This window comes from Streptomyces monticola (genome assembly GCF_042665355.1).
Lineage (GTDB): Bacteria > Actinomycetota > Actinomycetes > Streptomycetales > Streptomycetaceae > Streptomyces > Streptomyces monticola.
The window spans coordinates 1-57,671 of the sequence record NZ_JBHTCF010000033.1; the positions used below are offsets into that span (position 1 = coordinate 1).

42 protein-coding genes and 1 pseudogene (1 of these 43 running past the window's edge) are annotated in these 57,671 nt (G+C 71.7%); 30 read left to right on the top strand and 13 right to left on the bottom strand.

The genetic code is table 11. The annotated features are described in order from the left end of the window. The 21 genes and pseudogenes from ACFQVC_RS40070 to ACFQVC_RS40170 form a co-directional block, all read left to right on the top strand. Window positions 1-282 (top strand): annotated as a pseudogene (locus ACFQVC_RS40070) (hypothetical protein); the annotation flags it as partial. Between the two features lie 118 nt (window positions 283-400). Then, window positions 401-1,393, top strand: a complete 993-nt coding sequence (locus tag ACFQVC_RS40075) for a Pvc16 family protein (RefSeq protein ID WP_381840842.1) — start codon at window positions 401-403, stop codon at window positions 1,391-1,393. Window positions 1,394-1,441: 48 nt separating this feature from the next. Beyond that, a complete protein-coding gene (locus tag ACFQVC_RS40080; protein WP_381840845.1) occupies window positions 1,442-3,595 on the top strand; it encodes an ATP-binding protein in 2,154 nt (717 codons plus the stop codon). Then, window positions 3,586-3,951, top strand: a complete 366-nt coding sequence (locus ACFQVC_RS40085) for a hypothetical protein (RefSeq protein WP_381840848.1) — start codon at window positions 3,586-3,588, stop codon at window positions 3,949-3,951. The genes ACFQVC_RS40080 and ACFQVC_RS40085 overlap by 10 nt, the downstream gene beginning before the upstream one ends. Further along, window positions 3,948-10,886: an eCIS core domain-containing protein gene (locus ACFQVC_RS40090; protein WP_381840851.1), complete on the top strand. Its 6,939-nt coding sequence runs from the start codon at window positions 3,948-3,950 to the stop codon at window positions 10,884-10,886. Before ACFQVC_RS40085 ends, ACFQVC_RS40090 begins: the two co-directional genes overlap by 4 nt. Before the next feature lie 28 nt (window positions 10,887-10,914). Then, window positions 10,915-11,559, top strand: a complete 645-nt coding sequence (locus tag ACFQVC_RS40095; RefSeq protein ID WP_381840854.1) for a hypothetical protein — start codon at window positions 10,915-10,917, stop codon at window positions 11,557-11,559. Further along, on the top strand, window positions 11,556-12,242 hold the full coding sequence (locus ACFQVC_RS40100) for a hypothetical protein (protein ID WP_381840857.1): 687 nt from the start codon (window positions 11,556-11,558) through the stop codon (window positions 12,240-12,242). The genes ACFQVC_RS40095 and ACFQVC_RS40100 overlap by 4 nt, the downstream gene beginning before the upstream one ends. Window positions 12,243-12,253: 11 nt before the next feature. Further along, complete coding sequence (locus ACFQVC_RS40105) at window positions 12,254-12,655, top strand: LysM peptidoglycan-binding domain-containing protein (protein WP_381840860.1); 402 nt, start codon at window positions 12,254-12,256, stop codon at window positions 12,653-12,655. Then, window positions 12,648-13,787 carry a hypothetical protein gene (locus tag ACFQVC_RS40110; protein WP_381840863.1) on the top strand — a complete coding sequence of 380 codons (1,140 nt, stop codon included), beginning with the start codon at window positions 12,648-12,650 and terminating at the stop codon, window positions 13,785-13,787. The genes ACFQVC_RS40105 and ACFQVC_RS40110 overlap by 8 nt, the downstream gene beginning before the upstream one ends. Window positions 13,788-13,823: 36 nt before the next feature. Next, entirely contained in the window at window positions 13,824-14,360 is a 537-nt protein-coding gene (locus ACFQVC_RS40115; protein WP_381840865.1) for a phage baseplate assembly protein V, read from the top strand. 19 nt (window positions 14,361-14,379) lie between these two features. Continuing rightward, window positions 14,380-14,733: a hypothetical protein gene (locus ACFQVC_RS40120; RefSeq protein ID WP_381840868.1), complete on the top strand. Its 354-nt coding sequence runs from the start codon at window positions 14,380-14,382 to the stop codon at window positions 14,731-14,733. Further along, window positions 14,730-15,116, top strand: a complete 387-nt coding sequence (locus tag ACFQVC_RS40125; RefSeq protein ID WP_381840871.1) for a GPW/gp25 family protein — start codon at window positions 14,730-14,732, stop codon at window positions 15,114-15,116. Before ACFQVC_RS40120 ends, ACFQVC_RS40125 begins: the two co-directional genes overlap by 4 nt. Then, the gene (locus ACFQVC_RS40130; RefSeq protein ID WP_381840874.1) at window positions 15,113-18,289 is read left to right on the top strand and encodes a putative baseplate assembly protein; all 3,177 of its coding nucleotides are present in this window, start codon (window positions 15,113-15,115) and stop codon (window positions 18,287-18,289) included. The genes ACFQVC_RS40125 and ACFQVC_RS40130 overlap by 4 nt, the downstream gene beginning before the upstream one ends. After that, the gene (locus tag ACFQVC_RS40135) at window positions 18,286-22,071 is read left to right on the top strand and encodes a putative baseplate assembly protein (RefSeq protein ID WP_381840877.1); all 3,786 of its coding nucleotides are present in this window, start codon (window positions 18,286-18,288) and stop codon (window positions 22,069-22,071) included. Before ACFQVC_RS40130 ends, ACFQVC_RS40135 begins: the two co-directional genes overlap by 4 nt. Then, window positions 22,071-24,212: a hypothetical protein gene (locus tag ACFQVC_RS40140; protein WP_381840880.1), complete on the top strand. Its 2,142-nt coding sequence runs from the start codon at window positions 22,071-22,073 to the stop codon at window positions 24,210-24,212. The genes ACFQVC_RS40135 and ACFQVC_RS40140 overlap by 1 nt, the downstream gene beginning before the upstream one ends. Before the next feature lie 119 nt (window positions 24,213-24,331). After that, the gene (locus ACFQVC_RS40145) at window positions 24,332-25,885 is read left to right on the top strand and encodes a DUF6519 domain-containing protein (protein WP_381840883.1); all 1,554 of its coding nucleotides are present in this window, start codon (window positions 24,332-24,334) and stop codon (window positions 25,883-25,885) included. Beyond that, complete coding sequence (locus tag ACFQVC_RS40150; protein ID WP_381840886.1) at window positions 25,885-26,811, top strand: peptidoglycan-binding protein; 927 nt, start codon at window positions 25,885-25,887, stop codon at window positions 26,809-26,811. Before ACFQVC_RS40145 ends, ACFQVC_RS40150 begins: the two co-directional genes overlap by 1 nt. Window positions 26,812-26,945: 134 nt before the next feature. After that, on the top strand, window positions 26,946-27,209 hold the full coding sequence (locus ACFQVC_RS40155) for a hypothetical protein (RefSeq protein WP_381840889.1): 264 nt from the start codon (window positions 26,946-26,948) through the stop codon (window positions 27,207-27,209). 722 nt (window positions 27,210-27,931) lie between these two features. Beyond that, window positions 27,932-28,924, top strand: coding sequence for a dihydroxyacetone kinase subunit DhaK (dhaK, locus tag ACFQVC_RS40160; RefSeq protein WP_381840892.1), 993 nt, complete (start codon window positions 27,932-27,934; stop codon window positions 28,922-28,924). A 44-nt stretch (window positions 28,925-28,968) separates the two neighbouring features. After that, window positions 28,969-29,574 (top strand): dihydroxyacetone kinase subunit DhaL, encoded by a 606-nt coding sequence (dhaL, locus tag ACFQVC_RS40165; RefSeq protein WP_381840983.1) that lies wholly within the window; start codon window positions 28,969-28,971, stop codon window positions 29,572-29,574. Then, the gene (locus ACFQVC_RS40170) at window positions 29,571-29,990 is read left to right on the top strand and encodes a PTS-dependent dihydroxyacetone kinase phosphotransferase subunit DhaM (RefSeq protein WP_381840895.1); all 420 of its coding nucleotides are present in this window, start codon (window positions 29,571-29,573) and stop codon (window positions 29,988-29,990) included. The genes dhaL and ACFQVC_RS40170 overlap by 4 nt, the downstream gene beginning before the upstream one ends. 113 nt (window positions 29,991-30,103) lie before the next feature. Here ACFQVC_RS40170 and ACFQVC_RS40175 read toward each other — a convergent pair whose 3' ends face one another. Beyond that, the gene (locus tag ACFQVC_RS40175; protein WP_381840898.1) at window positions 30,104-31,243 is read right to left on the bottom strand and encodes an ABC-2 transporter permease; all 1,140 of its coding nucleotides are present in this window, start codon (window positions 31,241-31,243) and stop codon (window positions 30,104-30,106) included. 144 nt (window positions 31,244-31,387) lie between these two features. Between ACFQVC_RS40175 and ACFQVC_RS40180 the strand changes: the two genes are divergently transcribed. Beyond that, window positions 31,388-31,864: a MarR family winged helix-turn-helix transcriptional regulator gene (locus ACFQVC_RS40180; RefSeq protein ID WP_381840901.1), complete on the top strand. Its 477-nt coding sequence runs from the start codon at window positions 31,388-31,390 to the stop codon at window positions 31,862-31,864. A gap of 14 nt (window positions 31,865-31,878) precedes the next feature. Here ACFQVC_RS40180 and ACFQVC_RS40185 read toward each other — a convergent pair whose 3' ends face one another. Then, window positions 31,879-32,655 (bottom strand): GNAT family N-acetyltransferase, encoded by a 777-nt coding sequence (locus tag ACFQVC_RS40185; RefSeq protein ID WP_381840904.1) that lies wholly within the window; start codon window positions 32,653-32,655, stop codon window positions 31,879-31,881. A 231-nt stretch (window positions 32,656-32,886) separates the two neighbouring features. Between ACFQVC_RS40185 and ACFQVC_RS40190 the strand changes: the two genes are divergently transcribed. Beyond that, window positions 32,887-34,236 carry an MFS transporter gene (locus ACFQVC_RS40190; protein WP_381840907.1) on the top strand — a complete coding sequence of 450 codons (1,350 nt, stop codon included), beginning with the start codon at window positions 32,887-32,889 and terminating at the stop codon, window positions 34,234-34,236. Between the two features lie 144 nt (window positions 34,237-34,380). Here the strand turns inward: ACFQVC_RS40190 and ACFQVC_RS40195 are convergent, their stop codons facing one another. Beyond that, window positions 34,381-35,574 carry a 4-hydroxybenzoate 3-monooxygenase gene (locus ACFQVC_RS40195; RefSeq protein ID WP_381840910.1) on the bottom strand — a complete coding sequence of 398 codons (1,194 nt, stop codon included), beginning with the start codon at window positions 35,572-35,574 and terminating at the stop codon, window positions 34,381-34,383. Window positions 35,575-35,750: 176 nt separating this feature from the next. Between ACFQVC_RS40195 and ACFQVC_RS40200 the strand changes: the two genes are divergently transcribed. Continuing rightward, a complete protein-coding gene (locus ACFQVC_RS40200; protein WP_381840913.1) occupies window positions 35,751-37,463 on the top strand; it encodes an IclR family transcriptional regulator domain-containing protein in 1,713 nt (570 codons plus the stop codon). Between the two features lie 35 nt (window positions 37,464-37,498). On the opposite strand, the gene ACFQVC_RS40205 is transcribed toward ACFQVC_RS40200, so the two are convergent. From ACFQVC_RS40205 to ACFQVC_RS40225, 5 genes are all read right to left on the bottom strand, one after another. Beyond that, window positions 37,499-38,101 carry a hypothetical protein gene (locus tag ACFQVC_RS40205; RefSeq protein WP_381840916.1) on the bottom strand — a complete coding sequence of 201 codons (603 nt, stop codon included), beginning with the start codon at window positions 38,099-38,101 and terminating at the stop codon, window positions 37,499-37,501. Window positions 38,102-38,266: 165 nt separating this feature from the next. Beyond that, on the bottom strand, window positions 38,267-39,313 hold the full coding sequence (locus ACFQVC_RS40210; protein WP_381840919.1) for an LCP family protein: 1,047 nt from the start codon (window positions 39,311-39,313) through the stop codon (window positions 38,267-38,269). 237 nt (window positions 39,314-39,550) lie between these two features. Then, complete coding sequence (locus ACFQVC_RS40215; RefSeq protein WP_381840922.1) at window positions 39,551-41,638, bottom strand: bifunctional polysaccharide deacetylase/glycosyltransferase family 2 protein; 2,088 nt, start codon at window positions 41,636-41,638, stop codon at window positions 39,551-39,553. Further along, complete coding sequence (locus ACFQVC_RS40220) at window positions 41,635-41,973, bottom strand: hypothetical protein (RefSeq protein WP_381840925.1); 339 nt, start codon at window positions 41,971-41,973, stop codon at window positions 41,635-41,637. Before ACFQVC_RS40220 ends, ACFQVC_RS40215 begins: the two co-directional genes overlap by 4 nt. A gap of 402 nt (window positions 41,974-42,375) precedes the next feature. Then, complete coding sequence (locus tag ACFQVC_RS40225) at window positions 42,376-42,954, bottom strand: isochorismatase family protein (RefSeq protein ID WP_381840928.1); 579 nt, start codon at window positions 42,952-42,954, stop codon at window positions 42,376-42,378. 212 nt (window positions 42,955-43,166) lie between these two features. On the opposite strand from ACFQVC_RS40225, the gene ACFQVC_RS40230 reads away from it, so the two are divergent. The 6 genes from ACFQVC_RS40230 to ACFQVC_RS40255 all read left to right on the top strand — a co-directional run bounded on the left by ACFQVC_RS40230 (window position 43,167) and on the right by ACFQVC_RS40255 (window position 49,761). Beyond that, entirely contained in the window at window positions 43,167-43,604 is a 438-nt protein-coding gene (locus tag ACFQVC_RS40230; RefSeq protein WP_381840931.1) for a MarR family winged helix-turn-helix transcriptional regulator, read from the top strand. A 59-nt stretch (window positions 43,605-43,663) separates the two neighbouring features. Next, window positions 43,664-44,671 carry a 3-hydroxyacyl-CoA dehydrogenase family protein gene (locus ACFQVC_RS40235; protein WP_381840934.1) on the top strand — a complete coding sequence of 336 codons (1,008 nt, stop codon included), beginning with the start codon at window positions 43,664-43,666 and terminating at the stop codon, window positions 44,669-44,671. Window positions 44,672-44,774: 103 nt separating this feature from the next. Next, complete coding sequence (locus ACFQVC_RS40240) at window positions 44,775-46,265, top strand: CoA transferase (protein ID WP_381840937.1); 1,491 nt, start codon at window positions 44,775-44,777, stop codon at window positions 46,263-46,265. A gap of 48 nt (window positions 46,266-46,313) precedes the next feature. Continuing rightward, complete coding sequence (locus ACFQVC_RS40245; protein ID WP_381840940.1) at window positions 46,314-47,576, top strand: acyl-CoA dehydrogenase family protein; 1,263 nt, start codon at window positions 46,314-46,316, stop codon at window positions 47,574-47,576. Between the two features lie 65 nt (window positions 47,577-47,641). Then, a complete protein-coding gene (locus ACFQVC_RS40250; RefSeq protein ID WP_381840943.1) occupies window positions 47,642-48,865 on the top strand; it encodes a CaiB/BaiF CoA transferase family protein in 1,224 nt (407 codons plus the stop codon). A gap of 116 nt (window positions 48,866-48,981) precedes the next feature. Continuing rightward, on the top strand, window positions 48,982-49,761 hold the full coding sequence (locus ACFQVC_RS40255; protein WP_381840946.1) for a hypothetical protein: 780 nt from the start codon (window positions 48,982-48,984) through the stop codon (window positions 49,759-49,761). On the opposite strand, the gene ACFQVC_RS40260 is transcribed toward ACFQVC_RS40255, so the two are convergent. From ACFQVC_RS40260 to ACFQVC_RS40280, 5 genes are all read right to left on the bottom strand, one after another. Beyond that, a complete protein-coding gene (locus ACFQVC_RS40260) occupies window positions 49,727-51,109 on the bottom strand; it encodes a threonine/serine exporter family protein (protein WP_381840949.1) in 1,383 nt (460 codons plus the stop codon). The genes ACFQVC_RS40255 and ACFQVC_RS40260 overlap by 35 nt on opposite strands. Before the next feature lie 176 nt (window positions 51,110-51,285). Continuing rightward, window positions 51,286-52,269, bottom strand: a complete 984-nt coding sequence (gene meaB / locus ACFQVC_RS40265) for a methylmalonyl Co-A mutase-associated GTPase MeaB (protein ID WP_381840952.1) — start codon at window positions 52,267-52,269, stop codon at window positions 51,286-51,288. 4 nt (window positions 52,270-52,273) lie between these two features. Next, complete coding sequence (scpA, locus tag ACFQVC_RS40270) at window positions 52,274-54,538, bottom strand: methylmalonyl-CoA mutase (RefSeq protein ID WP_381840955.1); 2,265 nt, start codon at window positions 54,536-54,538, stop codon at window positions 52,274-52,276. After that, window positions 54,538-56,388 (bottom strand): methylmalonyl-CoA mutase small subunit, encoded by a 1,851-nt coding sequence (mutA, locus tag ACFQVC_RS40275; protein ID WP_381840958.1) that lies wholly within the window; start codon window positions 56,386-56,388, stop codon window positions 54,538-54,540. The genes scpA and mutA overlap by 1 nt, the downstream gene beginning before the upstream one ends. A gap of 192 nt (window positions 56,389-56,580) precedes the next feature. Further along, window positions 56,581-57,671, bottom strand: partial view of a cytochrome P450 gene (locus tag ACFQVC_RS40280; protein WP_381840961.1) — the 3' portion only. The gene runs 412 nt beyond the window's last position; 1,091 of the gene's 1,503 nt are visible here — the last part of the coding sequence; the start codon falls outside the window, past its right edge — the gene reads right to left on this strand; its stop codon occupies window positions 56,581-56,583.

The following is a 57,671-nucleotide window of genomic DNA, read 5'->3' on the forward strand; positions in this document are numbered from 1 at the left end:
GCGGCCACGCCCGGCCCCCCGGCCGTGGCCGCCGCGTCCGCCGCCGTGTCCGCTCCCCTGCGGCCGAGCGCCGCCGACACGGCGGCGGCCCGTGAGGCCGCCCGGCAGAGCACCGGCCGCCGCGGCGGCAAGCCCGCCGAGCAGGTGGTGCAGGTGCAGATCGGGCGCCTCGAAGTGACCGCCGCCGGCGCCGCCCCGACGACCGGCCGGCGCCCCGACGCCCCCGGGCGGCGCGGGGCGACCGTGAACCTGGCCGACTATCTGGCACGGGGGCGGGAGTGAGCGACGCACCCGGTACGGCACCGGACATCCAAGGACGCAGCACCGCACAGGTTTCAGCAGCTATCGCACAGGTTTCAGCAGCTACGGCGCGAGCCGCAGGGCGTGAGGAAACGACCGTATGAGCAACGCACTCGCCATCGCCCACGTCACCCAGGCCCTCGCCCTGCTCATCGAGGCCAACCTGCAGCCCGAGATCGACATGGCCGTGAAGGTCGAGCCGCGCAAGCCGCCGGCCGACCCGCCCGCCGAGCCGACCATCACCGTGTTCCTCTACCAGGTCACGCCCAACACCTCGCAGCGCAACAACGACCTGGCCACGCGCGCATCGGACGGCACCCTGCTCAAGCGTCCCGCGGCCGCGCTCGACCTGCACTTCGTGATCAGTGCGTACGGCGAGGAGACCGAGCTCGTCGGTCAGCGTCTGATCGGCTCCGTGGTGCGCACGCTGCACGAGATACCGATCCTGCCGCAGGACATCATCGAACTGGCCGGTGAGAAGCCGCACTTGGCGGGCAGCAATCTGGCCGACGCGGTCCAGCGGGTGCGGTTCTCGCCCACCGTGATGGACATCGACGAGACCTCGAAGCTGTGGGGCATGCTGCACCAGACGCCCTACAGCCTGTCCGTCGTGTACCAGGCGGCCCTGGTCTTCATCGAGGGCCGCGAGGTGCCGGTGCCGGCCAAGCCGGTGGAGCGGCGCAGCGTCCGGGTCATTCCGTTCGGGGCGCCCGGAGCGCCGGAGCGGCCCGGCGTCCCGACGCAGGCGGGCGGCGGCAAGGAGCTGATGAAGGCGCCGGAGACGGCACCGGAAGTGGCAACTCCCGCCCCCGCTCCGGCGGTTGAGGCCGCCGGGAGCGGCGAGGCCGCCGAGGGCGGCGAGGGCGGCGAGAAGGCTCCCGCGAAGGCGGCGGCCGCCTCGAAGAGCCCCGCCAAGGCGCCCTCGGCGCGGGCCCGCAAGCAGTCCGCTTCCGGCCGCTCCGCCCGCACTTCACGCGCCGCCGCCAAGCGCGCCGACACCTCGGCGGACTCCCCCGCGGATGCCGCAACGGCTCCCTCAGCCGCCGACGAGGCCGACGGCCCGCCCGCCAAGGGCGAAGGCTCGGAGAGCTGAGGCGGCGTGCGGACTTCGCGGGCAGGTGAGGGAAGGGCGGGCGAGACGATGACCGGCGAGCAGTCGGACGTACGGGGCGACGGCGCCCTGGCGTTGACCGCCGAGATCCAGCGGGTGCTGGCACGGATCGACGCGCACGCGGCACGTGCGGGGCAGGCAACCGGCACGGGTGGGGTTGGCGCGGACGGAAGTGCCGCCGACCCGGACGGCCTGGACACGGACGGCACGGCGGCGGACCGCAGCGACACGGGCCGCGCTGCAGCGAGCCGCACCGCTGACGCGGACCGCGCCGACGCGGATCGTTCGCGCGCCTCCACGGCGGACACCGCTGCCGCCCCCACCCCGGCGGCAGCCCCCGCCTCCTCCGCCCTGCCCGACTCCCTCCCCTCCGCAGCCGCGCCGCTCACCGCCCTCACCACCTGCTTCGGCCTGAGCTCCTTCGAGCGGGACCTCGTACTCCTCACCGCCGCCTACGAGTTGGACCCCACCACCGCGGCCCGGTGCGCGGCCGCAAGCGGGAATCCCGAGCGGGCGTACCCCACGTTCTCGCTCGCCCTTGCCGCGCTCGCCGAACCGCACTGGAGCGCCCTCACCCCCGTCGCGCCGCTGCGCCGCTGGCGGCTGCTCGAACTCGACGACGAGTCCCGCCTGACCATGTCCCGGCTGCGGCTCGACGAGCGCATCCTGCACTTCCTGCTCGGCTCGCCCTATCTGGACGCGCGTCTGCACGGGCAGCTGCGCCGCACCCCGGTGCCGCAGCAGCTGCCGCCGTCGTACGACCTGGCCGCCACCCGGCTCGCCACCGGCTGGACGACGGGGGCGCGCCCGGACGCGCCGCTCCTGGTCGAGCTGGTCGGCGGCGATCTGCGCAGCCGGGCCGACATCGCCGCGGCGGCGGCCGCCCGCTCAGGTCTCGGCCTGTACGCGATGAGCGCCGAGGACATCCCCACCGACCCCGCCAAACGCGACCGGCTCGCCCGCCTCTGGCAGCGCGAGGCGATCCTGCTGCCGGCCGCGCTCCTGGTCGAGGCCGGCGCCCTCGACCGTGACCAGCACGCCACGACTGAGGCGTTCCTGGCGGGCGCGGCGGTACCGGTGGTCGTCTCCAGCGAGGACCCGCGCCAGACGGAACGGGCCCGCGGCGAGCGGGTGAGCGTCCCGCACCTGGACGATGAGGAACAACTCGGCCTGTGGGCAGGCGCGTTCGACGACTTCGTGGACGCGGGCAGCATCGACGAACACGAACTGCGCACTCTGGTGGCCCAGTTCCAGCTGCCGCCGCATGTCGTACGTTCCGCCGCGGCCGCCGTACGCCGTGACGCACCCGGCGAGGACGACTTCGAGCCCGCCCAGCTCGCCTGGCGGGCCGCCCTGGGCGAGGCCCGCCTCGGCATGGACGAACTGGGCCGGCGGATCGAGCCGGAGGCGGGCTGGGGCGATCTCGTCCTGCACGATCGGCAGACGAGTGTCCTGCGCGAGATCGTCGCGCATGTGCGCCAGCGCGCCACGGTGCACCAGGAGTGGGGGTTCGCAGCGACGCTGCGCCGCGGCCTCGGCGTGACGGCGCTGTTCGCGGGCGGCTCCGGCACGGGCAAGACCCTCGCCGCCGAGGTGATGGCCAAGGAGCTGGGCCTCGACCTGTTCATCATCGATCTCTCCCAGGTGGTCAGCAAGTACATCGGCGAGACCGAGAAGAACCTGCGCAAGGTCTTCGACGCGGCCGAACGCGGCGGCGCCCTGCTCCTGTTCGACGAGGCCGACGCCCTCTTCGGCAAGCGCAGCGAGGTCAAGGACAGCCACGACCGGTACGCCAACCTCGAAGTCAGCTATCTGCTGATGCGCATGGAGGCCTACCGGGGCCTGGCCATCCTCACCACCAACATGAAGAAGGCCCTGGACACGGCCTTCATGCGGCGGATCCGCTTCGTCGTCGACTTCCCCTTCCCGGCCGAGCACGAGCGGGCCGAGATCTGGCGCCGGGTGCTGCCGCCGCAGACGCCGACGAAGGGCATCGACCCCGAGCTGCTCGCCCAGCTCACCGTCGCGGGCGGCTCGATCCGCAATATCGCCCTCTCGGGCGCGTTCCTCGCCGCCGAGGAGGGCGACCGGCTGCAGATGCGGCACATGCTCGCGGCGGCCCGCACCGAATACCTCAAGCTGGAGCGCTCCTTGACGCCGACGGAGGTCCGCGGATGGGTGTGAACGGGCAGCCGCCCCTCGACCGTGACCGGTCGGCCGACGTCGACCGTGACCGGTGGGCCGAGCGGCCGCGCGAGACACGTGCCGAACGGCCGCGTGAGATCCGTATCGAGATCGGCGAGCTCGTCCTCGACGGTTTCGGCGTGGACCCGCAGCACGTGACGGCCGCTTTCGAGCGGGAGCTCGACCGGCTCGTACGGGAGCGAGGAGTGCCCCTGGCGGCGGGCGGCGCCCTGAGAGTGGACGCCCTTTCGGGCCTGCCGCCGCTGCCCGCCGGGCTCTCCGCGCGGCGCCTGGGCCAGGAGCTGGCCCGCACGGTGCACGCGGGCCTCACGGGCCGGGGGCAGGTGACGCGATGACCACCTCCGCATCCCAGGACACGCAGGCCGCCGAGCAGGCGGCCCAGCGCCGTCGTAAGCGCAAGGAGCGCGCCGACAAGAACCGCGCCCCCGAGCCGAAGAACATCGTCAGCGGCGCGGGACAGCCCCTGGACGCGGGCGCACGACGGGAGTTGGAGGAGCAGCTCGGCCACGACTTCAGCCAGGTCCGGCTGCACACCGGGCGCGACGCGGACACGCTCACCGACATGCTCGGCGCGGACGCCGTGGCGGTCGGCCGCGACATCTTCTTCCGCGAGGGCGCCTACCAGCCGGGCACGGCCGAGGGTCAGCGCCTGCTCGCCCATGAGCTCCTGCACACGGTGCAGAACCCGCACGGCCTCGGCACCCTGCGCGCCGGCCGCGACCTGGGCGCGGTGAGCCTGCCGCAGCAGGCGATCGAGCAGGAGGCGGAGTCGGCCGCACAGGATCTCGTACGTCCGTCGGCCGACGTCGCCTACGCGGTCGACGCCGGGAGTGCCGAGGTCGAGGAAGGCCAGGGGACTCCCGGGTGGCTGCGGTACGCGACCGTCGACGCGGACCGCAACCGAGCGGAGCAGATCGACCCGGCGACCCTCATCGACCGCCTCGCGAACTCCGTCGTACGCTCGCTGCGCGGTGACCCCGAGGACCTGTCCAAGCGCACCCGCGGCCAACTGGCGCGGCTGCCCGACGAGTTGCTCGACGACGTCCTCGTACGCCTGGAGAACCGGCTGCTCGGCCCGGAGCACGACCGGGTACTCGACCTGGTCGAGGACATCGAGACGGCGGGCGGCCTCGGGGCCGACACCGCGGACTGGGCGACGCAGGACGCCCCTGCGGTGGAGCCCGACACGGCCGACGAGCTGCGCATCGAGCGGGAGGGCGAGCGGCGTTCGGCCGCGGACGAGCGGGCCGCGGCGGAGAAGCCCGCCCTCGCGCCGGGCCCGGAGAAGGACCGGGCCGAGGCGAAGGGCGCGCCGGGCAGCACCCCGCGCAACGGCGGTACGCAGGAGAGCGGGACCACTCCGCACGGCGGGGGCGCGCCGGGCGGCGAGCAGACGCAGAAGGGCGAGAAGGGCGGCGGTGCGCCGTCCGGTGAGAAGGAGCAGCCGGGGTCGGGGTCCGCGGGCGGCGGCTCCAAGGACCCGCAAGGCGGCGGCGAGCAGAAGTCCGGGGGCGCCCAGGAGGGCGAGAAGACCGCCGAGGACAAGAAGGCGGGGGACGAGAAGAAAGCCGGGGACGAGAAGAAGGCCGGCGAAGAGAAGCAGACCGGGGACGAGAAGAAGAGCGCGGAGGACAAGAAGGGCGCGGGCAAGGAGGAGGGCGGGCAGCAGGGCGCGGCGGCCGCGAGCAAGGAGGAGTCCGAGGCCAAGAACCGTCCCGGCGCGGTCGAGCAGATCGCCGCGGCACAGCAGCCGAAGCACGAGGACAAGGGCGGCAAGGGCCAGGCCGACAAGGCCGATGGTTCACCGGCGCTCGGCAGGGACACCCAGCTGCCCGGACGCACCAGCAGGCTCGACGGCGCCCGCAACCAGGATCTCGAAGGCTCCGAAGAGGCGGCGGACGAGGACCCGTTCGGCGCCGGCAGCGAGTCCGAGGTCGACGCCGGTGGCGCCGAGAAGAGCGCCTGGGACACCAAGCTGCAGGCCGATGATTTCCTGCCCGAGCAGGACATCGACGTATCCGGCGTACCGACCGCGGAGAACCTCGACCCGGCGACGGCCACCGCCCAGACGGCGCCCTCCTTCCCCGCTCCCCCGCCGACCAGGGCCGACAAGGTGCAGGCCGAGCGGGACGCGGAGGACGCCGAGGACGAGGCGGCGGAGGCCGAGCCGGAAGAGGCGGAGGCCGAGGCGCCGCTGGAGTCCGAGCCTTCGGTGGAGACCGAGGGCGGCCCCGACGACGCCTTCGCGGGTGACCCGGACGCGGAACGTCCCGACGAGACCCGGACCGGTCCCGGCGCCCCTTCCAAGGACCCGAAGAGCGGGGACGACCCGAAGGCCGGTCCCGCCGCCGCGCAGAAGACGGCGCAGGAGTCACCGGGCAAGACGGAGGGCGGCGGCGAGGCGAAGGAGCCCGCCGCCAAGGAGGAGAAGGGCGCCAAGGGCGAGAAGGACGCCAAGGGCGCCGGTGACAAGGCAGGTGGCGCCCAGGAGAAGGGCTCGCAGCAGGCGGCGGGCGGCAAGGCGGCCGCACCCGAGACGGCGGGCAAGGGCGAGGAACCGAAGAAGGACGAGCAGAAGAACGACGGCCAGAAGAAGACGGAGCCGGCGACCGGCGCGGGCAAGGACGGTGCGGGCCAGGGCACCGGTGACGCGGCGGACAAGGGCGGCGCCAAGGACCAGGACAGCAAGTCGCCTTCGCCCGCACGGGATTCGCATGTCACGGGCGGCTCGAACGCGGACACTCCGGGCGGCGCGAGCAGCGGGGCGTCGGCGGCGGCGCAGGGTGCCGAGGCGGATGGCGGGAAGGGGCCGGAGGCGAAGGCGTCGCCGAAGGACTCACCGAACTCGGCCAAGGACGCCAAGGACTCACCGAAGGAACCGGCACCCGGGCCCAAGTCGGCGGCGAAGGAGAACCAGCAGCAGGCGAAGGCGGGCAAGGAAGAGCCCGGGGCGAAGGAGGAGCCGGGCGCCAAGTCCGCCGGGCCGAAGGCCGCGCCCGCGCCGAAGGCGCCTCCTGGCGGCGGTGGCGGCGGCGGAAAGGGCGCCGCATCGGGCGGCAAGGGCAAGAAGAAGGACTCCGGCCCGGCGCCGAACCTCTCCCAGGTCTCCCCCGAGGCCGGTCTGTCCTCGGCCTCAAGGCTCAAGCCCCACAAGGCACTTGAGGCCATGGGCGGCGTGGGCGGCTCGGTCGACCGCACCGTCGGTGACGAGCACAAGCAGCTCTCCTCCGCGCCCCCGAACATGCAGCGCCCCGCGGGTGCGCCCCAGACCCTGGAGGGCAAGCCGAAGACGGGCGCCCCGGCCCAGTACTCCCAGGATCCGGCGAAGAAGTCCGATGCGCCCAAGGACGAGAAGGCCGAGGTCAAGGGCGAGAAGAAGCCCGAGGGCCAGATCGAGGCGGAGAAGGCGGAGGAGCCGAGCGGCTGGGACACCTTCAAGATGGCCCTCGGCTTCGGTGTCGGCTGGGTCGCGGAGAAGCTCGGCTTCAAGGTGAACAAGGAGGAGCTGGCCGCCAAGTTCGCGGGGCTCCCGACGAAGGACGAGGCGCTCAAGAAGGCCCAGGCGGGCAACGCGCCGGGCGTGAACATGGAGGGCGCCGCCGACGAGAAGTCCGGTGAGCAGGGCCAGGCGGTCGACACCAAGGGCCAGGAGACCGTCACGACGGGCCGTGACGACGCCGGGCGCCCGATGGGCGAGAACCAGGTCTACCCCAACGCCCCCAAGGAGGAGCTGAAGGGCAAGGTGCCCGGCCGCGAGGGCGGCAAGGGCGGGGTGCGCACGGGCAAGGCGTCGACGGGCGCGGTCCCCGCGGAGGCGGCGTCGACCGTGGCCGAGCACGACCGGAAGCCGCAGTTCCAGTCGGCCTTCGGCAAGGGCCAGAAGCAGATGTCCGAGGGTCGAAAAACCAAGGACCAGGGATTCCGCGAGTCACAGCAGAAGCACAAGCAGCAAGTCGCAGGCGAGGTCGCCAAGAACACGGCGGAGCAGGCGGGCGAACGCACGAAGGCGCAGAGCGAGGTCACGTCACAGCGCGCCGAATGGCGTACGTCCCAGGACGAGGAGCTCAAGAAGCTCGGCACGAAGAAGTCGGAGAAGCGCGACAAGGTCCGCAAGGACGTCAAGGACCGGGAAAAGAAGACCGACGACGACACGAAGAAGGAGAAGGAGGACAGCGACAAGAAAATAAAAGAAAAGGGCGACAAGGCGGAGTCGGACGCCAAGAACAAGACCGAGACCGCGGCGAACGACTCGGGCAACTGGCTCACGAAGGCCTTCGACTGGCTCAAGGAGAAGGTCCTTGAGATCAAGAACGCGATCGTCCGGATCATCAGGGACGCGCGGGACGCGGTCGTCAACTTCATCAAGAACTTCAAGGAGAACGTCGAGCGCTGGATCAACGAGGCCCGTAAGTGGGTCGTCGACACGATCACGAAGCTGATCAATGACCTGATCGAGTTCGCAAAGAACATGGTCAAGGCCATCATCGAACTGGCCAACCGCATCAGGAAGTTCATCACGGACCTGATAGCGGCGGCGATAGCCCTGGTCACCAAGCTCGCTGCGTACTTGAAGAAGGTCATCACCGACCTCCTCAACCGCATCGCCAAACTCCTCAGCGACATCCTGAACGTCCTCAGGAAAATGCTCCTGGACGTCATCAAGGCGGTCGTGGACGCGATCAAGACGGTCCTTGAGTACGCCTCCAAACTCCTGGGCGCCCTGGGCGAGTTCATGATGATCGCGATCGACTTCATGGACGATCCGGGCGGCTGGCTGAGCGGCGCGAAGAACTCGGCGGTGGACGGCGCGAAGAACCACTTGTTCCGTGAGGTGAAGGCGGCGGTCAAGGCGTGGTTCCAGGCGAAGATCGAGGAGATCATCGGCGTCCCGAAGGCGATCATCCAGAAGCTCATCAAGGGTGGCTTCACCCTTGAGAAGATCATCAAGGAGACATGGGACGCGGTCGTGCCCATGCTCCCCTTCATCATCGGCGAGATCGTCATCGTCAAGGTCATCTCGAAGCTGATCCCCGGCGCGGGCTGGGTGATGGCGGTGATCGACGCGATCCGTACGGCGATCGGCGCGCTCAGCGAGATCCTGCGCGCGATCGGCGCGGTCATCGACTGGCTGAAGGCGGTACGCCAGGGCGGCGCGGGCATCCTGTTCGCGAAGGCGGTGGCGGCCGGCATCGTCGCCCTCCTCGAACTCGCCTACGAGTTCCTGCTGAGCGGCATCGGCAAGTACGTCGCCAAGGTCGGCCGCCGCTTGAAGGGCGTCGCGGCGAAGCTCGGCAAGGGTGACAAGGGCGGCAAGGGCGACAAGAAGAAGGACGGCGCGGGCGACGACAAGGGCGGCAAGAAGGAGCAGCCGAAGGGCGACAAGGAGCCCCCCGGCACCAAGCAGCCCACCCCCCGCCCCACTTCGACCCTCCCGAAGCCCGGCAAGGGCACGGGCCCCGGCTCGAAGCCGAACGACCGCCCGGACCCGAAGGCGGACCCGAAGAAGCCCCCGACGAAGGCCCCGGACAAGGACACAACTCCGGGCCCGGGCAAGCCCAAGCCCCCGGACAGGGACGCGGCTCCGGGCAGGCCCAAGGACGACAAGGGGACGCCGGGCAAGCCCAAGGACACGGACAAGCCGGGGGCGTCGAAGGACAGGGACGGCACCAGGCCGGACACCACCCGCCCGACCCCTTCCCCGAAGCCCAAGCCGAAGCCCGAACCTCAGCCGAAGCCGAAGCCCGACCAGGACGCGAAGCCGACGCCGAAGGACAAGCTGCCGGAGAAGCCGAAGGACGGCAAGGACGGCCCGGACAGCACCAAGCCGAAGGACGACAAGGACGCTCCTGGCAAACCGACAGACAAGGACGGCGACAAAGACGCACCGGGCAAGCCCAAGGACCAGAACCCGACGAAGCCCAAGGACCCCAACAAGCCGAAGGACGACAAGGACGGCCCCGGCAAGGACAAGCCGGCCAAGCCGAAGGACAAGGACGGCAAGTACGGCGACGGAAAGAAGCCGAGGGACGACAAGGACGGTCCCGGCAAGAAGCCCAAGCCGGACCGGGACGGCCCGCGCAAGACCCGTCCCAAGGACGGAAAGAACGGTCCCGGCAAGCGCGGCCCTCGCCCCGACAGGCGCGGCCCCGGCAGGCCGGGCAGGCCCAAGTCCAAGCCGGACAAGGACAGGACGAAGCAGGACGAGAACTCGAGAGAGTCCAAGGACGACCGGCTGAAGAAGATCGTGGCGCGCATCCGGCCCAAGCTGTACGAGCGGATGCGCAACGGAATTCCCCAGTCGCCGTTCCTCGGCCTCCTGAAGTCGATGAAGCTCTACTACCGCCTGACCGGTCTGGGCCCTGTCGGAGGGGACCCGTTCACCGTTGTGGCCTCCCTCAACCCGTCACGGCCCGTCCTCGGCGGAGACTATTCGGAGCCCAGGTCCCAGCCGTCGGCCTATCCCAACCCGCCTGGGGCGCCCCGAGCGATCGACGACATGCCGAAGCCGAAGCTCCCCGATTTCCACGGTGGCAGGGCCAGTGCGATCAGCGCGGAGTTCCTGAGCGCGCGGCGCGCCACGAAGGGCAGCAAGCCCCACACCAAGCCGCCCGGCTGGGACTACATCACGGATCCCACCCGCAAGCTTCAGCAGGGCGGAGCCTGGGTCAGGGCTCACCTCCTCCCGGAGCGCCTCGGCGGCAAGGGAACCGAGAACAATCTCGTGCCGGCCCGCCGCGGAGTGAACAAGGACCTCGAACTCGGTATCGAGGAGCCTGCTTGGAAAGCCTTCGGGAACAAGTTCCAGGCCCCCATCTGGTACGAGTCCAGAGTCAAGTTCGAAAACTCGGGGCCCGTCGCGGACATCCCGACATACATACGCTCCACATTCGGCCGGTACACCAAGATCAAGGGAACGGGCACAAAGCGAAGCGACTGGCAACGCAAGGGTGCCACCAAGTCCCTTGGCCTGGATCTCGAACCACCACAGCGGGACGAGAAGGGCAAGCTCCATATCAACACTTACGGAGCCACCCAGATCCGGAAATGGCTAAAGGTCCCTCAGTCGGTGGGTGATCACATCGTGGATGAGCGGTCCAAGCAATCCGGTCGCCAATTCACCGGAGTGGCGGACTTCATTACGACCATGCGCACACGGCGGGACACCCCGGGGGGTGGGACGCTATCCCAACTGGAGGACGCGATTACCCAGCTCAAATATCTCCAGCGCAACGGCAAGGTCGGCTGGGCCCCGCTGCACAAGGAAAAGTGAGGACGGAATGTTCCCGTATGACCGTCGGTTGTCCCAGACCATCAGCGAAGTGCGCGAATCACCGTTCTTCGACGTCATGTACGAGGAAGTGGGTCCCGGCGGCCCGGACAAGGACCCGACGGCGATCTTCGAGCTGATGGCGGAGGACGGCTTTCCGCTGACCGAAAGACTCAAGGAGGCCTACTTCCCGTACCGGTACAAGGCACTTCACTGGCGTGCCGCGGATTCCGAGGTGCCGCTCTTCGGGGAGTTCAACGTAATGAACATCGACTCCAGCAGCGAAGAGCGGCTGCCGGTACAGGACTTCGCCTGGGAAAAGAGCGACGAGAAGCTTCTCTCGGAACTCTCCATCCTCGATGACATCTCACGAGGCGGTGGCGGCCAACTGGCCACCATGAGATTCCTGCCAGGCGTAGCGAGTCCGGAGATCTGGTTTCTCGACAGGTTCAACACCATCGTCAAACTCGATCTCGACTACCGCGCCTACCTCGACAACCTCATCATCACGAAGGGCGTGACCGGGTGGCAGTACCTCTTCGCCGATGTGCCCCTGTCCGCCCAGGAGTACGGCTCCACCCTGGAGAGCCTCAGGACCATGCTTGAGGTCCTCCCCGAGCACTTCCCCGATCACGACTACACGTCTCTGGCAGCCCGCCTGGAGGCCCGTCTATGACCCGCTACGCCAACATCCCCAAGCCCATCCGCGCCGGAATAGTCCTCGTCGACCCCGAGCGCGGGACGCCGCAGCGGATCATTGTGCTGCAGTTCAATCCCGACACCCTGGAACGCAGTCTCTCGCCGCAGTCCGCAGGAGGCAGTGGGGACTCCGGTGGGGGCGGGAGTGGGAGCGGGGATCGGAATGAGGCTCTGCGGCTCAAGGGGCCCGCTCAGGAGACCTGGAAGTTCACTGCCGAGATCGATGCCACCGATCAGTTCGAGATACCGGCGCCGGACGGGATCCATCCGCAGCTGGCCGTGCTCGAGATGCTCGTGCAGCCGACCTCCGCGCAACTGCGGGAGGCGAGCCGGCAGTCGAAGAAGGGGACCATCGAGATCAGTCCGATCGAGATGCCGCTGACCCTGTTCACCTGGGGCAGCAAGCGCGTCATGCCGGTCAGGCTGACCGAACTGTCCATCAATGAGTCGGCGTTCGATGTGAATCTGAATCCCATCCGGGCCTCGCTGAGCATCGGGCTCAAGGTGCTGACCGTGAGCGATCTGCCGCTGGGGCACCGCGGTGCCGAGCTGTATTACGCGCATCTCGCGCAGAAGGAACGCCTCGCCGGTGCCGCCCGCACCGCGGGGCTCGGGTCGTTGGGGCTCAGCCCCGGTGACATCGGGGTGGGAAGGGGCTGAGGGGGACAACCATGGCTGACATCGAGCCGTACGAGAGCGCGCTTGACGCGATACCGGGGGCCCATCCGTACCCCCGGACGAGCCGGTATCACGATGCCGAGATCGGGGTGCACCGGCAGCCGGACGGCAGTGAAGTGCGCTACGCCAAGCGCCGGTTGCTGCCCCCGCTGGACGAGCACGAGACGGCCGGCCCGGCCGGGGCGGAGGACACTCAGCGCCACACCGTCCGCACCGGCGAGCGCCCCGACCTGCTCGCGCAGCGTTACTTCGGCGACCCCGGCCAGTGGTGGCAGATCGCCGACGCCAACCCCGTGCTCGACCCCCGGGAACTCACCGACGAGCCGGGGCGCGAGATAGAGATTCCGCTCGCCGGGCACTTCCCGCAGGGCGACCGGGGAGTGCGGCGTGGCTGAACTGCCCGTGGGCCGTGGCCCCGTTCACATCACCCTGCACATGGGGCCGCAGCTCGCCAAGCCCGTTCCCGCGGAGGTCGCCGAGGCGCTGCTTTCCGCTCAGATCACGGCCACCGCGGGCGAACGCAGCGGGTTCCAGCTCGCCTTCGACCTCACCAAGAACGGGCTGATCAACAAGCGGCTGCTGCACGAGGGGTTCTTCGACCCGAAGACCCGGCTGATCGTCACCGTCACCGTCCGCGGCACCCCCGAAGTGCTCTTCGACGGCCTGGTCGTACGGCAGGAAGTCGGGGCCAGCAACCAGCCGGGGCACTCCACGCTCACCGTCACCGGCGAGGATCTGAGCCTCGCCATGGATCTGCAGGAGCGCACCGACAAGTACCCGAACCTGCCGCCCTCGCAGCGCGTTCTCGCCCTGCTTCGGCGCTACTCCGGGTACGGCATCCGGCCCGACGTCTACGCCGAGCCGGTCACCCAGCCGCCGCGCGAGAACCTGCGGGTGCATTACCAGACGGGAACTGACCTTCAGTACATCAATGAGCTGGCGCGGGCCAACGGGTATGTCTTCTACCTGGAGCCGGGGCCCAACCCCGGGCAGTCGTCGGCGCGTTGGGGGCCCGAGGTGCGGCTTGGCATCCGCCAGCACGCGCTCAACGTCAACCTGGACGCCAACTCGACCGTGGACCAGCTGACCTTCGCCTACGACGGGACCGCGCGCGAAGAGCCGCAGGCGCGCTGGCAGGATCCGGGCACCCGGCAGTCCACGCCGCTCCCCCAGCCGTCGATCAGCCCGCTGCGGCCGCCGCTCGGCAAGCGGCCCACCCCGGCCCTGAAGCAGCGCAGGCTGCCCGGCACCGCCAAGTACCAGCCGGAGCAGGCCGAGGCCGAACTCCTCGCGCGCGCCGCCGTGTCCGCGGATGTCATCTCCGGCTCCGGCTCGCTCGACGTCAACCGGCACGGCTACCTCTTGCAGCCCCGCCAGCTCGTGGGCGTACGCGGCTCGGGGCGTGCCTACGACGGCGACTACTTCGTCAAGTCCGTCACGCACGTCCTGCGCCCCGGCTCGTTCCAGCAGAACTTCACCCTGACCCGTGAGGGTCTTGAGGCGCGCGGTACCACCGTCCGCCCCTAGCACCACAACCAGTAACAGAAACAGGAGCACTGAAGGATGGCGGCACCCAGCAATCGCTACCTCGGCAAATTCCGCGGCCGAGTCGTGAGCAATGACGACCCGCTGCACATCGGCCGGATCACCGTCGAGGTCCCGGACGTCCTGGGCGACGAGCCCTCGACCTGGGCGCTGCCCTGCCTGCCGTTCACCGGGCCCCAGGCGGGGCAGTTCGTGGTGCCCTCTCCGGGGGCGGGTGTGTGGGTGGAGTTCGAGCAGGGCGATCCGAGCTTCCCCGTCTGGACCGGGTGCTGGTACGGGGAGCAGGACGAACTGCCGCCGGATGCACGGCGGTTGACGCAGGCGCCGACGCAGGACAAGCCGGTCGTCGTGCAGACACCCGAGGCGCACAAGATCGTGATGAGTGATCCGCCGGGGCCCGATCAGGGGATCCTGCTGCAGGCGCAGGGCGGTGCGTACATCCGGATCACCAAGGACGAGATCGTCATCGCCAACGGTCTCGGCGCGGAGGTCATTCTGCGCGGCGACAAAGTCGACATCAACAAGGGCGTGTTGACCGCCATCGCGAAGCGATAGCAGACGGGGGAACAGGACATTGTCCGGGATATCAGGGGCAGCAGGCGGCCTGCTCGGCGCCGACGCCGTGATCAGCTGCCCGCACGGCGGGCGCGTCAGCGCCCCGAACACATCGACCGGCGCGCTGCTTGTCGACGGTGCACCCGTGGCCACGGCCGCACACGGCTATGTCGTCACCGGCTGCCCGCACACCGTCGACGGGGTGCCGACGCCGTGTGTCTCGGTCCGGTGGACCGCGCACGGCGGCGGCGTCACGGCCGGCGGGGTGCCGGTGCTGCTCGACAGCTCGGCGGGCGAGTGCCTCAGTGCGGCGTTCCTGCCGCAGGGCCCGCCCGTCGTCAGGCCCACGCAGCGAAAGGTGACCCTCCAGTGAGCACCCGCAGTCGGCTCCGCAGCGATCTCGCGTTTCCCTTCCGGATCGACCGGCGGGGCCGCAGCGCGCACGCGGACCGCGACGAGCACATACGCGACCTGATCGAGCAGGTCCTGTTCACCAGCCCGGGTGAGCGCGTGATGCGCCCCGACTTCGGCTGCGGTCTCCTCGACCTGGTCTTCGCGCCCAGCAGCCCCGAGTTGACCAGCACGCTCGAGCTGTCCGTGCAGGCCTCCCTGCAGCGCTGGCTCGGCGATCTGATCGAGGTGGAGGCCCTGGACGTGAACAGCGAGGAGAACGTCGTACGGGTGCAGCTGAGGTATGCGGTACGTGCCACCGGCGCCGTACGCGAGGACGTATTCGAAGGGAGGGCCGCGGCGTGACGAACGCGATCAGCCCCCGGCGGGCCAAGGTCAGAGCGGCCCGCCTCAACGGCGTGGACGCGGTCGAGGTGAGCGACGACGGGCTCACCCTGACCGTCACGTTCCTCGGCAAGGCACCGCACGGCCTGTGCCCGGAGAACGTACGGATCGACGGCGGCCGGCGGATCACCGGGATCACCGCGGTGGATGTGAGCGTGGAGCGGGAGGACGATCCGGAGCTCGACGACCGGCTCTACGTCACCCTCGACAAGGCGGGCGACACCTCCCGCTACCGGCTCTCGCTCGTGGAGGCCGATCCCTACGGGCGGCCCGGCGATGTGCCGTTCCGCGGCTTCGACCAGCGCTATCACAGCGCCGGTTTCGCCTTCAGGCCCGACTGCCCGACACCCTTCGACTGCAAGGACGAGCCGCGCGACGCACCGGAGTTCCCGGCCGCCCCGGTGGTCGACTACACCGCACGCGACTACGAGACCATCCGCAAGCTGCTCCTGGACCGGCTCGCCCTGACCACCCCGGACTGGGTGGAGCGCAACCCGGCCGACCTGGGCATGACGCTGGTCGAGCTGCTCGCGTACACCGGTGACCAGATCAGCTATCAGCAGGACGCCGTGGCGACCGAGGCGTATCTGGACACCGCGCGCCGCCGGGTGTCGGTACGCCGCCATGTGCGGCTCATCGACTACGCGATGCACGACGGCTGCAACGCCCGGGCCTACGTCACGGTGGAGACCGCCGGCGAGCACACCCTGCTGCCGGGAAGCTTCCGCTTCGCGTCCGTCGACGTGCGCAGCCTCGATCCGCACGACCGGCCGGAACCGGGCACGGTCATCGACGACGGCGACCTCGTGGAGCTCGACGAGCGCGGCAAGGTGGAGGTCTTCGAACCGGTCGCCGCCGATGAGCCGCTGCGCCTGCGCGCCGCGCACAACGCCATCCGCCTGTGGACCTGGGGCGGCGAGATCTGCGCCCTGCCGAAGGGCGCCACGGCGGCGACCCTGCGCGACGAGTGGCGCGACCGGGAGACCTGCGAGGAGCGTCAACTCGATCTGCATCCCGGCGACGTGCTGATCCTCGAAGAGGTGAAGGGGCCGCGCACCGGCACCCCGGGCGACGCCGACCCCGTACACCGGCAGGCCGTCCGCCTGACCTCCGTGACGCCGGGCGTCGACCGGATCGAGGACCAGCCGGTCCTGGAGGTCACCTGGGCCGCGGGGGACGCGCTGCGCTTCCCGCTGCAGCTCACCACGCCCGCAGGCCGGGCCTGCGAACCGGTCGAGGATGTGACGCTGGCGCGCGGCAATGTCGTCCTCGTCGACCACGGCCGCTCCCTGAACTGGTGCGGCGAAGGGCTGCCCGAGACGGTGCGGGTGCCGAACGCGCCCGCAGTGGCGGGCTCTTGCGCACCGCCCGCGTTCGGCTGCGCGGACCGCGACGAGGGCAACGCGCCCGGCCGGCTCATCAACTCCCTGACAGACAGGGCGGACAGCGGTACGCGACTGACCGCCGCCGATATCCGTGAGCTGTTCGACGTGGTGGGCGAGGCGGAGACCACGCGGGCCGGGCTCGGCATCGAACTCGCCGGGCAGCGGCAGGAGAAGGTGCTGCCCGGCACGGCGTACGCCCAGGCCGCCGCGCTGCGGACGCTGCTCGCGCAGTCCGTGTACCCGGGGATCGAACCCCGCTTCCGGCCCCGGCTCGGCCGCTCCCCCGTCGCACAGGCCGTGCCGTTCCCCGACCCCGCGCTGGTCGCGGCCGGGCAGGCGGACCGGCTCGCGGTCATCCCGCAGCGGGTGGAGCAGCGCCTGGTGGAGCTGTGGCGCAGCGCCCGCGACCGCGACGGCCTCGGCGAGGAGGAGATCGCCGAACTGACCGTCGTCTTCGGCCTGAAGGTCCTCGAACAGCTGGAGCTGCACGCCCACCCGGTGCGCGCGCTGCGTGAACTCCTGCACCGCAGCGACGCGTTGCTCGCCCCGAAGCGGCGACGGATCGAGGTGCTCACGGCACGGGCGCGGGCGGGCACGGTCCTCGACGGGCATATCGCCTGGGAGATCGCGCACAGCTGGGGTCCCGGGTACGCGGCGGGCCTGCACCCGGACGAGCCGGTGCTGCGCGGTGCGGCGAGCGCCGCGCAGGACCAGGATCCGCGCCGCGCCCTGCCCGCCGTACGCCTGCACGAGGGCGTACCCGGGCAGGACGGTGAGCACGGCGAGCACGGCGGACTCGTGTGGGAGCCGCGCCGCGATCTGCTCGAAAGCGGGCCGCGGGAGCGGCACTTCGTGGGTGAGCTGGAGGACGACGGGCGGCTCGCGCTGCGCTTCGGCGACGGTCTGCACGGGGCACGGCCCACTCCGGGTGCGCGTCTGGAGCTGTACTACCGGCTCGGCGGCGGCACCGGCGGCAACGTCGGCGCCGAGGCCATCAACCACCTGATCGTCTGCCGCTCCCCCGAGGACGAGGAGAGCGGGGCGCCGCTGCCCGTCGCCGGGGTGCGCAACCCGCTGCCCGCGACCGGTGGCAGCGAACCCGAACCCATCGAGCAGGTACGGCAGTTGGCGCCGCTCGATCTGCGCCGCTCCCGGCTGCGGGCGGTGACCGCCGACGACTACGCGGCGCTCGCGTCCGAGCTGCCAGGGGTGCAGCGTGCGGCCGCCGAGATCCGCTGGACGGGCAGTGTCCAGGAGGCCCATGTCGCCGTCGACGCGTACGGCACGGGCACCCCGTCACAGCAGCTCCTGGACGCGGTGGCGCACTCCTTGGAGGCGTACCGCCGCATCGGCCACGACCTGGTGGTGGCCCCGGCCCGGCTGGTGCCGGTCGACATCGCCCTGAGCGTCTGCGCGCTGCCGGGCCATCAGCACGGGCAGATCCTGGCCGAGCTGTACCGCGTCCTGGGCCGCGGCCGGCTGCCCGGCGGACGGCTCGGCTTCTTCCACCCGGACGCGCTGACCTTCGGAGAGCCGGTGCGGCTCAGCCGTCTGGTCGCCGTCGCGGCCGCGGTGCCCGGAGTCGAGAGCGTCCAGGTCACGCGGCTGCAGAGGCTGTTCCACGAGGACCGAGGAGAGAGGGAGGACGGCGTGCTGCGGCTCGGCCCGCTGGAGATCGCCACGTGCGACAACGACCCGGACCGGCCGGAGAACGGCCTCCTTGAGATATCCCTTGGGGGTGCCCGATGAGCGACGACTGCACCTGCGGCGGCGCGTGCGCGGCCGGCGGCGGCCACGACGAGCGCCTGGCGCCCGTCGCGCCGCACAACCCGCCGGGCCGCACGGCCCTCGACTACCGCGTCGGCGCGTACGGTTCGTTCCTCGCCGCGCAGCTCGACCGGCTCGCCTCGCCCGCCCATCCGGCCCTCGCGGGGCTGACCGTGCGCACGCCCGACGACCCGGCGGTCGGTCTGCTCGACGCCACCGCCGTCCTCGGTGACCTGCTGACGTTCCACTCGGAGCGGATCGCCGACGAGGCGTATCTGCGGACCGCCAACGAACACCGCTCCCTGGTCCTCCTCGGCCGTCTCGTGGGCCACCGGCCGCGGCCGGGCGTGGCCGCCTCGACGCATCTCGCGTACCGCCTGGACCGCGACCCGCGCGCGGAGACGCTGCCGGTGCTCGTGCCGCGCGGCGCGCGCAGCCACAGCGTGCCGGCGTCCGCCGACGAGGACGCGCAGACCTTCGAGACCGGCAGGGATCTGACGGCCCGCTGGGACTGGAACGAGCTGAAGGTGCGCCGCCGCAGGCCCACCCTGCTCACCCCCGCGGACCTGGAGCGGCGCTCGGAGCTGAGCGTCGAGGGCACCGCCACCTCCCTGCAGACCGGTGACCAGCTGCTGTTCGTCTTCGGTGAGGCCGCGGGCGGTGAGCGCAAGCTGCTTCCGGTGGCCCGCGTGCGCATCGACCGCGACGACGACGTGACCGCGATCTCTCTGCCGCGCTCCGCCCCGCCGACCCTGAAGGAACTGGTCGACGAGACGCTGCGCTGGACGGCCCTGCCCGAGGCGCCGGGTGAGCCCGACGACGGGTCGCCCACCCCCGAGGTCCCCAATCCGCGGCCGATCAGCCGTCTCATCGAGGACTTCGACACCCAGGTCCTGGCTCCCCTGCGCGAGGACCTGCCCGCCGTCAGGACCCCGGAACGTCTGGCGGCCCGCCTCGCCGGACCCGTCGCCCGCCTCGGCGAGGCCCAGGTCCTGGCGGAGCCGTACGAGGACGTCGCGGCGTGGTTCGAGCAGCTGGAGGCAGTCCTGGCCGAACTGGCCGAGCGGGCCCTGGAGTTGGCGCCCGCACAGCCGGAGGAACCCAAGGCCGCCACGGCACAGCGCCCACGCGTGACCGGCTCGTCGCAGGAGGCGGCACTCCACTCCCTGGGCCGGCTCCTGTCCGCGCTGAGCGGAAAGGCGCAGGCCCCGGCACAGGGCGGAACGGGCACCAGCGCGCCGGGCGCGAACCTCGCGGGGCTGCTCGCCGCCCTCCACCCCGACCAGGGCGCCGCCCTGACCTCGGCCTGGCGCAGGGCGAAAGCCCCCGGCGGCACCCCGAACCTCCTGCGCGCCATCCTCAAGATGGGCGTCACAGCGGCACCCTTCGGCGCGACGGCCCCGCTCAAGCCGGTGCAGGACGACCGCGGAAGGGTCATCCGTACCGCGGACTGGCCGCTGACCGGCGCCGTCCTGACCTCGATGCGGGTCGTCTTCGACAGCTCCGGCAAGGTCCCGGAGAAGGCCGAGTTCCAGTACGTCGAGGGCGGCAGCTCCGATCAGCGCTCGGAGAACCTGATCGGCGCGCAGTCGGTGGAGTTCCCGCTCGGCCCCGGCCGGGTGGTGCTCTCTGCGCGGGCGGGCCAGAGCCGGGATTTGAGCTGGCTCGGCCGGCGCCCCACGGACTCGCAGGAGCCGGGCGTCACGGCACGGCTGCTCGCGGGTCTGCCCGAGCGCGGTCTGTTCGTGTCCCGTCCGGACGAGGACGGCGTCGTCGAGGTGATCGTGCACAACGGCACGCCCCGGACGAAGAACCTGCGGCCCGGCCAGTCGGAGCAGTTCACACACGGCGAGTTCGAGGTGGCCGTCAAGTACACCGTGGGCGGCGCCCCCGCGCACGTGGAGATCGTCATCGCGACGAAGCCGGAGCAGCTCAACCGCAGCGTGCTGCAGCTGGACACGGTGCACGACCGGATCACGGTGGGCAGCTGGGTGGCGATCCAGCGGCCCCGCAAGGGCCGGGACCAGAAGGAGAACGGCATCCCCGGCGACCCGAAGCTGTCGTTCGTCACCACCCAGGTCAAGGCGGTGCGCACGGCCGCGTACACCAACTACGGGATCACCGGACGCGGCACCGAACTCGTCCTGGCCGACCCGTGGCTCGACGAGTTCGACGTACTCCTCTCCCACATCAGGGACACCACGGTGCACGCGGCGGGCGAGCCGCTGCGGATGGCGGACGAGCCGCTGGGCGAGGACGTGCACGGGAACGAGCTCGAACTGGCCGAGCTGTACGAGGGGTTGCAGCCGGGCCGCACCCTCATCGTCAGCGGTGAGCGCACCGACATCCCCGGCACGGCGGGCGTCGAGGCCACCGAGGTGGTGGTGATCGACGAAGCCCGCCCGGTCGTCGATCTGCTGCCGCCCGGCGGCCATCCGCACACCCTGCTGACCCTGACCACCGACCTGGCGTACCGCTACCGCCGCGACACGGTGAAGGTCCTCGGCAACGTGGTGGAGGCCACCCACGGCGAGGGCCGGGACGAGCCGATCGGCAGCGGTGACTCGGACCGTACGAACCAGACGTTCGCCCTGTGGCAGTCCCCGCTGACCTGGACCGCCGCCGACAACCCGCTGGGCGCGACACCGGCGTTGGAGATACGCGTCGACGGTCTCCTGTGGCACGAGGTCGACAGCCTCGCGGGCCGCGGCCCGCGCGAGCGCGTGTACATCACCGGGGCGACGGCGGACGGCCGCACGACGGTCACCTTCGGCGACGGGGTGCACGGCGCCCGGCTGCCCAGCGGGCACGAGAACGTGCGGGCCCGCTACCGCTTCGGCACCGGCAAGGCCGCCAACGTCGCGGCGGGACGCATCACGCAAGCCGTGACACGTCCGCTCGGTGTCACCTCGGTCACCAACCCCCTTGCCGCGACGGGCGGTTCGGACGCGGACGGGCCCGCCCTGACCCGTCGCACCGTCCCGCTTGCGGTGGCGGCCCTCGACCGGCTCGTGTCGACCGCCGACTACGAGGACTTCGCCCGCTCCCGGGCCGGCATCGGACGGGCCTCGGCGCGCGAGCTGTTCGACGGCCGGCGCCGGGTGCTGCACGTGACGGTCGCGGGCACCGACGACGTGCCGATGGCCCCCGGCTCGGACGTGCTGCGCGCCCTGCGCTCCTCACTGACCGAGTACGGGGACACCGGCCTCGCGGTACGGGTCGATGTGCGCGAGCTCGTCCTGCTGCTGCTCGCGGCGCGCGTGAAGGTGGCGCCCGACCACGCCTGGGAGTTCGTCGAGCCGCGCCTGCGCCACGCGCTGCTGCGCCGACTCGGCTTCGAGGGACGCGAGTTGGGGCGGCCCGCCGCCCTGTCCGAAGTCCCCGCCACGGCGCACTCGGTGCCCGGCGTCGACTATGTGGACGTCGATGTGTTCACCGGGGTCCCGGCGTCCGCGACACCCGGGGAACTCGTCGAGATCGTCGGCTCGCCCGGCGCGCCGAAGGCCGTGGTCCCGGCGCGGACGGCGACGTACGACGAGCGGGTGCACACGGTGCGCGAGGAGAACGGCGAGACGCTCTCGGAGGTCTGTGCCCGCTACGGCGTGCCGCTCGCCGAACTGCTGCGCCTCAACCCGGACATCACCGACACCCGGCGCCTGGAGAAGGGCCGTTCGGTGTTCGTGTTCCGCGGAGTCCGGCCGGCTCAGCTGGCGATGTTCTCGGCGCGGGCCGCCGACACCCTCATCCTCACGGAGGTCAAGTGATGTCCAGGGAACCGGACGGGCTCGCGGAGCTCCTTCCGCAGTGGCACCGGCTGCGGGACGGCGCGGAAGGCGAACCGCTGCGGGCCCTGCTCGCCGTCATGGCCGAGCAGCTCGACCGGGTGCGCGACGGCGTCGAGCAGGGCTACGAGGATCTGTTCGTGGAGACCGCGGCGCCCTGGGTGCTGCCGTATCTCGGTGATCTGGTGGGCTACCGGCCGCTGCCGGGCTACGAGCGGGTCCTGACGACCGGTCTGCGCGGCAGCAGCCCGGCCGCGCTCGCCCAGGCCCTGGCGCCGCGCCGCGACGTGGCGGCGACGGTCGCCAGCCGGCGCCGCAAGGGCACCCTGCACCTCCTTGAGGAGCTGTCGGACCAGGTGGCCGCATGGCCGGCCCGGGCGGTGGAGCTGTCCCGGCAGGTCGCGCACCAGCAGCCGGTGAAGCTCCAGGCCGACGGGGCCGGGCACCGCACCCAGCGGGGCCGGCTCGCCGATCTGCGGGACGGATCGGCCCTCGACCTGGCGGGCGGGCCCTTCGGCGCCGCGGCCCGCACGGTCGATGTGCGCCGCGCCGACTCCCGTCGCAGGCAGGGCGGTTGGGGCCCGGCGGGCGTGGCCCTGTTCGTATGGCGGCTCAAGGCGTACTCGCTGACGTCGTCGCCCGCGTACTGCATCGACCGGGCCCGCAACCTGTACACGTTCTCGATCCTCGGCAATGACAGCCCGCTGGTCACCAAGCCGGTGCCGGAGCCGTCGCCGACCCATGTGGCGACCATCGACAACGTCCCGGCGTTCATCCGCCGCCGCCAGCTGCACGACCGGCTCGCCGACTACTACGGCCCCGGCAAGAGCTTTGTGATCCGGCGCGACGGCGAGGACCGCCCGGTGCCGCCGTCGGACATCGTGGTCGCCGATCTGTCGGACTGGCGCTACCGGCCCAAGCGCGGGCAGATCGCGGTCGATCCGGAGCTCGGGCGGATCGCGTTCGGCTCGCGCTCGGCGCCCCGGCAGGGCGTGTGGGTGGACTACCACTACGCGTTCGGCGCGGACATGGGCGGCGGCGAGTATCCGCGGGTGCGCGAGGAGCGGCCCGACGCCACGTTCTACCGCGTCGGCCCCGGGGAGACCTACCGCCAGATCATGGACGCCTACCGGGCCTGGCAGCACGAGCGGCGGGCCGGCCGGTGCGGGCCCGAGGGCATCATCGAGATCACCCACAGCGGCGCCTACCAGGAGCAGCTGGACTTCGACCTGGACCCCGGCGACCGTCTCGAACTGCGGGCCGCGGAAGGCGCACGGCCGGTGATCCGGCTCCTGGACTGGTACAGCAACCGGCCCGACGCGCTCAACATCCGTGCTGTGTCCGAGGACTGCCCGCCCGCCGAACGGCCGCGGATCGTGCTCGACGGACTCCTTGTGGCGGGCCGCGGCATCAACGTGACGGGCCCGATGGGCGCCGTCGTCGTACGCCATTCGACGCTCGTACCGGGATGGTCCCTCGAGCCGGAGTGCGATCCGCACTCGCCCGAGGAGCCCAGCATCGTCCTGGAGCGCACCACGGCGTGCGTGCAGATCGAGGACTCCGTCCTCGGCACGATCGAGGTGATCGGCGACGAGGTGTCCGAGGAGCCGATCGACATCCACATCCGGGACAGCGTCCTGGACTCCACCGGCAGCGACCGCGAGGCCCTGTCGGCGCCCGACTGCCGGCATGCGCACGCCGTGCTGCACGCGCACCGCACGACGGTGATCGGCGAAGTGCATACGCACGCCGTGGAGATCGCCGAGAACTCGGTCTTCACGGGGCGCCTGCACGTGGCACGGCGCGGCATCGGCTGTGTGCGCTTCAGCTATGTGCCGCCGGGCTCGCGCACCCCGCGCCGGCACCGCTGCCAGCCGGATCTGGCCGGTCCCGGCGAGGCCGCCCGGGTGCGTCCGCTGTTCGTCTCCGAGCGCTATGGCACGCCCTGGTACGGGCAGTTGGCGGACCGCTGCGCCGAGGAGATCAGGCGCGGCGCCGAGGACGGGGCCGAGCTCGGCGCCTTCCACGAGCTGTACCGGCCGCAGCGCGAGGACAGCCTGCGGGCCCGGCTCGCGGAGTACGTACCGGCCGGGACGGACGCCGGGATCTTCTTCGTGACCTGAGCCCCGCGCAGCGCCGCCGCCCCGCGCAGCGCCACCGCCGCCCGCAGCGCCGCCGCACCGGGCGGCGCGCCCCACCGACTCGCTGAACCGCACTTTCCTGAACCAGGGGGACCCCCTTCATGCACGCTGATCTCTCCCGCTCCACCTTCCGCCCGGAGCGGCACTACTCCGCGGTCATCGCCCAGCAGGGCCGTGTCCAGCTCGACGCCGACGCCAACGAGCAGGCCGCCATCCAGCTCCACCAGGCCCGTACGCTCGCCGCCGACCTCATCGGCCCGTACGGCGGACCGCGCGACGCCGCCGGCTTCAAGATCGAACACGTCGGGCGCGGCCGCGACATCGATGACCTGGACATCCACGGCGGCCGCTACTACGTGCACGGCATCCTGTGCGACGCGGACATGCCGTGGCAGGGCGTGCCGGTGCCGGACGAGGACGAGGAGCCGGGCGACGACGCGCCCGGCACCCGGCCCTCGGTCTGGACGTACTGGAACCAGCCCGACGCCTACCGGGACCAGGAGAACCCCGCCGACCGGCTGCCCACCGACTTCCCGTTCGTGGTCTACCTCAAGGTGTGGGAGCGGGCCGTCACCGCCGCCGAGGACCCGGCCCTGCGCGAGGTCGCCCTCGGCTCGGCGATGCCGGACACGGCGGCCAGGGCCAAAGTCGTCTGGCAGGTCCTGCCGCTGCCGTTCGCCGACCTCGGCATCGAGGACCTGGACGCGGAGCGGGTACGCGCCGCCTTCGACAAGTGGGCCGTCGACCAGGCCTCCACCGCGAGCCTCGGCGCCCGCAGCCGGCGCCCCGACCACGCCGACGAGGACCCGTGCCTGGTCACCCCTGACGCCCGCTACCGCGGCCCCGAGAACCAGCTGTACCGGGTGGAGATCCACGACGGCGGCGACGCGGGCGAGGCCACCTTCAAGTGGTCGCGCGAGAACGGCTCGGTGGTCTTCCCGGTCGATGAACTCGACGGCACCTGGGTGCAGTTGGGCTCGCTCGGCCAGGACGACAAGCTGGACCTTGACGTCGGCGACCGGGTGGAGTTCACCGACACCGCCTACACCTCCCGCCTGGAGGCTCTGCCGCTCCTCCGGGTCGAGGAACTCGACCTGCCGGGCCGCCGCGTGCGGCTTTCCGCGGAGCCCGATCCGCGCGTGGGGCGCCGCCCCGAACTGCAGCCGTTCCTGCGCCGCTGGGACCACCACGAAGGACCGAAGCGCCGCGGCCGCAAGGCGGCCCTGCGCAACGGCGCGGTCCGCGTGGAGGAGGGCGCGTGGATCCCGCTGGAGGACGGCGTGGAGGTGTACTTCGCCAAGGAGGCCACGTACCGCACGGGCGACTACTGGACCATTCCCGCGCGCACCGCGACCGGTGACGTGGAGTGGCCCACCGACGCCGCACGCCGGCCGCTGCTCTGCGACCCGGCGGGCATCGTGTACCACTACGCACCGCTCGCCCTGGTCAAGGCCGAGAACGCGGCCGTCGACCTGCGGCTCGGCTTCTCGCGGCTCGCGAACCGCATACCGGCGGCCGACGACGCCGCCCTGGCCGCCGAGGAGCAGGCCCGCGCCGAGGAGCAGGCGGCCGAGAGCGAGAACGCCGCGCCGTCCGCCTCCCGGTCGCAGACCACCGCGGAAGCGGAGGCCGCCGTGGACGAGGAGGACCGCTGATGGCCAAGCCGCTGTCCGCGTCGAAGCTGGTCGAGATCCTGCGCGCCGAGGGCCTGACGGTCCACGAGGTGCGCAACTGGCGCCGCCACAACCGCAATACGAAGGGCGCATGGGGCCCGATGAACGGCGTGATGATCCATCACACGGCGTCCGCGGGCACCGACTCGTCCGTGGCCCTGTGCTACGACGGCTACTCGAGCCTGCCGGGACCGCTGTGCCACGGCGTCATCGACAAGAAGGGCCATGTCCATCTGGTCGGCAACGGGCGCGCCAACCACGCGGGCCTGGGCGACCGCGAGGTGCTGCGCGCCGTCGTCAACGAGACGAAGCTCCCGCCGGACAACGAGGCCGACACCGACGGCAACCGGCACTTCTACGGCTTCGAGTGCATCAACAAAGGCAACGGCAGCGACGAGTGGCCCGAGGCGCAGAAGGAGGCCATCGAGAAGGTCTCCGCCGCGATCTGCCGTGCCCACGGCTGGACCGAGCGCTCGGTGATCGGCCACAAGGAGTGGCAGCCGGGCAAGGTCGACCCGCGGGGCTTCACGATGGACGGCATGCGGCGCCGTATCGCGGCCCGTCTCGACGGCAAGCCGGACTCCGGCGGCTCGGGCGGCTCGGGCGACGACTCCCCCGAGCCGAAGCCCAGGCCCAAGCCCCGGCCCGAGCCGGAGTTCGAGGAGTTCCCCGGCGCCGGCTTCTTCCATGTCGGCCAGAACCACCCCATGATCACCGCCATGGGCCGGCGCCTGGTGAAGCTGGGCCACAGCCACTACAGGCACGGCCCGAGCCCCGAGTGGACCGACGCGGACCGCCAGTCGTACAAGGCCTACCAACTGGACCTCGGCTTCAAGGGCAAGGACGCCGACGGCATCCCCGGCAAGGTCAGCTGGGATCTGCTGAAGGTGCCCAAGTCATCGGGCTGAAGGAGCTCAGTCCATCTGACTGAAGGAGCCCAGGCCATCGGGCTGACGGAGCCCAGGCCATCCGGCTGAAGGATCCCAGGCCATCCGGCTGAAGGAGCCCAGGCCATCCGGCTGAAGGATCCCAAGTCGCCTAAGTGACGGGGGATTTCGCCGACCGTCCCGCCGGTCCCGGGACGGTCGGTCCACGGCTGCCGTCGCCCTGCGGCGGGAACTGCCTCAACCGGGGCGGCCGCGGCAACGGCGGATTCAAGGAACACCGGTACTTCGTCAAGGAGACCGGCTATCCCGGCGCCAAGTCGACGTTCCGCGACATCAGCGGTGACGGCAAGGCCGACTACGTCGTCGTCTACGACGGCGGATCCGTCCGGGCCTGGCTCAACCGAGGCGGCAACACTTAGGCCTGTTGCGATAGCCGACTACCGCGCAAGGCATGCGGTCGAGTGCGGGATCACTCGCCTCAAGCGCCACCGCGCAGTGGTGGCAACGAGGTACGACAGGCTCGCCGTCCGCCATGACGCGACTGTGCTGGTCGCAGCCCTCAACGAGTGGCTGCGACCAGCACTTTTCACAACAGGCCCAAGGGCTCGATGAGGAGCCACTCGAGCTTGCCGGGCGTCTGCCCAGCTCCCAGCCGGCCCCGTCAGACGTCGGGTTCAGACAGAGGCGTCGGCCGGAACGTGCGCCGACTCATTGCGCGACCGCCAGGACGAGAGCCCGAGTCGTCGACATGAGACGCCCGCTGTCGCCCTACCGCAGGCGCGGCATTCCCGTGGGGGCGGCGTCGCCTGAAACCTGCAGTCGTCTCCGGCGCCCCGGCCGCCCGCCAGCTCAACCGCTTGCCCCCCACCCCTTCTGGTCCAGTCCGAGTGCCGCCGGGGAACCCGAAAGCGAGTCGTGACGCCGGGGCCCGGGGCGCGCTCGGCTTCCTGATCACCATGAGTTCATGTCGCGGCATGTGCGCGGCGCTGACGCCCGCCGATACTGATCCTGGCCCACGACCAGCCGCGCCACCCACGCCGCCCGCCCGCACCTTCGCCAAGATCTATAACTGGATACGACCAATCCGACCAGGCAAGACACAGGTCAACGCAGCAACCGCCAGCGTCACCAGGAGGTACCCGTGAAGATGCTGATCAACGTGCCGGAGTCCGTGGTCACCGACGCCCTGCGCGGAATGGCCGCCGCCCACCCGGAGTTGACCGTCGACGCCGACAACCGCGTGATCGTGCGCAGAGACGCACCCGTCGCCGACAAGGTGGGGCTCGTCTCCGGTGGCGGCTCCGGGCATGAGCCGTTGCACGGGGGGTTCGTGGGGCCCGGCATGCTCTCGGCGGCCTGCCCGGGTGAGGTCTTCACCTCACCCGTGCCGGACCAGATGGTGCGGGCGGCCGCCGCCGTGGACAGCGGCAAGGGTGTGCTGTTCGTCGTCAAGAACTACACCGGTGACGTGCTCAACTTCGACATGGCCGCCGAACTCGCCGAGGACGAGGGCATCCAGGTCGCCAAGGTCCTGGTCAACGATGACGTGGCGGTCACGGACAGCACCTTCACTGCGGGCCGCCGCGGCACCGGCGCGACCCTGTTCGTGGAGAAGCTGGCGGGCGCCGCCGCCGATGAGGGTGCGCCGCTGGAGCGGGTCGAGGCCATCGCGCGGCAGGTGAACGAGAACTCCCGCAGCTTCGGAGTCGCCCTGAGCGCCTGCTCGACGCCCGCCAAGGGCAGTCCCACGTTCGATCTGCCGCCGGGCGAGCTGGAGTTGGGCATCGGCATCCACGGTGAGCCGGGGCGCGAGCGGCGCCCCATGATGACGTCGAGGGAGATCGCCGACGTCGCGGTGGACGCGATTCTCGACGACCTGCGACCGCGCAACCCGGTGCTGCTGCTCGTCAACGGCATGGGCGGGACCCCGCTCCTTGAACTGTACGGCTTCCACGCAGAGGTACAGCGTGCGCTGACCGAGCGCGATGTCGCCGTAGCCCGCGTACTGGTCGGCAACTACGTCACCTCGCTCGACATGGCGGGCGCCTCGGTGACGCTGTGTCAGATCGACGAGGAGCTGCTTCGCCTGTGGGACGCTCCGGTGCGTACGCCCGCCCTGCGCTGGGGCATGTGAGCACCGCGCCCACGGACCGGACGACCCTGAAATCTGGAGGACTTGTGCTCGACGCCGACTTCTTCCGCCGCTGGCTGGCCGCGGCCGCCACGGCCGTGGACCGCGAGGCGGACCGGCTGACCGAACTGGACTCGGCGATCGGCGACGCCGACCACGGCAGCAATCTGCGCCGCGGCTTCGCCGCCGTGACCGACGCGCTCGCCGAGGGGGACACCGCCACTCCGGGTGCCGTACTGACCCTGGCGGGACGGCAGTTGATCTCGAAGGTGGGCGGTGCGTCGGGCCCGCTGTACGGGACGCTCCTGCGCACCACGGGCAAGGCACTCGGCGACGCGCCCGAAGTGACCCGTGAACAGCTGGCCGACGCGTTGCGCGCGGGTGTGGACGCGGTCGCCAAGCTGGGTGGCGCCGCGCCGGGCGACAAGACGATGCTGGACGCCCTCGTCCCCGCCGTCGACGCGCTCGGCACCTCCTTCGACGCGGCCCGCGAAGCCGCAGGCAAGGGCGCGGAGGCGACCACGCCGCTGCAGGCCCGCAAGGGCAGGGCCAGTTATCTGGGCGAGCGCAGCATCGGGCATCAGGACCCGGGCGCCACGTCGTCGGCGCTGCTCGTCGCCGCGCTCGCTCAGACCGCGGAGGCCGCCGTATGAGCGGGCCGGAAGGCGCCCCGCAGGTGGGCCTCGTACTCGTCTCGCACAGCGCGGCCGTCGCCGCTTCGGTCGCGGAACTCGCGACGGGTCTCGCGGGCGGTGGCGCCACGGCCCCGGTCGCGCCCGCGGGCGGCACGGAGGACGGCGGTCTCGGCACCAGCTCCGAGCTGATCGGCGCGGCCGCCCGCAAGGCCGACCGGGGCGCGGGCGTCGCCGTACTGGTGGACCTGGGCAGTGCGGTGCTCACCGTGAAGGCGCTGCTCGCCGTGGGCGACGAACTGCCCGACGGCGCCCGCCTGGTGGACGCCCCGTTCGTGGAGGGCGCGGTCGCGGCCCTGGTCACGGCCTCGGCCGGCGGTGACCTCGACGCGGTGGAAGCGGCGGCCAAGGAGGCGTACTCCTACCGCAAGGAGTGAGCGAGGGAGACAGGAGACAGGAGACAAGCCAGAGACACAGGAGACGTGCGTGGGGCCCGGTTGCCGGACGGCGACCGGGCCCCACGCACGTCGGGGAGGGGACGACCGGCGACTCAGACGGCCACGGCCTCCTCCATCTCCTCCTCGGCCTCCGCGGCCTGCGCGGCCTGCGCGGCCTGCTGCTCACGTACAGGCGTGGACTCCTGCTCACGTACAGGCGCGGCCTTCTCGAGGCGGGCCGCCACGCGCCGCTTCCGCTCGGCGATCGCCGCGGCGCCGAGGATCACCAGGCCCGCACCGAGCCAGGCGACCAGCGTCCATACGTTGCGGGCCAGGTCGTGGCCGCCGAAGTAGACGAGGCCACGGACGCCCTCGACGAAGCCCGCACCGTTCCAGAAGGCATGCAGTGAGCCGAAGAAGCCGTTCTGCAGCTCGGGCCGGAAGATCCCGCCCGAGCTGGTGAAGTTGAGCATCACGAACAGCACCATCACGCCGAGCGTGGTCCAGCGCTTGAGGAAGGTGTGCAGGCCGGTGCCGATGAGGAGGATGCCCGCCGAGTACAGCCAGGACAGCGCCCATACGCCCCACAGATTCTGGTGCACGAGGTGGAAGACGGGGCCTGCGAAGGCGGCACCGATCAGGCTGACCGCGAGGGACGTCCCGGCCACGAGGAGTCCGCGCAGCCGCAGCGAAAGGCCCGCGCCGGCGGCGCCGAGGGCCGCGACCGAGGCGTACGAGCCGATGCTGAGCGCCACCAGGAGGAAGAAGATGCCCTGTCCGGTGGGGTCGTCGGAGCTGGAGGGCACGGTGTCGGTGACTTTCAGCGGGGTGCCCTGGTGGTCGGAGACGGCGGTGAAGACCTTCTGCACGGCGGAGGCGCTGGTGTCGGAACCGGCGGTGGCGACGAGCAGTTCGGGGTGCTTGGCGTCCATGACGTAGGCGCCGCTGACGGCCCGCGACTTCAGCTGGTCGACGGCGGCGTCGCGGCTGCTCAGGGTGCGTACGTCGAGGCCGTCACCCGCCTTGTCGTGCAGGGTCTGGGCGAGCACCTTGGCCTCGGGGCCCGAACCGACGACGGCGACGGGCATGTGGTGCGGCTCGGGGGTGGCGAAGGCGCCGAGGTAGGCGAGGCCCATGCCGATGCACATCAGCAGCGGGGTGAGCAGATGGGTCAGGACGTGCCGCAGCGCGCCGGGCGGCGTCGGCCCCCACAGCCGTGCCCCCGTCTGACTGGATGTTCCGCTCACGCTCATGACTGGCTCGCTTCGCTCTCTCTCGGTGCCCGTCCGGCGCGCGTCCGGCGCTCGACACGGGATGGTTGTGTTTTACAACTCTTGGCTTACGTTGTACTGTACAACCAATTCAGCGCGGGAGCCAATCAAGCAGGGACACAGCCAATGAGCGACAGCAGAGCCGGCCGGGACGCATCGGTCGCCGTCATCCAGCGCGAGATGACCGCCTTCGCCCGCCGGGCCAGGGCCACCGCCGCCCGCACCCATCCCGAGCTGTCCCTGGTCGCCTTCACGCTCCTGGCGCACCTGGAGGACCGGGGCGGCTGCCGCGCCACGGACCTCGCGGCGCACTACCTGCTCGACAAGTCGACGGTCAGCCGGCAGGTCGCGGGCCTGGAGCGGCTCGGCTACGTCGAGCGGCGCACCGACCCCGACGACCACCGCATTCAGGTCCTGCACCTCACCCCGCGCGGCGCCGAGGTCCTGGCGCAGGCCGCCGACAGCCGCCGTCAGGCCTTCGGCGAGCGCCTGGCCGACTGGGACGAAGCGGACCTGAAGCGCTTCGCGGAGTATCTGCTGCGCTACAACGAGACGGCGACGGCCTACGAGGCAGCGGCGCCCAACGAGACGGCGACGGCCTAAGAGACTGCGACGGTCTACGAGGAGACGGGCACCGGCGCCGACGGCTGACCCGGTTCACCGGTCATCCACTCCGGCACCCGCAGACCCACGAACGCCGTGTACTTGCGCAGCCGGAAGCCCAGGTTCTCGTAGAGGCGGATGGCGCCGGTGTTCTGTGCTCCCGTGTGCAGGATGGGGATCTCGCCGCGTTCGCGGATGCCGGCCGAGACCGCGAGGACGAGCCGGCCGCCGAGCCCCTGTCCGCGGAAGTCCGGGTCAGTGCAGACGGCGCTGATCTCGGTGTACCCCGGCGGACGCAGCCGCTCCCCCGCCATGGCCACGAGCGCCCCGCCGCGCCGGATACCCAGATACGTCCCCATCTCGACGGTGCGGGGCAGGAACGGTCCCGGCCGCGTACGGGCCACCAGATCGAGCATCTCCGGGACGTCGTCGGGCCCGAGTCGTACGGCCTCCGGGTCGTGGGCCGCCCGTATCCCGTCGTCGACGAGCTGGACGCCCTCGACGTGGAAGGTGCTCTCCCAGCCGTCGGGCGCCACCGCCTCGCTCGCGGCGAGCGCGAGCTCCGTGCCGGGGCCGGCGAGCGCGGCGACATCGGCCCAGTCCCGGGCGTCCGGGTCGTCGGGCAGGGCCAGCCAGGGCGAGACGTCGACGGGGTAGCGCAGGACGCGCCCGCGGCGCTCGGCGAAGTGGGCGTGCGGGCCCGCGAGGGAGGCGAGGGCCGGGTTGTCCAGGGGGTGCGGGGCGTCCGGGACCGAGGTGTGCGGGGCGTGCGAGGGCTGTGCGGCGGTCATATCGCATTCCAAGGCCGATCTTGGCCCGGCTATTCCCGGTGGTACGGGCACGGGGACACGCACGGGGCCGCACCCGTACGGGCACGGGCACGGACACATACGGACCCGGGTACGCGCACCCACCTCGTCAGACGCATTGACACCCGCACGGGCCACCCCGACACTCATGCCGCCCAATTCAGTGAAGTGCAGTTCACCACGCGAACACCCCGCGCTCCCCCAGGGACTGACATGACCTCCACCGCTCCACCGCAGGCTCCGCGCCCCCACACCTTCCGCACCGTCTTCCCCGTGCTCGGCCTGTGCTGGCTCGCGGTGTTCTTCGACGGCATGGACGTGAACATCTACGGCGCCGTCATGCCGCACATGCTCGACGACCCGGGGCTCGGCCTGACCCCCGCGACGGCCGGCACCATCGGCAGCTGGACCACGTTCGGCATGCTGATCGGGGCGCTGGCCGCCGGCAATCTCACCGACTGGCTGGGGCGCCGTCCGCTGCTCGTGACCAGCGTGGTGCTGTTCTCGGCGGGCAGCGCCCTGTGCGCCGCGGCCGGCTCGCCCGCCCTGTTCGGCGGCGGGCGGTTCCTGGCCGGGCTCGGGCTCGGCGGCCTGATGCCGCTGTGTCTGGCCATGGTGATGGAGTTCGCCCCGCCGCGCCGTGTCGCCCTCACCACCGGGCTCCTGATGACCTCGTACCACGCGGGCGGCATGACGGCCACGGCGCTCGGCCTGACCGTGGCGCCTTCGGCGGGCTGGCGCTGGGTGTTCTGGGCGGGCGTCCTTCCCGCCCTGATAGCGGTGCCGCTGCTGCTCAAGTTCCTTCCTGAATCGCCGGGTGTGCTGTTCGCCCGTGGCCAGGGCGAGCGCGCCGCCGCGGTCTCCGACCGCTTCGGACTGCCGCGCCCCACGCCCGTCGAAGCCCCGGCGGCCGGTGCGAAGGGCCGCTTCGACGCGGTGCTCGCCCTCTTCCGTCCCGGCACGCGCTGGGCCACGCCGTTGCTGTGGCTGGCCTCGTTCTGCGGACTGCTGCTCGTGTACGGCGTCTCGACCTGGCTGCCGCAGCTGATGCGGGCCTCCGGCTACGGACTGACGTCCTCGGTGAGCTTCCTGCTCGTCATCAACGCGGGCGGCATCGTGGGCATGCTGATCGCGGGCCGCACCGCCGACCGGTTCGGGGCCGTGAAGGTCGCGGCGATCTGGTTCGTGCTCACGGCCGCGGGCGCGCTGCTGCTCAAGTCGCATCTGCCGCTCGGCGTCACCTACGCCGTCGTCGCCCTCACCGGCATCTGGCTGTTCAGCGCCCAGGTGATGGTCTACGCCGCCACCAACTCCGTCTACGGCAGCGCCGAGCGGGCCGCGGGCCTCGGCTGGGTCACGGGCGTCGGCCGCACCGGCGCCGTGCTCGGGCCGTGGCTCGGCGGCGCCGTCATGACGGCCGGCAACGAGAGCCTGGGCTTCACCGCGTTCGCCCTGGCGGGCGTCATCGGTGCGGTGGCCATCGCCCTCGTACCGCTCGCCTCCCGCATCGGAACCCGCGGCACCGCCCGCGGTCCTCAGGCGCGGATGGACAACGCCGTCTGAGCGCTCCGCGGGGAGGCCGGTATGGCATCTGCGGGTGCGTCGTGGCTGGTCGCGCCCCGCGGCGGAGCCGCATATCGACACAGCCCCGCGCCCCTTTGGGGCACGACGAACCCCACACGCCAACCGCGGCGCCATCGCCGCGCCTCAGGAGCGGATGGGCAACCCCGTGTAGTTCTCGGCGAGTTCGGCCGCCGCGTGCGGGGAGGTCGCCACTCGTTCCAGCTGGGCCAGTTGGAGGCGGGTGTCGAACGCGGACTGGGCCGGGTCCGCGTGCAGGGTCGTCGTCATGAAGTACGAGAAGTGCTCGGCCCGCCACACCCGGCGCAGGCAGGTGTCCGAGTACGCGTCCAGGCGCTCCGTCGAGCCGGTGCTGTGCCACTCGGCGAGCGCGCGGGCGAGCACGATCACATCGGCGGCGGCCAGGTTGAGGCCCTTGGCCCCGGTCGGCGGCACGATGTGGGCGGCGTCGCCCGCGAGCAGCACCCGGCCGTGGCGCATCGGCTCGGTGACATGACTGCGCATCGGGAGCACGGACTTGGCGGTGACGGGGCCGCGTTCCAGCTTCCAGCCGGGTTCGGCGTCGAGTGCGAAGCGGGCGTCCAGCTCGTCCCAGATCCGCTCGTCGGGCCATTCGGCGGGGTCGGTGCCGTTCGGGACCTGGAGGTAGAGACGGCTCACCGTGGGCGAGCGCATGCTGGCCAGGGCGAAGCCGCGCGAGGAGTGGGCGTAGATCAACTCGTCGTAGACGGGCGGAGCTTCGGCGAGCGCACCGAGCCAGGAGTACGGGTAGACGCGCTCGTACGTGCTGCGCACCGCCTCCGGTATCGCCTGCTTCACCACGCCGTGGAAGCCGTCGCAGCCGACGACGTACGAACAGCTGAGGCTGCGCTCACGGCCCTCGTGGACGTAACGCACGACCGGCCGCTCCGTGTCGGCGCCGGTGACCTCGCGCACCTCCGTATCGAACAACAGCGGCCCGCCGTCGGCGAGTTGGAGGGCGATCAGATCTTTGACGACCTCGGTCTGCGCGTACACCATCACCCGCCGGCCGCCGGCGAGGGAGGGGAAGTCGACGCGGTGGGAGCGGCCGCCGAAGCGCAGCTCGATGCCGTCGTGCGGGATGCCCTCACGGTCCAGGCGCTCCCCCGCCCCGGCCGCCCTGAGCGCGTCCACCGTGGCTTGTTCGAGGATCCCGGCGCGCTGGCGCCGCTCGACGTAGGCGCGGTCGCGGCTCTCCAGGACGACACAGTCGACACCCGCGTTGTGCAGGAGCCGGGCGAGCAGGAGGCCAGCGGGCCCCGCCCCGACGATGGCGACAGTGGTCTGCTCGGGCGGCATCAGTGGACCTCCTCGGGAGCGGCGCCTGGGTGTTAGGCTGCTCGTTGTTCGCCAAGTGAACTCTCGTTCATTTTTTTAGCGCCCTGAGTGTGCGGTCGCCGGAAGCCGATGTCAACGCCTCTGCGCCGCCACGCCCCCGGCGGACCCGCCACAGTCGAACCGCAGCGGAGACCTCCATGGCCGTCAAGGCACCGCACACCGATCCGCCCGCCGAAGCCGTGGGACCGCTGCTGCGCGGGGTGGCCGTGCTGCGGGAACTCGGCGCTGCCGACGGCCGGTTGCCCCTCGGCGAACTGGTCCGCGCCACCGGTCTGGCCCGCGCCACCCTCGACCGGGTCGCCGCCACCCTGGCCCGGATGGGCTATCTGCGCCTGGAGAGCCACACGGCCGTCCTCGCCCCGCGCCTCATGGAGCTCGGCAACGCCTATCTGGCCGCCGTCCGGCTGCCGGGCCTGCTCGGTCCGCTCGCCGAGGAACTCGCCGACGAACTCGACGAGTCGGTCTCCCTCGCGGTGCCCGACGGCGACGCCGTGCGCTTCGTCCACCAGTCCACGCGCCGCCGCGCCATGTCCCTCAGCTTCCGCATCGGCGATCTGCTGCCCGCCGAACGCACCGCGCCCGGAGCGCTGTTCGCCGCCGCCTGGGGCGACGAGGAGTGGGCGCGCTGGCGTGCGCGGCGTGCGGCCGACCCGAACGACAGCGGCTTTCCGGCCGTACCACCGCGCGAGGACGAGGACGAAGGCGCGGGTGGGGGCGAGGACGACGGTGGCGTCGGTAAGGGCGAGGGCGCCTTCAAGTCCCGTACAGCCAAGGCCCGCAAGGCCGGACTCGCCCTCGACGACCAGCTCATCGAACCCGGACTCGTGGCCCTCTCCCTGCCCGTACGTGATCCGCGAGGGCTTACGGTCTGCGCCCTGAGCGTCGTCAGCCATACCAGCCGGCACAGCGCCGCGTCCCTGCGCCGCTCACTGCTGCCCGGCGCGCGCAAAGCGGTCGCCGCGATGGAGGACCGGCTCGCGGCCCCCTCACCCGCACCGGCCTCACCCGTCGCCGCGCCGCCCGCCGCGGGCCTCGCGGCCTGGACCACGGCGTCCAAGCAGGAGCTCGGCGCGGATTTCGTGGAGTCACTGGCCCGTGGCCTGACCGTGCTCACGGCGTTCGGCGAGGGCCGCGCGGACCTGACGCTTTCCGCCGTCGCCGAGGCCACGGGGCTCGCCCGCGCCACCGCACGGCGCGCCCTCATCACCTTCGGGCACCTCGGCCTGGTCACCGCGCACGACCGCAGCTTCAGCCTCACCCCCGGGGTGCTCGGTCTCGGCCACGCACCCCTGTCGCGCACCACACTGCCCGAGATCGCCGCCCCTCATCTGGCCGCGCTGGTACGGCGGGTGCATGACTCGGCGTCCCTCGCGGTGCTCGACGGGGACGCCATCCGGTACACGGCGCGGGTCGCGACGAGCCGCATCATGAGCGTGCACATCACCATCGGCACGCGCCTGCCGGCCTACGCCGCGTCCATGGGCCGGGTGCTGCTCGCCGATCTGCCGCCCGACGAGCGCGCCGCTCTCCTGGCCCGGAGCGACATCCGGCCGCTGACTCCGCGCACGGTCACCGGACGGGAGCGGCTCGCTGCGCTCCTGGACGAGGTGGCCGCGGCCGGTCACGCCCTGATCGACGAGGAACTGGAGGAAGGCCTGCGCTCGCTCGCCGTGCCGGTGCGCGACGCGGACGGCCGTGCGGTGGCCGCGCTGAACGTCGCCATGCACAGCAGCCGCCGCACACCCGCCCGGTGCCGCGCCGAAGTCCTGCCCGAACTGCGCAGGACGGCGGCCGCGATCGAGGAGGAACTCCGGATCGCGGGCCGCTTCTCGCGCATCACGGTGGCCTGAGCACGGGCACAGGGACCGACGGGCTCAGAGGGTGTTCACAGGGGCTTCAGATACAGCGTGCGGGCGTATGCGTCGAAGGCGTCGAGATGCGGGGTCATGAAGTCCGCGTCGCCGACGACGTAGAAGGCCACGTCGACCGCGGACTCCTCCACACGCCAGCCGTACCGGGCGGAGACCACCGGCCCCGCCCGCCGGTCGCTCCAGTGGTTCACGGCGCGCATCCCCTCACCGAGCCGGCCGCCCGGGAAGACCGTCGGCTCGAACGGATGCAGCAACTGCTGTGCGTCGCCGCGCACCGTCGCACGGAGTTCCGTCTCCCGGTCGCCCTCGCTCGCGCCGACCACCGCGAAGGCGGGGTGCGGCACCGTGTCGATGGTGGGAGCGAAGAGGTACGCGAAGTGCGCCGATGACGAGGCGAATCCTCGGGAGTAGTCCACGAGCCAGTCGCGCAGATTCTTGACTCTGCGCCGCTTCGGCCGCTCGCCGTGCATGAGCAGCATCGCCCTGGCGCACTGCTCGGCCCAGTCCTTGCGCCAGTCGTCGTGCTGTTCCCCCAGCGGCATGGGGAACCAGGGGTCCTCCGTATCGGAGTCCACCATGAATATCCGGTGTGCCTCGATGGCACCTGCGCGCTCCATACGCTCCATTTCCTCTTGGTGACGGGTCCCGTCGGCTTGCTCTTGGTGACGGGTCCCGTCGGCTTGCTCTTGGTGACGGGTCCCGTCGGCCGACTGCTGCGGACGTACCCTAACGACCTTGTGCGCCCTGCGACTCGGGCGGGACGGCGACGTCGCGCCCAGCACCTAGACCGGCCGGTCCCGCCGCAGTCCGTCGAACAGCGCACGCGCCCGTTCCGTGTCCCAGCGCACCGCGCTGCCCTTCGGGGTGGGGATACCGACGGCCGCCACGGGGACGTTGATGCGTTTGCCGCGGCCGTTGGTGACGCCCTGGACCGCGCGCACCATGGAGGCCAGGTCGCGCAGGCCCATCTCCTCGTCCACGACGAGGGTGTCAAGGCCCGCGCTCAGGGCCGGATAGAGCGTGGCCGGGTCGAGCACCGTGTCCGCCGTGGCGGCCTGGTGGGCCAGAGCCGACAGGAACTTCTGCTGGTTGAGGGTGCGGCCCAGGTCTCCGTCCGCCTCCTGGTGGCGCTGGCGCACGAAGGCCAGCGCGTCGGCGCCGTCGAGCCGCTGACAGCCCCTCTTCAGGTCGGCGCCCGACTTCTCGTCCCTGATGTCCCGCTCCAGGCACATCCGGACCCCGCCGAGCGCGTCGACGATGTTCACGAACCCGGCGAAGCCGATCTCCGCGTAGTGGTCGATGCGCAGCCCGGTGTTGAACTCGACGGTACGCGCGAGGAGTTCGGGGCCGCCGTCCGCGAAGGCCGCGTTCAGCTTGTTCTTCACCCGGCCCGACCGCTTGCCCGTGGAGGGGCGCACATACGACGGCACAGTCACCCATGAGTCGCGCGGCAGGCTCACCATCGTGGCCCCGGAGGCACCGGTGTGCAGCAGGATCATGGAGTCGGTGCGGCGCCCGGAGACGGCACCGGTGTGCAGGTCCTGCTGCTGGCCCGCGGTCAGTCCCGCGCGGCTGTCGGAGCCGACGATCAGATACGTGGTGCCGGCCCCTGGCGGCGGCCGGTGGCCGTAAGCGCCCAGGTCTACATCGCGGTTGAGCCGGTTCTCGGCCCAGGCGTAGGTGCCGGCGGGCGTGGCGAGGACGACGGCGAGCAGCACGAGCAGCAGCCGGCGCACGGGGCGGCGGCGTTTGCGGCGGCGCGTGCGCGGACGCTTGGGCGGTGGCCGCAGCAGCACCGCGGACTCCTGCCGCCACAGCGGCCCGGACACGGCGACCACAGGACCCGCACGCCCCCCGGGTCCGGCTCCAGCTGCGCCTCCGGTCCGCGCGGACGGCCCCCGGCCGCCCTCCCCCCGGCCGTACTCCACACGGCCGGACTCCACACGGCCGGACTCCCCCTGGCCGTACTCCCTCTGGCCGTACTGTCCACGGCCGTACTGTCCACGGCCGTCCGCGACCCACTGGTCAGGCGGGTCCTGCATGGCGTGACTCCCCTCTTTCTCAGGTCATTTGGCGGCCGTCAGGGGGCGCTGCCCCGTGGCCTCGTCGAGCAGGTGCTGTTCGCTGGTGCCGGAGCGCAGCATGCGCTGCCAGCGCAGCCGGGTGCCGAGCAGGGCGGTGATCACGGACTGGATGACCACCAGGTAGAGCAGCTGCCGGTAGACGAACAGCTGCAGCGGCAGCGCCCACAGCTCCCGCAGCCGCTCCCCGTCCAGGCGCAGCGCGTACCCCGCGGTGATCAGCTGGACGGCCAGGAAGCCGAGCCACACGGCGAGCGCCTGTGTGGGATCGCGGAAGAACACCCCGTACAGCGCGAAGACATCGACGACCGGGGCGAACAGCGGCAGGACGATCTGGAAGAGCAGCAGATACGTCAGGCCGCGGCGCCCGAAGCGGCCGGCCGGGCCCATCTCCACCAGAGCGCGCCGGTGCTTCCACATCGACTGCAGGGTGCCGTAGCACCAGCGGTAGCGCTGGCGCCACAACTGGCCGATGCTGCTGGGCACTTCGGTCCAGGCGACGGCCGACTCCTCGTAGACGACCCGCCAGCCCGCCCGCCACAGCGCCATGGTCAGATCGGTGTCCTCGGCGAGGGTGTCCTCGCTGACGCCGCCGATGCCCATGAGCGCGTCGCGGCGGAAGGCCCCGATGGCGCCCGGGACGGTGGGCATGCACTCCAGGACCTCGAACATCCGCCGGTCCAGGTTGAAGCCGATCACATACTCCAAGTGCTGCCAGCGGCCCAGGAGATGACGCCGGTTGCCGACCTTGGTGTTGCCGCTGACGGCGCCGACGGCCGGGTGGGCGAGCGCCTGGACGAGGCGGTACAGCGCGTCGGGTTCGAAGACGGTGTCGGCGTCGACCATCACCACGATGTCGTGCTCCGCGTATCCCAGGCCGGTGTTGAGGGCCTTGGGCTTGCCGCCGTTCGGCTGGCGCACGACGGTCACGCGGGGGTCGTCGATGGCCTCGACGAGGTCCGCGGTGCCGTCGGTGGAGCCGTCGTCGATGACGACGATCTGCAGCTGCGGGTAGAGGGAGGCGAGCAGGGAGCGCACGGTGGCGACGATGCCCGCCTCTTCGTTGTGCGCGGGCACGAGGACGGTCACCGGCTCGGTGACCTCCCGCAGCCGGGGCGCGCCGGGCCTGATCCGGTCGGCGCGGCGCACATGGGCGCGGGCGAACAGGGCGAGCAGCACGAGCCGCAGCACACCGAGTGCCCCGGCGACGCCGAGAACCCACGCCATCAGGCGGGTGAAGGCGTGCCCGAGTGTCCCGGCCCACAACAGGCCTTCGCCTTTGAGGCGTTCGGCCGCCGGCGCCGGGGTGGTGAGCGTGGGCCGCCCGAGCCCGGCGGTGACGGTGGTGAACTTGTCGACGCGCGGATTGCCCAGCAGCGCCTGTGCCTCGCGGTGGCCGAGTTCGGTGTGGCTGTACTGCCGGATCACGCCTTCGGACGGCCGCCGTGACTTGTGGTCGACGGCGACCAGGAGATAGCCCTGCGCGGCGGCGCGGCGTGCCGCGCCCCATTCGGCGCCGCACAGGGTGTCGGCGGCGGTGGTGTGCGGCAGGCGCAGGAGCCGGGTGTGCACTCCCGCCGTGCCCGCGAGCGCGGTCTGCGTCAGCGACAGCTCCAGGCGGGAGCGCACGGTGGACGCGGTGCCGAGGTCGCCGCCGGTGTAGGTGTACGAGCCGATCTCGTGCCCCTCTGCCCTGATCCGGCGCACCAGGTCGGGGTGGCGTGCCGCCTTGGCGCCGTAGAGGAAGAACGTGGCCCGTGCGTCGTGCGCGCGCAGCAGGTCGAGCAGGCGCGGGGTCCAGCGGCGGTCGGGGCCGCCGTTGAAGGTGAGCGCCGCGGTGCGCGGCGGCATGCCCGCGGTCTCGATCCGGTCGCCGGCGATACGGAGCACCGGCCGGCCGTCGTCGGCCGCCCGCGGAATGGGTCGGGTGCACGGGCGTTTGGACCGTGCGGCATCGACCTCGTGGGTGGTCCAGCCCTCGAAGAGCAGGGCGGTGGTGACCACCGGGAGAACGAGGAAGAGCAGGACCCAGTGTCCGCGCGGGGGCCGGCGCAGCGCGTGCCGGGGGCTCACCGCTCGGCCCGCGGCGTCGCGGGACGGGTCGAGGGGCGGTCGGTGGGCGTGGCAGGGGAGGTCCGCGGGCGGGGCTTCGCGCTGCCGCCCGGTTCGTCGGCGTCGATCCGGGAGTCATGGCGTGCGTTGCTGGTCGGCAACGGCTCGTCCATTCTCGGCGGCGCCTTGCCCGCGGGCTGCTGCAGCGCGTCGAAGACGACGAAGAAGAAGACCAGATAGCCGGCGCAGGCGCAGCCGAGCATCGCCGCCAGGGACCGCATGAGCCGTCTGCGATGTCCCGAACGCTCAATGAAGACCGGGCGGTTGCGGCGTCCGAGCCGCCTTCCGGGCGTCATGCCGCCCACAATGCGTGGGCGGCGGTCCCCTCTCTGCGGGAGCGGGTACTTCGGGTGCTCACGGCGCTCGATGCGCTCGATGCGCTGTGCTCGCGTATGGGCATACGGGACGGGTGGGACGTGGTCGCGCCGGACACAAGTAGCTCCTGTGGGGGGTGCTGTGGGGGGTTGTGCCGCTGAGTTCTGTGTCGCTATGAGGGTGGTCAGTTGAGGACTGTGCCGCAAGGTGACGATACGGCGGAACTGTGACGTGACGTGATCGTTCTTGGTTCCTTCTTGCTTCCTTCGGCGTGAATTCGCTCTCGATGATGGTTCGTTGCCGCGCTTTGCTCAGCTGGCGCACGTCGCGTCGTATACGGCAGGGAAGGTCGTACGGCGTGGAAGCCCGTCCGCCGTGGAAGGTCACACGGCGCGGAAGGTCACCGCCGCCGCGTGCGCCACGATCTCCACCTCGTCGCCGAGCGCCCATTCGGCCACCCGCGACACCATCGGCGCGGGCACCAGGTCGCTGATGCCGGGCGCGGCGGGGATGTCGTACGTGCCGTGCGCGTCGTGCGGCAGCACCACGCGGTAGCCGCGCGCGAGCGCGGTGCGCGCCGTGGCCCCGACACACATCTCGGACATCACTCCGCACACGGCGACGCTCCGCACGCCGTGCTTCTCCAGGAACGCCCCCAGTTCCGTCTCCGCGAATCCGTCGTCCTCGGTCTTGCGGTACGTCACCTCGCGCGGCCCCTGCTCGACGGGGAAGTGCAGTTCCCAGCCGGGCGTCCCGGCCTCGTCGGGCGCGCCGTCGGGGCCGTCGTTCTGCAGATGTACGACGAGGGCGCCACTGTCCCGCGCACGGCCGATGAGGTCCTCGATCCGCACGAGGAGCGGGGCGGCCGAGGGGACGGCACCGTCCCCGGTGACGAAGGCCGACTGGATGTCGACGACGATCAGGGCTTCCACGGCATCAGGGGGCACGGACTGCGAGCTCACGGGCTCAGGAGTCACGGACTGCGAGCTCACGGCCTGCGGGTTCTTTGACATAGGGACAGATTCTGCCAAGCCCGCTCCCGCCCGCCGCAGCGGAGCCCGCCCGGGCAGAAGTCCGTTTCGCCGGGACTTGCGCCCCGCCGGGCGCAGGTCTATGGTCGATACATCGATCGATGTTGCAGATTGCAACATAGGGAGCCGCCAGGGAGCCGCTCATGACCGCCCGACCGGAAGTCCAGGAGCTGCGCGGGGAGTTGTCCCGGATGTCCCGGCGGTTCCGGGCCCAGGCCGACCAGTTGCACCCGGGCCTGTCCTTCGCCGCGTACTTCCTGCTCGCCCGCATGGACGGTGAGGAGTCCGTGCCGTTCGGCACCCTCGTCGCCGCCGCCGGGCTCAACAAGTCGACCACCAGCAGACAGCTCACCGAGCTGTGGCACGAAGGGCTCGTCGAGCGCGACCCCGCCCCGGAGGGCGGCCGCGCCATCGTCTACCGCCTCACCGACGCCGGACGCGAGCGCCTCGCGGCCGCCGAGTCCGTGATGGACGAGGGCGTGGCCCGGCAGGTCTCCTCCTGGAGCCGCGCCGACATCGTGACGCTCGCCCGGCTCCTGCACCGCTACAACCACCCCGGGGAACCCGAGGCCGACGCCTGACCCGCGCCTCGCCCCACGCTCGACCCCTCACGTCTCACGTCCGAAAGAAGCGCACCACCATGCAAGACCCGGACCAACGCCAGGAGTTCACACAGCCGCAGCACGCAGCGCAGGCGGCACCCGCGGCCCCTGCAGTGCGGACAGCCGTCATCGGCGGCGGCGTCATCGGTATCTCCTGGACCGCCCTGTTCCTCGCCCACGGCCACCGCGTCACCGTCAGCGACCCGCGCCCCGGCATCGACCGCGAGGTGCACGAGGGGCTGCTCCGTATCGCCCCCGCGATGGCGGCGCTCGGCCGGCCGCTTGAGGCGTACGAACACCGTCTCACCTTCGAGCCCGACGTGGCGCGGGCCGTCACCGGCGCCGACGCCGTCCAGGAGAACGGGCCCGAACGCCTCGACCTGAAGCGGCAGTTGTGGGCCACGATCGAGGCCCACGCACCCGCCCACGCACTCTTCGCGACCTCCACCTCCGGCATTCCGGCGACCGACATCGCAGGCGCCCTGGAGCAGCCGGAACGTCTCGTCGTCGGGCACCCCTTCAACCCGCCGCACCTCGTGCCGCTCGTCGAGGTCGTGCCCGGTGCGCGGACCTCGCCCGAGACCGTGGAGCGCGCCGTCGCCTTCTACCGTTCCCTCGGCAAGCAGCCCCAGGTGCTGCGCAAGGAGGTGCCGGGCTTCGTCGCCAACCGGCTGCAGTCCGCCCTGTTCCAGGAGTGCGTGGCCCTCGTCGCCGACGGTGTCGTCACCGCGGCGGAGCTCGACGCGATCGTCACCTCGTCCATCGGCCTGCGCTGGGCGGTGGCCGGACCGTTCCGCACCTTCCACCTCGGCGGCGGGCCCGGCGGACTGCCGCACTTCCTCGACCACTTCGGCGCGGGCCTGGAAAAGCGCTGGGACCAGCTCGGCCGTCCGCGGCTCGACGAGCAGACCGTGGCCCTCCTGTCGGAGCAGGCCGAGCGGGACTTCGGCGCCCGCCCCGTGGCCGCCCTGGAGGACGAGCGCGACGCCGCGCAGATCCGGCTGATGCATACCCTGCGGCCCGCGCCGCCGACGCCCTCCGCCTGACGCGCCACGCGACAGACCCCGCGACAGACCCCCGCGACAGATCCCCGCGAAGGACCTCCGCGACAGCCCCCTCACCCGTATCCGGAAGGAGTGCAGGCCTCCCATGCCTTCGCTCACCGAAAAGATCAGCCACGCCGTCGCCCACCCCGTCACCGGTGACGACCCCTTCGACCCGCACACCGCTCTCGGCGAGGTACTCGCCTGCCTGGGGATGACCGAGCAGGACGCGGGCGGCACCCTCACCTTCCGCGGCGCCGACCCCATCGTGCCGTCCACACTCCGCCTCGGTGCGGTGCCCGGTATCGGCATGGCCGCCAAGTCCGTGGCCCTCGCCAAGCTGTGGCGGCTGCGCGGCGGCGCGGGGCAGGACATCGACGTCGACCTGCGCCGGATGCCGCACCGCCTGTGCCCGTTCTACGACCGCAAGTGGGAGAAGCTCAACGGCTTCTCACCGGGCACCCCCAGCGACCCCGCCAACCCCTTCTCGCTCTCCTTCTTCCAGGCGGGCGACGGGCGTTGGGTGATGCCCCTGAACATCTATCCCCGGCTCAAGCAGCGCACCCTCAAGCTTCTGCGGACCTGGGACGAGCACGAGGCGGTGGCCCGTGCCGTGGCCCGCTGGAACGCCGCCGACCTCGAACGCGCGGGCGCCGAGGCGGGCGTGGTGATGCCGATGCTGCGCACCACCGGGGAGTTTCTCGCCGAGCCGCAGTACCGCGACCACCTGGCGGCGCTTCCGCTGATCGAGATCGAGAAGATCGGCGACAGCGCACCCGAGCCGCTGCCGGCCGGGGCGCGCCAGCCCCTCGACGGCATCCGGGCACTGGGCATGGGCCATGTCATCGCGGGCGCGGGTATCGGCCGCGACCTCGCCTTCCACGGCGCCGACGCCCTCAACCTGTGGCGGCCCACCGAGTGGGAGAACGACGTCACGTACTGCACCGCCAACGCCGGCGTGCGCTCGGCCACCGTCGACCCGTACGCCACGGACGGGCAGCGCACCATCCGCCAACTGCTGGGCGGGGCCGATGTGTTCTACGCCAACAGGCGCCACGGCTTCCTGGACAAGATCGGCCTGAGCGCCGCGGAAGCCGCCGCCGTGCGGCCGGGCATCGTGCATGTCAACGTGTCCCTGCACGGCGAGAGCGGGCCGTGGGCGAACCGCCCCGGCTTCGACCAGACCGCGGGCTGTGTCACCGGCACCATGCTCATGGAGGGCGACGGGAACGGGCCCCAGCTGCCGCCCGTCAAGGTCGTCAACGACTACGTCCTGTCCTGGCTGGCCACCGCGGGCGCCGTCGAGGCCCTCACCCGCCGGGCCCGTGACGGCGGCAGCTACCGCGTCCACGTCTCGCTCACCCGGGTCGCCCTGTGGATCCTCTCGCTCGGCGTCTTCGACCGGTCGTACGCCCACGAGGTGGCGGGCAGCGGCGGCGAACACGCCTACCTCGACCCGGAGTTGTTCACCGCCGACACTCCGCTCGGCCACTACCAGGGCGTCACCGACCAGGTCCGGATGTCCGCGACCCCCGGCTCCTTCCGCACCGTCCTGGTGCCCCGCGGCTCGGGCCGCCCCGAGTGGCTGCCCCGCTGACCGGCGGCGCCGGCCACCCCCCCCCCTCTTCGTACGAAGGACTCCGTCATGACCACCACCAACGGCACCACCAGCCCTAGCACCGGCACCGGCACCGGCACCGCACAAAAGCGCACCGACCCGGGAGCCGTCGAAGGCGACTTCTACGCCGTCAAGGATCTGCTCGACCCCGAGGAGCGCCAAATCCTCGACCGGGTACGGGCGTTCCTCGACGCCGAGGTGCGGCCCCTCGCCAACGAGCAGTGGGCCGACGCCACCACACCGGTGCATCTCGCCGCGGGCCTCGCCGACCTCGGCATCACGGGCAGCGCCTACCACGGCTACGGCTGCCCCGGCTTCAGCAATCTCCTCGCCGGGCTCCTCACCATGGAGATGGGCCGCGTCGACGCCTCCTTCGCCACCTTCTTCGGCGTGCACAGCGGGCTCGCCCTGGGCTCGGTGATGCTCACCGGCTCCGACGAGCAGCGCCGCCGGTGGCTGCCGGACCTCCTCGCCTGGCGCAGGATCGGGGCGTTCGCACTGACCGAGCCGGATGTCGGCTCGGGCGCGGCAGGCGGCCTGACCACCACGGCACGGCGTGAGGGCGACACCTGGATCCTCGACGGCCGCAAGAAGTGGATCGGCAACGGCACCTTCGCCGACCTGATCGTGGTGTGGGCCCGCGACGTGGCCGACGGGCAGGTCAAGGGCTTCGTCGTGGACAAGAGCAATCACGGCGACGACCGTGTTCCCGGCTTCACCGCCACGAAGATCGAGGGCAAGGTGTCGCTGCGCGGCGTACAGAACGCGCTGATCGAACTCGACGGCGTACGCGTGCCCGAGGCGGACCGGCTGCAGAACGCACACACCTTCAAGGACGTCGCCCGGGTCCTGAAGACCACCCGCGGCGGTGTCGCCTGGAACGCGCTCGGCTGCTCCATCGGCGCCTATGAGGCAGCCCGCCGCTATGCCGTGGAGCGCGAGCAGTTCGGCCGCCCCATCGCCCGCTTCCAGATCGTGCAGGACAACCTGGCGCGCATGCTCGCCAACATCACCGCGTCGCAGGGCCTGTTGGTCCGCATGGCGCAGCTGCAGGACGAGCACCGGCTCAGTGACCCGCAGGCCTCGGTGGCGAAGATGTTCTGCACCACCGCCGCCCGCGAGACGGTGCAGCTGGCCCGCGAGGTGTTCGGCGGCAACGGCATCCTCGTCGACCACGACATCGCCCGCTTCTGGGCCGACGCCGAGGCCCTCTACTCGTACGAAGGCACCCGCGACATGCAGGCCCTGATCGTCGGCCGGGCGGCGACGGGCCACAGCGCCTTCGTCTGACCCTCACCAGCCTCTCCGAACTCACCTGCCCCTTCCCTTCCCGACTCCACGGCAGGAGCTGCTCCATGACCACCACCGACACCCACACCCCCCGCCCCCTGGACGGCATCCGCGTCATCGACCTCGCGAGCGTCGTCATGGGCCCGTACGCCGCCCAGATCCTCGGCGACCTCGGTGCCGACGTCATCAAGATCGAGGCGCCCGACGGCGATGTGATGCGGATGATGAACCGCCGCGACAGCGAGAGCGACATCGGCGGCATCTCCCTCAACCTCAACCGCAACAAGCGCAGCGCCGCCCTCGACCTCAAGACCCCGGAGGGCCGCGAGGCCGCGCTCGCCCTGGTCGGCACGGCCGATGTCCTGATCACCAATATGCGCCCCAAGGCCCTCAAGAAGCTGGGCCTGACCTACGACGACCTCGCCGCCGCCCACCCCGGGCTCATCTACTGCAACGCCCAGGGCTTCCGCAGCGATTCGGCCTACGCGGACCTGCCCGCGTACGACGAAGTGGTGCAGGCCACCTCGGGCATGGTCGACCTGATGCGGCGCGCCACCGGCGAGGCCCACTACGTGCCGACCATCCTCGCGGACAAGGTGTGCGGCCTGACCATCGCCTACTCGGTGCTCGCGGCGCTCGTGGCACGGCAGCGCACCGGGCGCGGGCAGCATGTCGAAGTTCCCATGACGGACACGATGTTCGCGTTCACCCTGGTCGAGCATCTGGCGGGCGGCGCCTACGCGGCGGAGCACGACGAGCGGGCGGCAGGCAGCGCCGGCTTCGCCCGTTCCCTCTCCCCCGGCCACCGGGCGTACGCCACCAAGGACGGCTGGGCGTGCATCCTGCCGTACTCGCACCGCAACTTCACCGACTTCTTCGACTACGTGGGCCGGCCCGAGGTGATGGCGGACGAGCGGTTCGCGACACCGGACGGAGTGCGCCGCAACACCCCCGCCCTCTACGACGAGGTCGCCAAGGAGACCGGCCGGCACACCACCGACGAATGGGCCGGAATCTGCGCCGGGCTGAACATCCCCTTCGGCCGGGTCCTGGACATCGACCGGGTCGACTCGCACCCGTACTGGTCGGACGGCGGCATGCTGCGCACCGTGCGCCACCCCAGCGAGGGCGACTACCGCGCGGTGGGAAACCCCGTGCGGTTCGACGGCGAGCCGGTGCCGATGCGGCGGCACTGCCCGCGCGTCGGCGAGCACACCGGTGAACTGCTCGCCGAAGCGGGCTGGTCCGAGGAGCGGATCGCCGCGCTGCGAAGCCGAGTTGAGGCCTGAGCCGGACTGACTGGAGGGCCGTACCGCGGGTACTCGCGGTACGGCCCGTTCCGTGCGTCACTGGTGCCTGCAGCCGGCCGTGCCGTCCCGCCGGCACCCCGTCGTGAGGAGACCTCATGTCCAGGACCCGGAGGGCGAGTGCCCTCACCGCGCTGTGTGCCATCACCCTGGTCGGCGGTCTGACCGGCTGCGGGGACGGAAACGGCGACGGCGACAAGCCGGGCGGCGGCCTCGCCGACAAGAGCGCACAGGAGATCTCGGACGAGGCGAAGAAGGCGCTCCTCGACGCCAAGTCGCTGCGCATGAAGATGAGCGGCACCGAAACGGCCGGCGACGAGCCGCAGTCCTTCGACTTCGCCGTGGACCGCGAGGGCAACTGCACCGGGACGTTCACAGGACCGCAGAAGCAGGGCAGCTTCGAGCTGGTCAAGCGCGGTGACGAGGCCTGGATCAAACCCGACGACGCCATGTGGAAGGCCCTGGCCCCCGGCAAGGCGGGCGACGCGGCGGCCCGGACGTACAAGGGCCGCCATCTCTACGGGCGCACCACCCATCCGATGTTCAAGGAACTGGTCAAGGCCTGCGACCTGACCGCGATCCAGAAGGAGATCGACGCCGACAAGTCGAAGGGGAAGCAGCTGCGCAAGGGCGAGGTCACGCAGGTCGGCGGCAAGGACGCCATCGAGCTGCGGCAGAAGAGCGACGAAGGCAAGGACGAGACGATGTACGTCGCCACGGAGGGCAAGCCCTACCCCTTGAAGGTGCAGCTGAAGGATGGTGGCGCGGAGCAGACCACGACCTTCACGGACTACGACGAGCCGGTGGCGCCCGAGACACCGTCGAAGGCCGATTCGGTGGACATCACGAAGCTGGAGCGGCTCGGGCAGGGGGCCTGACCGCGTTCGCCCCCACCAGGACGCCGAGGGCCACCGCCACCACGGTGAGCAGGGCGTCGACGGTGGTGCCGATACCGCTGGTCTGGTGCTCCACGAGGAGCGTGCCGACGCCGGTGAGCCCCAGACGCCCCGGCACCAGCATCCAGAAGGCGGGCAGAAAGACCACCTGCGCGGGCGGTGCGTGCGGGCTGCGCTCGATGAGCCGGGCGACGAGCGGCAGCGTCACCCCGCCCGCGAAGGCCCCGAACAGCGGCCCCGCCAGGGTTCCGCCCACGTCCTGGCCGAGCCTGGCCACGCACAGCACGAGCAGCAGCCAGGGCAGGGAGCGGAGCGCGGCGGAGAAGTTCAGGACGTATCCGAGGCCGAGCAGCGCCACCCCCGCCCAGGCCCCCTCCGGGCCGAGCGCATGCATCGTGGCGTCCTTGGTGACGGGGTGCGCGGTGACCAGCTGGCTGCCGACGGCGATCCCGAAGGCGAGCAGCACCAGCACGTTCAGGCCGTACACGAGGCGGGTGGCGCCCGACACGATGGAGCCGGTGGCCAGCTCGATGGTGCCCATGGTGAGGGCCGACCCCGGCAGGAAGGCGAGCAGCGGCGGGATGAGGAGCTTGGTCGGGTCCTCGCCGAGCAGCGGGCCGCTGTAGCGGTAGGCGACGGCGGTGACCAGGACCGCGGCCACCACGGGCAGGGCGAGGGAGAGCACCCGGCCGGTACGTTCGGCCAGCTCCCGCAGCAGCCCGACGACGAGCCCGAGCACGGCGTACCCGGCCAGGGCCATGGTGTTGGGCAGGGTGAGCAGCCCGAGGCCCATGGTCAGGACCACATAGCCGAGGATCCGTACGGCCACGGGGAAGCGCGGCGGCATCGCGTCGATCTCGGCGAGCCGCCGGGCGCCCTCGTCGGGCGGCTCGGGGTGGGCGTAGGTGTCGTCGATGAAGCGGTAGAGCCGGTCGATCTGGTCCAGGCGCAGGTCGGAGCCCTCGACCGGGGCGAAGTCGATGACGGAGTCCGGGCCGTCCCCCGCGCGGACGAAGACACCGGTGGGCACGACGAAGGTGTGCACCTTGGGCACGCCGTAGCGGGCGCCGAGCCGGTTGACGGTGTTCTGCACATCCGCCGCGGGCTCCCCCGCACGCACGAGCGCGGCGCCGCAGGTCCGCAGGAAGGCGATCAACTCCTGTGGCGGCGGCGGAGGTTCATCGTGCTCGGGCAGCACGGCCTCCGCCCGCAACAAGGTACGAAGCCGCCGCAGCCGGTGCCGTGCCGCCGACGAGGAGTGCCGCGCGGTCCCCCGCGAAAACGGATGCACACCCCGCCGCTCCCCGTCCGGAACGGGTGGCTCGGCCATACGGCACCCCGTCCGTCGGTTTCGGCCCCTTCACAGCAATGTGCCGTGGGCGGGACGGGGAGGGGCGCCGACGGGGTCCGTACGGGTGACAAGTACAGCCCGTCCGGCGTTTGAGGACGAGCCCGCAGGGCGATGCGCGGCACGCACCGCGACGGTGCGCGATCGAACCGCCGAACCTACCCCCGGAAAACCGACAGGATCCGCTCCGCGGCCAGCGTGGCCGTCAACTCCCCGTCCCGGACGAGCCGTTCAAGCCCGGGAGCCAGCTCCCGTACCTTCGGATCGGCCCGCAGCCGCCCGAGCAGCTCGTCATGGACCATGTTCCAGGTCCACTCCACCTGCTGATCCCGCCGCTTCGCCGCAAGCCGCCCCTGGGAGTCGAGCAGCGCCCGGTGCTGCTCGAGCCGCTCCCAGACCGTGTCGAGCCCGGAGGACTCGCGCGCACTGCAGTGCAGCACAGGCGGGGTCCAGGCCGCGTCGGCCGGGTGCATCAGGCGGAGCGCGCCCGCGAGCTCCCGCGCCGCCGAGCGCGCGTCCCGCTCGTGCGGCCCGTCGGCCTTGTTCACGGCGAGCACGTCGGCCAGCTCCAGGACCCCCTTCTTGATGCCCTGCAGCTGGTCACCGGTGCGGGCCAGGGTGAGCAGCAGAAAGGAGTCGACCATATTGGCGACGGCGGTCTCGGACTGCCCGACGCCCACGGTCTCCACAAGCACCACGTCGTACCCGGCGGCCTCCATCACCACGATCGACTCGCGCGTCGCCTTGGCCACGCCGCCGAGCGTGCCCGCGGTCGGCGAGGGACGTACGAAGGCGTCCGGGTCGACGGAGAGGCGCTCCATCCGGGTCTTGTCGCCCAGGATGGAGCCGCCCGTGCGGGTCGAGGACGGGTCGACGGCGAGCACCGCGACCCGGTGACCGAGCGATGTCAGCATCGTGCCGAGCGCGTCGATGAACGTCGACTTGCCGACGCCCGGCACTCCGCTGATGCCGATCCGCCGGGCCCGCCCGGAGTGCGGCAGAAGCTGGGTGAGCAGCTCCTGGGCCTGGGCGCGGTGGGCGGGCCTGGTGGACTCGACGAGGGTGATGGCGCGCGCGATCGGCGCGCGCTTCCCGTCGAGTACGCCCTTCACATAGCTGTCGAGGTCGATCGCCTTGGCCATCGGCTCACAGCTCGTCGGAGGCGGAGGCGGCGGAATCGGCAGCAGGCGCGGCGGGGGGCTCGGCGGCGGAGGACTCGGCGGCGGGTTCGTGACCGAGCTCGTCCGCGAGCTGCTTCACCAGGTCGTACGCCGCGTCCGGAATCACCGTGCCGGGCGGGAAGACCGCGGTGGCGCCCGCTTCGTGCAGGGCCTCGATGTCCTGCGGCGGGATGACACCGCCGACCACGATCATGATGTCCTCACGGCCCTCGGCGGCGAGTTCGGCCCGCAGGGCGGGTACGAGGGTGAGGTGCCCGGCGGCGAGCGAGGAGACGCCGACGATATGCACATCCGCCTCGACGGCCTGGCGCGCGACCTCCGCCGGGGTCTGGAACAGCGGGCCGACGTCGACGTCGAAGCCCAGGTCGGCGAAGGCGGAGGCGATCACCTTCTGGCCGCGGTCGTGTCCGTCCTGGCCCATTTTGGCGACCAGGATGCGCGGGCGGCGGCCCTCGGCCTCCTCGAAGGCGTCGACGAGGGTGCGGGTGCGCTCCACGGAAGGCGACTCCCCTGCTTCGTTGCGGTACACGCCGGAGATCGTACGGATCTGGCCCGCGTGCCGGCCGTACACCTTCTCCAGGGCGTCGGAGATCTCGCCGACGGTGGCCTTGGCGCGGGCGGCGTTCACGGCCAGTTCGAGGAGGTTGCCGGTGGATTCGGCGGCGCGGGTCAGGGCGGCGAGCGCGTCCTGGCAGGCCTGCTCGTCGCGCTCTTCGCGCAGCCGGCGCAGCTTCTCGATCTGCTGGGTGCGCACCGAGGAGTTGTCGACCTTGAGGACGTCGATCTGCTCGTCGGTCTCGACGCGGTACTTGTTGACGCCGATGACGGGCTGGCGGCCGGAGTCGATCCGGGCCTGGGTGCGGGCCGCGGCCTCTTCGACGCGCAGCTTGGGGATGCCCGCGTCGATGGCCTGGGCCATGCCGCCGGCGGCCTCGACCTCCTGGATGTGCTGCCAGGCGCGGCGCGCGAGGTCGTAGGTGAGCTTCTCGACGTAGGCGCTGCCGCCCCACGGGTCGATGGCGCGGGTGGTGCCGGACTCCTGCTGGATGAGGAGCTGGGTGTTGCGGGCGATGCGCGCGGAGAAGTCGGTGGGCAGGGCGAGCGCCTCGTCGAGGGCGTTGGTGTGCAGGGACTGGGTGTGGCCCTGGGTGGCGGCCATCGCCTCGACGCAGGTACGCGTGACGTTGTTGAAGACGTCCTGCGCGGTCAGCGACCAGCCCGAGGTCTGCGAATGGGTGCGCAGGGAAAGGGACTTGGCGTTCTTCGGGTCGAACTGCTTGACCAGCTTCGCCCAGAGCAGGCGCGCGGCGCGCAGCTTGGCGACCTCCATGAAGAAGTTCATGCCGATCGCCCAGAAGAAGCTCAGGCGCGGCGCGAACGCGTCCACGTCGAGCCCGGCCTCCTGCCCGGCGCGCAGGTACTCCACCCCGTCGGCGAGGGTGTACGCCAGCTCCAAGTCGGCCGTCGCGCCCGCCTCTTGGATGTGGTAGCCGGAGATGGAGATCGAGTTGTAGCGCGGCATCTTCTGCGAGGTGTACGCGAAGATGTCGGAGATGATCCGCATCGAGGGCTTGGGCGGATAGATGTAGGTGTTGCGGACCATGAACTCTTTGAGGATGTCGTTCTGGATGGTCCCGGCCAGCTTCTCGGGCGGTACGCCCTGCTCCTCGGCGGCCACGATGTAGAGCGCGAGGATGGGAAGGACGGCGCCGTTCATCGTCATCGACACGGTCATCTTGTCCAGCGGGATGCCGTCGAAGAGCTGGCGCATGTCGTAGATGGAGTCGATGGCGACGCCCGCCATGCCGACGTCGCCGGTCACGCGCGGGTGGTCGCTGTCGTAGCCGCGGTGCGTGGGCAGGTCGAAGGCGACGGACAGGCCCTTCTGGCCCGCGGCGAGGTTGCGCCGGTAGAAGGCGTTGGACTCCTCGGCGGTGGAGAAACCGGCGTACTGCCGGATCGTCCAGGACTGGTTGACGTACATCGTCGGGTAGGGGCCGCGCAGATACGGCGTGACGCCCGGGTACGTCTCCAGGAAGTCCAGGCCCTCCAGGTCGCGCCCGGTGTACAGGGGCTTGACCGTGATGCCTTCGGGGGTCTCCCACGCCAGGTCGTCGACGGCTTCGCCCGCGGTCTCCTTGACGGCGGTGCGCCACTCGTCGTCGGAGCCCGCGGCGGGGGCCGCGCCGAGCGGGACCTCGGAGAAGTCAGGAATCTGAGGGGCAGTCATCACGCCACTCCCATGCGGTCGAGGAGGGAGGAAAGGACGGCCACCGCGTCGCAGCCGGCGAAGACGTACTCGTCCACGTCCTGGTGGTCGCCGGGCCGGCCGGCGAGCAGCACACGGCGGGCGCCCGCCGCCTTGAGGGCGGCTGCGACCTCGGCGGCCTGTTCGGCGTAGAGGGCGTCGCTCGAGCACAGGCAGGCGACCGTGGCACCGCTGGCGGCGAACGCCCCGGCGGCCGTGGCGGCGTCCACCGACACCGGGTCGTGCACGGGCTCGATGCCGCCCGCCTGGAAGAGGTTCGCGGCGAAAGTGGCGCGCGCGGTGTGCGCGGCGGCCGGGCCGAGCGCGGCGATGAACACCTTGGGGCGCGCCCCGCTCTCGGCGAGGTGTGCGTCCGAGCGGGCCCGCAGCGCCTCGTACGCCTCGTCGCGGCGCACCCGGGGCAGACCGCCGGCGGGCGCGGCCGGGGCGGGCTCGCGGACGACGGGCTTCTCGGCTAGATGCGGGAACTCGCTGACGCCGGTGATGGGTTCGCGGCGCTCGGCGAGCCGCTTGCTGCGCTCGGCCCAGGTGGCGGCGATCCGCTCGCGTACGAGTCCGGAGCGCAGGGCGGCGCCCTGGCCGCCGGCGCGCTCGATCTCCTGGAAGAACTCCCAGGCGGCGTGGGCGAGTTCGTCGGTGAGCCGCTCCACGTACCAGGAGCCCCCGGCCGGGTCGATGACCCGGGCCAGATGCGACTCCTCGATGAGGATCGTGGAGGTGTTGCGGGCGATCCGGCGGGCGAACGCGTCGGGCAGGCCGAGCGCGTCGTCGAAGGGCAGCACGGTGACGGCGTCGGCGCCGCCGACACCCGCGGCCATGCAGGCGATCGTGCCGCGCAGCATGTTCACCCACGGGTCACGGCGCGTCATCATCACCGGCGAGGTGACGGCGTGTTGGCGCTGCGCACCGTCGCCCGCGGCGCCGCAGACCTCGGCGACCCGGGCCCAGAGCCGACGCGCGGCCCGGAGTTTGGCGATGGTCAGGAACTGGTCGGCGGTGGCGGCGTAGCGGAACTCCAGTTGCGCACAGGCGTCCTGGACGCTCAGTCCCGCGTCCGTGAGCTGCCGCAGGTAGGCGAGCCCGGTGGCGAGCGAGGCACCCAGCTCCTCGGCCGCCGAGGCGCCGGCCTCGTGGTACGGCAGCGCGTCCACGGTCAGGGCGCGCACACCCGGATGGTCACGGACGCAGCGTGCGGCGAGCTCCGCCGCGGGCGCGGCGTCCAACTCCTGGCCGGTACGGGCCTCGTGGCCGAGCGGGTCGGCGCCGAGGGTGCCGCGGGCCTGCTCGCCGGTGATGCCGCGCTCGGCGTGGAGCCGCAGCAACTCCCGTGCGGCGTCCGCGTATTCGGCGCCCGCGTCGAGGGCGACGGGCGCGAGGTCGAGGTAGACGCCGTCCAGGGCGCGGGCGATCCCGGAGACCGGCAGACCACTGCCGCCGACGGCCAGCCACACCGAGGTGACGCCGTTCTCCAGGTCGGCGAGCAGCGCCTCGTTGACGCCCGCGGGGTCGGCGCCGGCGTGCCGCTGGCGTACGCCCCAGCCGCCGGCCGCGCCGCCCTGCGGCCTGCCGCCCCGTACGAAGGGGGCGAAGCCGGGGTAGCCGGGGTCGGCGGCGGCGTCGTGGGCGGTGTAGAGGGGGCGGGTGGTGAGCCCGTCCTCGAGTGCGGTGGAGAGGGCTGCTTCGGCCGCCGTGCCCGAGACTTCCTTGCCCGACTTGCGCAGTACGCCCGATACAAGGGCCTGCCACTGCTCGTGGGTCGCATCAGGGAACTCGGCGGCCAGCGAAAGCCCGTCGTCAGGCAGGACCGTCATGGCTCGGATGTTAGGGCAGAGCCCCGGATGAGCAGCAGGGGGAACGGCTGTGACCTTGCCCTCTCCGGATCGGTCTTGATCATGGGCGGCCGTTGCCCTATCCGGGCCGGCGGGATGCGGCGCAGGTCACACGCCTGCGGACGGCGGCCGACGGTGCGGCAGGCATGGACCGGCTCCACCGTCGGACCACCGTCAGCCCGCCGCCCCGCTCTCCTCCCGAGACACGGCCTGTGGCGTTCGCCGACCGAGCTTCAAGGTGAGCCCGTCGGGCATCAGCGTGAGCCGTTCGGAGATCCGCAGCCGGTAGCCGGGGTCGGGGTGCAGGTCGTAGCGGCGAAGCAGCAGACCGAGCACCAAGGTGGCTTCGTGCAGGGCGAACTGGCGGCCGATGCAGGCGCGGGCCCCGGTACCGAAGGGCTTGTAGACATGCGCGGGCCGCGACCGCACCGCCGCGGGCTCGAAGCGGTCCGGGTCGAAGGCCTCCGGGTCAGGGCCCCAGGCCACGGGGTCACGGTGCAGCATGATCGTCAGAACCAGCGCCCAGGCGCCGGGCAGCATCGGGTGCGCGCCGCCGAGTTCGGTGGTGCCGCGGGCCTCACGGGCGAAGGCGGGGGCGGTGGGCCACAGGCGCAGGGCCTCGTCGAGGACCCGGCGGACGTAGCGCAGCTTGGCGACGTCCTCGTACGCGGGCTCCTCCTTGTCGCCCCACACCCGGTCGATCTCCTCGCGGGCGCGGGCCAGGACCTCGGGGTGGCGGGAGAGATAGTGCAGCGCGAAGGAGAGCGCCCCGGACGTCGTCTCGTGCCCGGCGACCAGGAAGGTGATGACCTGGCGCCGGATGTTCTCGGCGGAGAGCCGCTCACCGGTGTCCGGGTGCGCCACGTCCAGCATGCGGTCCAGGAGGTCGCCACGGCCGCCCGCCGCGGTCCCGTCCCTGCGGGCGGTCACGATCTCGTCGACGGTGTGGTTCAGATACTCCAGGTCGGCCGCGTTCCGGCGGGCCGCACCGCGCAGCAGCATCGGGGCGATCAGGGAGGGGATCACATTGCGGCGCTGCGCGAAGGCGAGTATGCCGACCATCGACGTCACGAACGGATGCGGACGCTCACGCTCGAACGAACCGAAGTCATGCCCGAACCCGGCCCTGGAAATGGTCTCCAGGGCCAGCTTGGTCATATCGCCCGGCACGTCCACGGCCGCCCCGGCACGCTCCCGCTCGTCCCAGCGGGCGGTCAGACGCCGTGCGACGTCCAGCATCAGCGGGTGGTAACCGGCCATGGCGT

Excerpts from the sequence above, each read along its gene's own strand:
- ACFQVC_RS40075 (WP_381840842.1), top strand. The coding sequence starts at position 401 with ATGAGCAACGCACTCGCCATCGCCCACGTCACCCAGGCCCTCGCCCTG.
- ACFQVC_RS40080 (WP_381840845.1), top strand. The coding sequence starts at position 1,442 with ATGACCGGCGAGCAGTCGGACGTACGGGGCGACGGCGCCCTGGCGTTG.
- ACFQVC_RS40085 (WP_381840848.1), top strand. The coding sequence starts at position 3,586 with ATGGGTGTGAACGGGCAGCCGCCCCTCGACCGTGACCGGTCGGCCGAC.
- ACFQVC_RS40090 (WP_381840851.1), top strand. The coding sequence starts at position 3,948 with ATGACCACCTCCGCATCCCAGGACACGCAGGCCGCCGAGCAGGCGGCC.
- ACFQVC_RS40100 (WP_381840857.1), top strand. The coding sequence starts at position 11,556 with ATGACCCGCTACGCCAACATCCCCAAGCCCATCCGCGCCGGAATAGTC.
- ACFQVC_RS40105 (WP_381840860.1), top strand. The coding sequence starts at position 12,254 with ATGGCTGACATCGAGCCGTACGAGAGCGCGCTTGACGCGATACCGGGG.
- ACFQVC_RS40115 (WP_381840865.1), top strand. The coding sequence starts at position 13,824 with ATGGCGGCACCCAGCAATCGCTACCTCGGCAAATTCCGCGGCCGAGTC.
- ACFQVC_RS40135 (WP_381840877.1), top strand. The coding sequence starts at position 18,286 with ATGAGCGACGACTGCACCTGCGGCGGCGCGTGCGCGGCCGGCGGCGGC.
- ACFQVC_RS40140 (WP_381840880.1), top strand. The coding sequence starts at position 22,071 with ATGTCCAGGGAACCGGACGGGCTCGCGGAGCTCCTTCCGCAGTGGCAC.
- ACFQVC_RS40145 (WP_381840883.1), top strand. The coding sequence starts at position 24,332 with ATGCACGCTGATCTCTCCCGCTCCACCTTCCGCCCGGAGCGGCACTAC.
- ACFQVC_RS40150 (WP_381840886.1), top strand. The coding sequence starts at position 25,885 with ATGGCCAAGCCGCTGTCCGCGTCGAAGCTGGTCGAGATCCTGCGCGCC.
- ACFQVC_RS40170 (WP_381840895.1), top strand. The coding sequence starts at position 29,571 with ATGAGCGGGCCGGAAGGCGCCCCGCAGGTGGGCCTCGTACTCGTCTCG.
- ACFQVC_RS40175 (WP_381840898.1), bottom strand. The coding sequence starts at position 31,243 with ATGAGCGTGAGCGGAACATCCAGTCAGACGGGGGCACGGCTGTGGGGG.
- ACFQVC_RS40180 (WP_381840901.1), top strand. The coding sequence starts at position 31,388 with ATGAGCGACAGCAGAGCCGGCCGGGACGCATCGGTCGCCGTCATCCAG.
- ACFQVC_RS40185 (WP_381840904.1), bottom strand. The coding sequence starts at position 32,655 with ATGACCGCCGCACAGCCCTCGCACGCCCCGCACACCTCGGTCCCGGAC.
- ACFQVC_RS40190 (WP_381840907.1), top strand. The coding sequence starts at position 32,887 with ATGACCTCCACCGCTCCACCGCAGGCTCCGCGCCCCCACACCTTCCGC.
- ACFQVC_RS40195 (WP_381840910.1), bottom strand. The coding sequence starts at position 35,574 with ATGCCGCCCGAGCAGACCACTGTCGCCATCGTCGGGGCGGGGCCCGCT.
- ACFQVC_RS40200 (WP_381840913.1), top strand. The coding sequence starts at position 35,751 with ATGGCCGTCAAGGCACCGCACACCGATCCGCCCGCCGAAGCCGTGGGA.
- ACFQVC_RS40205 (WP_381840916.1), bottom strand. The coding sequence starts at position 38,101 with ATGGAGCGCGCAGGTGCCATCGAGGCACACCGGATATTCATGGTGGAC.
- ACFQVC_RS40220 (WP_381840925.1), bottom strand. The coding sequence starts at position 41,973 with ATGACGCCCGGAAGGCGGCTCGGACGCCGCAACCGCCCGGTCTTCATT.
- ACFQVC_RS40230 (WP_381840931.1), top strand. The coding sequence starts at position 43,167 with ATGACCGCCCGACCGGAAGTCCAGGAGCTGCGCGGGGAGTTGTCCCGG.
- ACFQVC_RS40235 (WP_381840934.1), top strand. The coding sequence starts at position 43,664 with ATGCAAGACCCGGACCAACGCCAGGAGTTCACACAGCCGCAGCACGCA.
- ACFQVC_RS40240 (WP_381840937.1), top strand. The coding sequence starts at position 44,775 with ATGCCTTCGCTCACCGAAAAGATCAGCCACGCCGTCGCCCACCCCGTC.
- ACFQVC_RS40245 (WP_381840940.1), top strand. The coding sequence starts at position 46,314 with ATGACCACCACCAACGGCACCACCAGCCCTAGCACCGGCACCGGCACC.
- ACFQVC_RS40250 (WP_381840943.1), top strand. The coding sequence starts at position 47,642 with ATGACCACCACCGACACCCACACCCCCCGCCCCCTGGACGGCATCCGC.
- ACFQVC_RS40255 (WP_381840946.1), top strand. The coding sequence starts at position 48,982 with ATGTCCAGGACCCGGAGGGCGAGTGCCCTCACCGCGCTGTGTGCCATC.
- ACFQVC_RS40260 (WP_381840949.1), bottom strand. The coding sequence starts at position 51,109 with ATGGCCGAGCCACCCGTTCCGGACGGGGAGCGGCGGGGTGTGCATCCG.
- meaB (WP_381840952.1), bottom strand. The coding sequence starts at position 52,269 with ATGGCCAAGGCGATCGACCTCGACAGCTATGTGAAGGGCGTACTCGAC.
- scpA (WP_381840955.1), bottom strand. The coding sequence starts at position 54,538 with ATGACTGCCCCTCAGATTCCTGACTTCTCCGAGGTCCCGCTCGGCGCG.
- mutA (WP_381840958.1), bottom strand. The coding sequence starts at position 56,388 with ATGACGGTCCTGCCTGACGACGGGCTTTCGCTGGCCGCCGAGTTCCCT.